This window comes from Pantoea sp. PNT03, from assembly GCF_014852515.1.
In the GTDB taxonomy this organism is placed as follows: Bacteria; Pseudomonadota; Gammaproteobacteria; order Enterobacterales; family Enterobacteriaceae; genus Pantoea; species Pantoea leporis.
The window spans coordinates 1-57,671 of record NZ_JACVBT010000005.1; the positions used below are offsets into that span (position 1 = coordinate 1).

The 57,671-nt window shown below is 56.8% G+C and carries 50 protein-coding genes and 1 pseudogene (1 of these 51 running past the window's edge); 20 read left to right on the forward strand and 31 right to left on the reverse strand.

Annotated features, from left to right (window positions below; genetic code table 11):
* Together IB226_RS17235 and IB226_RS17240 are read right to left on the reverse strand one after the other, a co-directional pair.
* Positions 1-532: pseudogene (locus tag IB226_RS17235) on the reverse strand (transposase); the annotation flags it as partial.
* Positions 533-679: 147 nt separating this feature from the next.
* Positions 680-1,885 (reverse strand): serine hydrolase, encoded by a 1,206-nt coding sequence (locus IB226_RS17240; protein ID WP_101760993.1) that lies wholly within the window; start codon positions 1,883-1,885, stop codon positions 680-682.
* 275 nt (positions 1,886-2,160) lie between these two features.
* Here IB226_RS17240 and IB226_RS17245 point away from each other — a divergent pair, with 275 nt between their 5' ends.
* Entirely contained in the window at positions 2,161-2,817 is a 657-nt protein-coding gene (locus IB226_RS17245) for an HAD family phosphatase (RefSeq protein WP_101760994.1), read from the forward strand.
* Between the two features lies 1 nt (position 2,818).
* Here IB226_RS17245 and IB226_RS17250 read toward each other — a convergent pair whose 3' ends face one another.
* Together IB226_RS17250 and IB226_RS17255 are read right to left on the reverse strand one after the other, a co-directional pair.
* Positions 2,819-3,952 carry a PQQ-dependent sugar dehydrogenase gene (locus IB226_RS17250; RefSeq protein WP_192236548.1) on the reverse strand — a complete coding sequence of 378 codons (1,134 nt, stop codon included), beginning with the start codon at positions 3,950-3,952 and terminating at the stop codon, positions 2,819-2,821.
* Positions 3,953-4,179: 227 nt separating this feature from the next.
* Positions 4,180-4,815, reverse strand: coding sequence for a carbonic anhydrase (locus tag IB226_RS17255; RefSeq protein WP_101760997.1), 636 nt, complete (start codon positions 4,813-4,815; stop codon positions 4,180-4,182).
* Between the two features lie 315 nt (positions 4,816-5,130).
* Here IB226_RS17255 and rimO point away from each other — a divergent pair, with 315 nt between their 5' ends.
* Positions 5,131-6,456: a 30S ribosomal protein S12 methylthiotransferase RimO gene (gene rimO / locus IB226_RS17260; RefSeq protein WP_192236549.1), complete on the forward strand. Its 1,326-nt coding sequence runs from the start codon at positions 5,131-5,133 to the stop codon at positions 6,454-6,456.
* Here the strand turns inward: rimO and IB226_RS17265 are convergent.
* Entirely contained in the window at positions 6,453-6,902 is a 450-nt protein-coding gene (locus IB226_RS17265; protein ID WP_101760999.1) for a DUF4385 domain-containing protein, read from the reverse strand. The two genes, rimO and IB226_RS17265, sit on opposite strands and share 4 nt — an antisense overlap.
* Before the next feature lie 114 nt (positions 6,903-7,016).
* Between IB226_RS17265 and IB226_RS17270 the strand changes: the two genes are divergently transcribed.
* Entirely contained in the window at positions 7,017-8,678 is a 1,662-nt protein-coding gene (locus IB226_RS17270) for a methyl-accepting chemotaxis protein (protein ID WP_192236550.1), read from the forward strand.
* Between the two features lie 56 nt (positions 8,679-8,734).
* On the opposite strand, the gene gsiD is transcribed toward IB226_RS17270, so the two are convergent.
* The 5 genes from gsiD to IB226_RS17295 form a co-directional block, all read right to left on the reverse strand.
* Complete coding sequence (gsiD, locus tag IB226_RS17275; RefSeq protein ID WP_192236551.1) at positions 8,735-9,640, reverse strand: glutathione ABC transporter permease GsiD; 906 nt, start codon at positions 9,638-9,640, stop codon at positions 8,735-8,737.
* A gap of 10 nt (positions 9,641-9,650) precedes the next feature.
* Positions 9,651-10,571, reverse strand: a complete 921-nt coding sequence (gene gsiC / locus IB226_RS17280) for a glutathione ABC transporter permease GsiC (protein ID WP_192236552.1) — start codon at positions 10,569-10,571, stop codon at positions 9,651-9,653.
* Between the two features lie 49 nt (positions 10,572-10,620).
* A complete protein-coding gene (gene gsiB / locus IB226_RS17285; protein WP_192236553.1) occupies positions 10,621-12,156 on the reverse strand; it encodes a glutathione ABC transporter substrate-binding protein GsiB in 1,536 nt (511 codons plus the stop codon).
* A 63-nt stretch (positions 12,157-12,219) separates the two neighbouring features.
* Positions 12,220-14,076: a glutathione ABC transporter ATP-binding protein GsiA gene (gsiA, locus tag IB226_RS17290; RefSeq protein WP_101761003.1), complete on the reverse strand. Its 1,857-nt coding sequence runs from the start codon at positions 14,074-14,076 to the stop codon at positions 12,220-12,222.
* Between the two features lie 9 nt (positions 14,077-14,085).
* Complete coding sequence (locus tag IB226_RS17295; protein WP_101761004.1) at positions 14,086-15,051, reverse strand: isoaspartyl peptidase/L-asparaginase family protein; 966 nt, start codon at positions 15,049-15,051, stop codon at positions 14,086-14,088.
* 359 nt (positions 15,052-15,410) lie between these two features.
* On the opposite strand from IB226_RS17295, the gene moeA reads away from it, so the two are divergent.
* Positions 15,411-16,646, forward strand: a complete 1,236-nt coding sequence (gene moeA / locus IB226_RS17300) for a molybdopterin molybdotransferase MoeA (protein WP_304622223.1) — start codon at positions 15,411-15,413, stop codon at positions 16,644-16,646.
* The gene (gene moeB, locus IB226_RS17305) at positions 16,646-17,398 is read left to right on the forward strand and encodes a molybdopterin-synthase adenylyltransferase MoeB (RefSeq protein ID WP_192236555.1); all 753 of its coding nucleotides are present in this window, start codon (positions 16,646-16,648) and stop codon (positions 17,396-17,398) included. The genes moeA and moeB overlap by 1 nt, the downstream gene beginning before the upstream one ends.
* Before the next feature lie 82 nt (positions 17,399-17,480).
* Here moeB and IB226_RS17310 read toward each other — a convergent pair whose 3' ends face one another.
* From IB226_RS17310 to mntR, 7 genes are all read right to left on the reverse strand, one after another.
* The gene (locus IB226_RS17310; RefSeq protein ID WP_064741202.1) at positions 17,481-19,073 is read right to left on the reverse strand and encodes an ABC-F family ATPase; all 1,593 of its coding nucleotides are present in this window, start codon (positions 19,071-19,073) and stop codon (positions 17,481-17,483) included.
* A gap of 192 nt (positions 19,074-19,265) precedes the next feature.
* The gene (locus IB226_RS17315) at positions 19,266-19,667 is read right to left on the reverse strand and encodes an H-NS family nucleoid-associated regulatory protein (RefSeq protein WP_101761007.1); all 402 of its coding nucleotides are present in this window, start codon (positions 19,665-19,667) and stop codon (positions 19,266-19,268) included.
* Positions 19,668-20,084: 417 nt separating this feature from the next.
* Positions 20,085-21,614 carry an efflux transporter outer membrane subunit gene (locus IB226_RS17320; protein ID WP_192236556.1) on the reverse strand — a complete coding sequence of 510 codons (1,530 nt, stop codon included), beginning with the start codon at positions 21,612-21,614 and terminating at the stop codon, positions 20,085-20,087.
* A gap of 1 nt (position 21,615) precedes the next feature.
* The gene (locus IB226_RS17325; RefSeq protein WP_110865813.1) at positions 21,616-23,184 is read right to left on the reverse strand and encodes a DHA2 family efflux MFS transporter permease subunit; all 1,569 of its coding nucleotides are present in this window, start codon (positions 23,182-23,184) and stop codon (positions 21,616-21,618) included.
* Positions 23,181-24,308 (reverse strand): HlyD family secretion protein, encoded by a 1,128-nt coding sequence (locus tag IB226_RS17330; protein ID WP_176970930.1) that lies wholly within the window; start codon positions 24,306-24,308, stop codon positions 23,181-23,183. Before IB226_RS17330 ends, IB226_RS17325 begins: the two co-directional genes overlap by 4 nt.
* A gap of 115 nt (positions 24,309-24,423) precedes the next feature.
* The gene (locus IB226_RS17335) at positions 24,424-25,533 is read right to left on the reverse strand and encodes an SLC13 family permease (protein WP_137385455.1); all 1,110 of its coding nucleotides are present in this window, start codon (positions 25,531-25,533) and stop codon (positions 24,424-24,426) included.
* A gap of 20 nt (positions 25,534-25,553) precedes the next feature.
* Positions 25,554-26,012 carry a manganese-binding transcriptional regulator MntR gene (gene mntR, locus IB226_RS17340; protein ID WP_101761012.1) on the reverse strand — a complete coding sequence of 153 codons (459 nt, stop codon included), beginning with the start codon at positions 26,010-26,012 and terminating at the stop codon, positions 25,554-25,556.
* Positions 26,013-26,213: 201 nt separating this feature from the next.
* On the opposite strand from mntR, the gene IB226_RS17345 reads away from it, so the two are divergent.
* Positions 26,214-26,408 carry a hypothetical protein gene (locus tag IB226_RS17345; RefSeq protein ID WP_192236557.1) on the forward strand — a complete coding sequence of 65 codons (195 nt, stop codon included), beginning with the start codon at positions 26,214-26,216 and terminating at the stop codon, positions 26,406-26,408.
* A 141-nt stretch (positions 26,409-26,549) separates the two neighbouring features.
* Here IB226_RS17345 and ompX read toward each other — a convergent pair whose 3' ends face one another.
* Complete coding sequence (gene ompX, locus IB226_RS17350; RefSeq protein ID WP_176970932.1) at positions 26,550-27,059, reverse strand: outer membrane protein OmpX; 510 nt, start codon at positions 27,057-27,059, stop codon at positions 26,550-26,552.
* A gap of 379 nt (positions 27,060-27,438) precedes the next feature.
* Here ompX and rhtA point away from each other — a divergent pair, with 379 nt between their 5' ends.
* The 6 genes from rhtA to ybiO all read left to right on the forward strand — a co-directional run bounded on the left by rhtA (position 27,439) and on the right by ybiO (position 34,143).
* Positions 27,439-28,347, forward strand: a complete 909-nt coding sequence (gene rhtA, locus IB226_RS17355) for a threonine/homoserine exporter RhtA (protein ID WP_192236558.1) — start codon at positions 27,439-27,441, stop codon at positions 28,345-28,347.
* Between the two features lie 297 nt (positions 28,348-28,644).
* Entirely contained in the window at positions 28,645-29,148 is a 504-nt protein-coding gene (gene dps, locus IB226_RS17360; RefSeq protein ID WP_036620516.1) for a DNA starvation/stationary phase protection protein Dps, read from the forward strand.
* Between the two features lie 322 nt (positions 29,149-29,470).
* Positions 29,471-30,217 (forward strand): glutamine ABC transporter substrate-binding protein GlnH, encoded by a 747-nt coding sequence (glnH, locus tag IB226_RS17365; RefSeq protein WP_036647919.1) that lies wholly within the window; start codon positions 29,471-29,473, stop codon positions 30,215-30,217.
* Between the two features lie 85 nt (positions 30,218-30,302).
* Entirely contained in the window at positions 30,303-30,962 is a 660-nt protein-coding gene (gene glnP / locus IB226_RS17370; RefSeq protein WP_007887744.1) for a glutamine ABC transporter permease GlnP, read from the forward strand.
* Positions 30,959-31,681 carry a glutamine ABC transporter ATP-binding protein GlnQ gene (glnQ, locus tag IB226_RS17375; RefSeq protein WP_110865810.1) on the forward strand — a complete coding sequence of 241 codons (723 nt, stop codon included), beginning with the start codon at positions 30,959-30,961 and terminating at the stop codon, positions 31,679-31,681. Before glnP ends, glnQ begins: the two co-directional genes overlap by 4 nt.
* 185 nt (positions 31,682-31,866) lie before the next feature.
* On the forward strand, positions 31,867-34,143 hold the full coding sequence (gene ybiO / locus IB226_RS17380; protein ID WP_192236559.1) for a mechanosensitive channel protein: 2,277 nt from the start codon (positions 31,867-31,869) through the stop codon (positions 34,141-34,143).
* Between the two features lie 2 nt (positions 34,144-34,145).
* On the opposite strand, the gene rlmF is transcribed toward ybiO, so the two are convergent.
* On the reverse strand, positions 34,146-35,072 hold the full coding sequence (gene rlmF / locus IB226_RS17385; RefSeq protein WP_192236560.1) for a 23S rRNA (adenine(1618)-N(6))-methyltransferase RlmF: 927 nt from the start codon (positions 35,070-35,072) through the stop codon (positions 34,146-34,148).
* A gap of 127 nt (positions 35,073-35,199) precedes the next feature.
* Here rlmF and IB226_RS17390 point away from each other — a divergent pair, with 127 nt between their 5' ends.
* Positions 35,200-35,829 carry a flavin reductase family protein gene (locus IB226_RS17390; RefSeq protein WP_192236561.1) on the forward strand — a complete coding sequence of 210 codons (630 nt, stop codon included), beginning with the start codon at positions 35,200-35,202 and terminating at the stop codon, positions 35,827-35,829.
* A 33-nt stretch (positions 35,830-35,862) separates the two neighbouring features.
* Here IB226_RS17390 and hutH (IB226_RS17395) read toward each other — a convergent pair whose 3' ends face one another.
* The 7 genes from hutH (IB226_RS17395) to hutI form a co-directional block, all read right to left on the reverse strand.
* On the reverse strand, positions 35,863-37,344 hold the full coding sequence (hutH, locus tag IB226_RS17395; protein ID WP_192236562.1) for a histidine ammonia-lyase: 1,482 nt from the start codon (positions 37,342-37,344) through the stop codon (positions 35,863-35,865).
* Positions 37,341-38,135 (reverse strand): ABC transporter ATP-binding protein, encoded by a 795-nt coding sequence (locus tag IB226_RS17400; RefSeq protein WP_192236563.1) that lies wholly within the window; start codon positions 38,133-38,135, stop codon positions 37,341-37,343. Before IB226_RS17400 ends, hutH (IB226_RS17395) begins: the two co-directional genes overlap by 4 nt.
* 1 nt (position 38,136) lies before the next feature.
* The gene (locus IB226_RS17405; protein WP_192236564.1) at positions 38,137-38,865 is read right to left on the reverse strand and encodes an ABC transporter permease; all 729 of its coding nucleotides are present in this window, start codon (positions 38,863-38,865) and stop codon (positions 38,137-38,139) included.
* Positions 38,866-38,876: 11 nt separating this feature from the next.
* Complete coding sequence (locus IB226_RS17410; protein WP_101761023.1) at positions 38,877-39,596, reverse strand: ABC transporter permease; 720 nt, start codon at positions 39,594-39,596, stop codon at positions 38,877-38,879.
* A gap of 12 nt (positions 39,597-39,608) precedes the next feature.
* Positions 39,609-40,460: a transporter substrate-binding domain-containing protein gene (locus IB226_RS17415; protein ID WP_192236565.1), complete on the reverse strand. Its 852-nt coding sequence runs from the start codon at positions 40,458-40,460 to the stop codon at positions 39,609-39,611.
* Positions 40,461-40,852: 392 nt separating this feature from the next.
* Positions 40,853-41,644: an N-formylglutamate deformylase gene (gene hutG / locus IB226_RS17420; protein ID WP_192236566.1), complete on the reverse strand. Its 792-nt coding sequence runs from the start codon at positions 41,642-41,644 to the stop codon at positions 40,853-40,855.
* A complete protein-coding gene (hutI, locus tag IB226_RS17425; protein ID WP_192236567.1) occupies positions 41,641-42,858 on the reverse strand; it encodes an imidazolonepropionase in 1,218 nt (405 codons plus the stop codon). Before hutI ends, hutG begins: the two co-directional genes overlap by 4 nt.
* An 85-nt stretch (positions 42,859-42,943) precedes the next feature.
* Between hutI and IB226_RS17430 the strand changes: the two genes are divergently transcribed.
* Both IB226_RS17430 and IB226_RS17435 read left to right on the forward strand, forming a co-directional pair.
* Complete coding sequence (locus IB226_RS17430; protein WP_192236568.1) at positions 42,944-44,299, forward strand: formimidoylglutamate deiminase; 1,356 nt, start codon at positions 42,944-42,946, stop codon at positions 44,297-44,299.
* The gene (locus IB226_RS17435; RefSeq protein WP_192236569.1) at positions 44,296-44,835 is read left to right on the forward strand and encodes a HutD family protein; all 540 of its coding nucleotides are present in this window, start codon (positions 44,296-44,298) and stop codon (positions 44,833-44,835) included. The genes IB226_RS17430 and IB226_RS17435 overlap by 4 nt, the downstream gene beginning before the upstream one ends.
* Here IB226_RS17435 and hutC read toward each other — a convergent pair.
* Positions 44,819-45,574, reverse strand: a complete 756-nt coding sequence (hutC, locus tag IB226_RS17440; protein WP_192236570.1) for a histidine utilization repressor — start codon at positions 45,572-45,574, stop codon at positions 44,819-44,821. The genes IB226_RS17435 and hutC overlap by 17 nt on opposite strands.
* A gap of 319 nt (positions 45,575-45,893) precedes the next feature.
* Between hutC and hutH (IB226_RS17445) the strand changes: the two genes are divergently transcribed.
* The 3 genes from hutH (IB226_RS17445) (at position 45,894) to IB226_RS17455 (ending at position 50,576) form a co-directional block, all read left to right on the forward strand.
* On the forward strand, positions 45,894-47,447 hold the full coding sequence (gene hutH, locus IB226_RS17445; protein WP_192236571.1) for a histidine ammonia-lyase: 1,554 nt from the start codon (positions 45,894-45,896) through the stop codon (positions 47,445-47,447).
* Positions 47,448-47,457: 10 nt separating this feature from the next.
* Positions 47,458-49,143: a urocanate hydratase gene (gene hutU, locus IB226_RS17450; RefSeq protein WP_192236775.1), complete on the forward strand. Its 1,686-nt coding sequence runs from the start codon at positions 47,458-47,460 to the stop codon at positions 49,141-49,143.
* A 275-nt stretch (positions 49,144-49,418) separates the two neighbouring features.
* Positions 49,419-50,576: a M20 aminoacylase family protein gene (locus IB226_RS17455; RefSeq protein ID WP_192236572.1), complete on the forward strand. Its 1,158-nt coding sequence runs from the start codon at positions 49,419-49,421 to the stop codon at positions 50,574-50,576.
* Between the two features lie 163 nt (positions 50,577-50,739).
* On the opposite strand, the gene ybiB is transcribed toward IB226_RS17455, so the two are convergent.
* Genes ybiB through IB226_RS17470 form a run of 3 tightly spaced genes read right to left on the reverse strand, consistent with a single transcriptional unit; the run spans position 50,740 to position 54,857 of the window.
* Complete coding sequence (ybiB, locus tag IB226_RS17460) at positions 50,740-51,708, reverse strand: DNA-binding protein YbiB (protein ID WP_192236573.1); 969 nt, start codon at positions 51,706-51,708, stop codon at positions 50,740-50,742.
* A gap of 53 nt (positions 51,709-51,761) precedes the next feature.
* Positions 51,762-53,906 (reverse strand): ATP-dependent DNA helicase DinG, encoded by a 2,145-nt coding sequence (dinG, locus tag IB226_RS17465; RefSeq protein WP_101763133.1) that lies wholly within the window; start codon positions 53,904-53,906, stop codon positions 51,762-51,764.
* Positions 53,907-53,960: 54 nt separating this feature from the next.
* On the reverse strand, positions 53,961-54,857 hold the full coding sequence (locus IB226_RS17470) for a LysR family transcriptional regulator (protein ID WP_192236574.1): 897 nt from the start codon (positions 54,855-54,857) through the stop codon (positions 53,961-53,963).
* 124 nt (positions 54,858-54,981) lie between these two features.
* Here IB226_RS17470 and speB point away from each other — a divergent pair, with 124 nt between their 5' ends.
* Positions 54,982-55,938 carry an agmatinase gene (gene speB / locus IB226_RS17475; protein ID WP_101763135.1) on the forward strand — a complete coding sequence of 319 codons (957 nt, stop codon included), beginning with the start codon at positions 54,982-54,984 and terminating at the stop codon, positions 55,936-55,938.
* Positions 55,938-57,023, forward strand: a complete 1,086-nt coding sequence (locus IB226_RS17480; RefSeq protein WP_192236576.1) for an iron-containing alcohol dehydrogenase family protein — start codon at positions 55,938-55,940, stop codon at positions 57,021-57,023. Before speB ends, IB226_RS17480 begins: the two co-directional genes overlap by 1 nt.
* 248 nt (positions 57,024-57,271) lie before the next feature.
* Here the strand turns inward: IB226_RS17480 and IB226_RS17485 are convergent, their stop codons facing one another.
* Positions 57,272-57,671, reverse strand: partial view of an MmgE/PrpD family protein gene (locus IB226_RS17485; RefSeq protein WP_192236577.1) — the 3' portion only. 962 nt of this gene lie beyond the right edge of the window; 400 of the gene's 1,362 nt are visible here — the last part of the coding sequence; its start codon lies beyond the right edge, outside the window; it ends in the stop codon at positions 57,272-57,274.

A 57,671-nucleotide genomic window follows, 5' to 3' on the forward strand; every position in this document is an offset into this window, starting at 1 on the left:
GCTACCCTGTTTTTACTGCATACCTCTCCGATTTCTCGCAGGTCACTGTGGACACGCCGGTACTCATAGACGCCGCCACTCAGGGTATAAGAGTCGCGGATAAGCGTCAGCAGCCGCTGATTATCCTCCTCTCCGGCTGATACCGGGCAGTGGAGCCAGACGTAAAAACCGGAACGGGCAACCTTCAGAACCCGACACATTAGTGTGATCGACCAGACCTGACGGTGATCGTTAATGAAGCGGTACTTTAGTCGGGCTCCCTTGCAAAGTACCGCGCCGCCTTTTTCAGGATATCCCGCTCCTCCTCAGTTCGCTTGAGCTGCGCTTTCAACCGGAGGATCTCCGTCCGGGCATCCAGCAGATCCTGCGCCTGGTGCCCGCTAGCATCAGGTTTTATAGAGCGGATCCATTTATAAAGGCTGTGTTGCGAGACGCCCAAGCGTTCAGAAACGTCGGCGACGGAATAGCCCCGCTCGGTGATCTGGCGGACGGCTTCTTCTTTAAACTCAGGGGTAAATCGTGGTGTGCCCATAGACTCCTCCTATGCTCAAAATATAGGGCAGATTTGTCTATGGGCTCGGGGTCACTCCATCAATGTCAGATTATGGTCCAACATTTGGGGTGCAGTTCATAAATGGCGACCCTACAAAGCGGTGCGCTTGATGCGCACCGTTTTTTATTAACTAAACCACTTCCCGAACCAGCCGTGGAATTTCATCATGATGAAATCCCAAATGCGGCCAACAAAGCCACCTTCCGGCACCGCTTCCATCGTCACCAGCGGACGTTGCTCAATGGTTTTGCCGTCCAGCTGGAAATCGATAGTGCCCACCACCTGATTCTTCTCCAGCGGCGCTTCCAGCTGCGGTGAATTCAGGGTAAAGCTGGCCTTGAGGTTTTTCATCTGCCCTTTTGGCACGGTGATCGCGGCGTCTTTTGCGACGCCAAGATTGACCTGGCTGCGATCGCCAAACCAAACGCGCTGCTGCGCAAACGGTTTATCGGCCTTAATCGGCGTCACGGTTTCATAGAAGCGGAAGCCCCACGTCAGCAACTTCTCACTTTCGCGGAAACGCGTGGCATCGGTCGCCGCACCGAGCACCACTGAAATCAGCCGCATATCGCCTTCGGTTGCCGACGCCACCAGATTGTTACCCGCGCCGGAGGTGTGACCGGTTTTAATGCCATCCACCTTGAGATTGGTGCTCCACAGCAGACGGTTGCGGTTCATCTGCTTAATCTTATTGAAGGTGAACTCTTTTTCACTGTTGATCGCATACTCTTCCGGCACATCGCTAATCAGGCGCTGGCCGATAATCGCCATATCACGCGCGGTGCTGTACTGCCCTTCGGCGTCCAGGCCGTGTACCGTCATAAAGTGGGTGTTTTGCAGGCCAAAGGCTTTGACGTAGTTGTTCATCAACCCGATAAACGAATCCTGGCTGCCCGCGACATAATCAGCCAGCGCGATACAGGCATCGTTGCCAGATTGAATCACCACACCTTTATTCAGCTCAGAGACCGGAATGCGATCGCCGGGCTTAAGGAACATCAGCGATGAGCCGCGCAGCTTGGGATTGCCGGTTGCCCACGCATCCTGGCCGATGGTAACCATGTCATCGTTGTGAATCTTGCCCGATTTCAGTGCCTGGCCGACCACATAGCTGGTCATCATTTTGGTCAAACTGGCGGGATCGAGGCGTTGATCGGCATTGGATTCCGCCAACACTTTGCCGCTGTTGTAATCCATTAAAATCCAGGCTTTGGCGTCAATTTGCGGTGCCGCAGGTGCCTGTTCAGCCAGGGTGGCTGCGGGGATAAAGAGTAAAAGAAGTGAAGACGCAGCCAACGGCCGCCAGACAGAAGCGAAGGTGTTTTTTCTCATGAGCGTGACCAGATTGTCCTTGTTAAATCTCGGTTTTCTTGCAGGCAAGACATGTCTTGCCCCACGCTAACGGTTCAGGCCAGCGAAAAAAACCGCTCAATCGTAAAGTTTTATAGAGTTTATTAGAGTAACCCTGGCACCAACCGCGCAGCGCCGCCACTTTTGCCCATCTGACTTCCGAAAAAATTTGCGTGTAATTCCGATTTTTCGCAGAACGGTTAAGCCAGTCACAAATTTCCGCTAACCTGAACTCAGTCAGCCTGAGGAGAGCCGCGATGGACTTAGCCATTTTCGATTTGGACGAAACCCTGATTTGTGAAGACAGCACCAGCCTCTGGCTGCGCTGGTTGGTTTCACAGGGCTTTGCCCCCGAAGAGATCATCCAGCAGGAGAAAATCCTGATGGAGCAATATCACACCGGTACGTTATCCATTGAAGAGTATATGAACACCACGCTGGCGCCACTCGCCGGCATGGCTACGATGACCGTTGAAGGCTGGGTACGCCGCTTTATCCATCGCGACATCATGCCGCGCGTGTTCCCTGCCGCCCGCGAGCGTATTGCGTGGCACCAGCAGCGCGGCGACACGGTAATGATCATCACCGCCAGCGGCGATCATCTTGCGGTGCCCATCGCCGAACGCCTTGGTGTACACGGCGCGCTGGCGATTGGCGTGGAAGTGGTGGATGAACGCTACAGCGGACAAACCTACGGCACCATGACCTATCGCGAAGGTAAAGTGACACGCCTCAGTGACTGGAAAGCCTTACAGCAAGATCAACGCTTTGAACGCACCTGGGCTTACAGCGATTCGATGAATGATTTACCGCTGCTGGCACATGCCGATCATGCGTGGGTGGTCAATCCCAATCCGCTGCTGCTGCAGGAAGCACAACAGCGCGGATGGGAAGTGTGTAACTGGGCTCGCTAATTTAACCGCGTGGGGCGCTGGCTGTGTCTGGCAGCCCCACTTTCAGCAGCTTGCCGTTGGATTCATCGGTTAGCACGTACAGATAACCATCCGGGCCTTGACGCACATCTCGAATACGCTCACCACGATTTTCCAGCAATCTCTGCTCCTCCACCACTTTCTCGCCGTTGACCTGCAAGCGAATCAAACTCTTCTCTTTCAGCGCACCAATAAACAGGGAATTTTTCCACTGCGGGAAACGCGCGCTGTTGTAGAACGCCATGCCGCTGATGGCCGGCGAGACTTTCCAGAAATGCAGCGGTTGCTCAGTGCCTTCCACTTCACTGCCCTTTGCTTCCGGCACTTTCTGCCCGCTGTAATCAATGCCGTGCGTCGCCAGCGGCCAGCCGTAATTTTTGCCCTTCTCGGGGATGTTGACCTCATCACCCCCGCGCGGGCCGTGTTCGCTTTCCCATATTTGCTGCGTCCACGGATTGAGCGCCAGCCCTTGCGGATTGCGCATGCCGTAGGACCAGATTTCCGCGCGCGCGCCTTGACGATCAACAAACGGATTGTCCGGCGGGATTTCACCGTCTTTGGTCAGACGCACGATTTTACCGGAGAGCTTATCCAGCTGTTGCGCGCTGCTGCTGGCGAAGTTGTCACCGAAGGCGATATAGAGAAAGCCCTGGCGATCAAATGCCAGTCGCGTGCCGATATTGGCGCCGCCCGACAGCTTCGGCGTTTGCTCCAGCACCACTTTAAAGTCACTCAGCTGACGGTTGTCATCGCTCAGGCGACCATAACCCACCACGCCACCCGCCCGACCGCTGGCATCGGCGGTGGTGTAGCTGAGCCACACGCGGCGGCTTTCGGCGAAGTCCGGTGCCAGCACCACATCCAGCAAGCCACCCTGACGATTCGCCCACACCTTCGGCACCCCGCCGATCGGTGGCGACGAGCCTTTACCCGGCTGCCAACTGCGCAGCTGGCCGGATCGTTCAGTGATTAACAGCGTTTGATTATCGGGTAGAAAAGCCACGGACCACGGATGGTCGAGCTTGTCCTGAAGCACCTGAACCTGCACATCGGCAGCGAATAACGGTAAGGACGTGCTTAAAGCGCCAAACAGTAGCGCGGCGGGCAGTAAACGCATGGCATTCTCCTTTATCGCGGTCTGCCGTAAAGCGTAGTCAGCGCGCGACAAAGGATGTGCAGGATTTACAAAACATTAAGCCCGGCACGCCGCCGGGCGAGAATTTACTGTGCGGGCAAGGTCAGCACATTGCATACCATCTCGTCGATGCCCGGACGCAGATCGATAAGTGTGATTGGCGCACTGTTGCGAGGATAACCACCTGCAATGCAGGTGGTTAGGCGGAATTACTCGAAGCAGGTTTCCGGGTTTTCCGACAGCGAAATAAAGGATTCACCGCCTTTGGTCAGGGCAATGATTCCGCCACTCTCAATATCATAAACCCATCCATGCAGGCGAATTTTGCCTTTACGCAGCGCTACCGCTACGGAAGGGTGTGTTTTGATATTGTTCAGCTGCGCAATCACGTTCTCTTTCACCATTTCGTTGAGACGCTTCTCAACGGAATCGTAGTTACGCTCTTCCACCACCGCTTTCGCCGCGTTGGCGTAGTGCAACCAGTGATCGACCGCGGGCATGGTTTCGAGATCGGCATTGGAAGCAATGGCGTTCATGGCACCGCAGTTAGAGTGACCACAAATAATAATTTCGGTCACGCCCAAAGCGACAACCGCGTACTCAATGGTTGCGGACACGCCGCCCGGCTCTGGACCAAACGGTGGCACGATATTACCGGCGTTTCGGATCACGAACAGCTGACCCGGCTCCGACTGCGTCACCAGCTCTGGCACCAGACGGCTGTCTGAGCAGGAGATAAACAGGGCTTTGGGATTTTGGTTGGATGCCAAACTTTTGAAAAGATCCTTCCTTTCAGGGAACACATTCTGTTGAAAATTCAGAAAACCTTTGACGATCTCTTGCATATGTCTGCTCTCACATTATCCACTTCTGCCCTGGCAGTGAGGATTCACTATCAGTGCGATTTGAAATTTTCAGTGAAGATAACAACTTACCTTCACCGACCCAACATTTAAGCAAAAGGCGCCAGCTTACACAACTCGGATCGCCACAGAGGGCCATTGCGCCAGCGAGTGAGCCGCACCGCCAACAGAGTTAAGCACAATCATCATGCATTAGTTACCCCATAAGGAGATTCTTACACAGCCTATACATTTTCCCCGGCAACCTCTGTACAATCGCCCCCCTATCCACACTAATTATGATGAATTTTTATCCTTATGAGCCATGTCAAAAATCCACCGCGCGTGGGGTTCGTCTCCCTCGGCTGTCCGAAAAACCTCGTCGACTCTGAACGCATCCTGACGGAGCTGCGTACTGAAGGCTATGACGTGGTGCCACGCTACGATGATGCGGAGATCGTCATCGTTAACACCTGTGGATTTATTGACAGCGCCGTACAGGAATCTCTGGAAGCGATTGGTGAAGCGCTGAATGAAAACGGCAAAGTGATCGTCACCGGTTGCCTCGGTGCCAAAGTGGATCAGATCCGCGAAGTGCATCCGAAAGTGCTGGAGATCACTGGCCCGCACAGCTACGAGCAGGTGCTGTCGCATGTGCACACTTATGTGCCGAAACCAGAACACAATCCGTTCCTGAGTTTAGTGCCAGAGCAAGGTGTCAAACTGACGCCGCGCCATTACGCCTACCTGAAAATTTCCGAAGGCTGCAACCATCGCTGCACCTTCTGCATCATTCCATCAATGCGTGGCGATCTTGATAGCCGCCCAATCGGTTCGGTGCTCGACGAAGCTAAACGTCTGGTTGAAGCGGGCGTGAAAGAGCTGCTGGTAATCTCACAAGACACCTCCGCTTACGGCGTGGATGTTAAACATCGCACCGGTTTCTGGAACGGATCGCCGGTGAAAACCAGCATGGTGAGCCTGTGCGAGCAGTTAGCCAAACTCGGCGTGTGGGTGCGTCTGCACTACGTTTATCCTTATCCGCATGTGGATGATGTGATCCCGCTGATGGCCGAAGGCAAGATTCTGCCGTACCTCGATATTCCGCTGCAGCACGCCAGCCCGCGCATCCTCAAGCTGATGAAGCGTCCCGGCGCGGTAGAGCGTACGCTGGAGCGCATTAAGCGCTGGCGTGAAATCTGTCCGGAGCTGACGCTGCGTTCAACCTTTATCGTCGGTTTCCCCGGTGAAACCGAAGAAGATTTCCAGATGCTGCTCGACTTCCTGCAGGAAGCGCGCCTCGATCGCGTTGGCTGCTTCCAGTACAGCCCGGTAGATGGCGCAACTGCTAACCAACTGCCGGATCAGGTACCGGACGACGTGAAGCAGGATCGTTTTGATCGCTTCATGCAGCTGCAGCAGAACATCTCCAGCGAACGTCTGCAGGAGAAAATCGGCCGCGAAGTGCTGGTGCTGATTGATGAAGTGGACGAAGAAGGCGCGGTGGGACGCAGCATGGCTGACGCCCCGGAAATCGATGGCGCGGTTTATCTGAACGGCGATCGTCAGGTGAAAGTCGGCGACGTGGTCCGCGTTAAAGTGGAACACGCCGATGAATACGATCTGTGGGGCACGCGCGTTTAACCATACTTCTGCTGGTGCGCACGCTTGCGCGCCAGATAGTCTGTATCCGCGCGCAGTTTATCCCAGCACGCTTTGAAAACGGCCGCCGCAGCGGCCTTCTCTTTTTCTGTGGTACGCGGCAGTTCGTTGCCCGCCTCGTCATATTTACGCCCGCCCTGATGATTACTGTAGCGGCGTGCACGCGTATAACCCATCTGAATATATTTGCGCGCCATATCCATACCGACAAAATCGTCCTGCGCGCGATATGCCTCAAACAGCTGCATAATCTGCTGTGAAGATTCTTTTGCCAGCTCGACGGTGCGAAAACGCCAGTGCGGCAGAATCTCACTTTTATAGGGCTCGACCATCAGCACGCCCTGCTCGCCGCGCCCCACCTGATACAGCTCAGGCTGCTGGCGAAAATTGATGTGCTTGAAATCCTGCTCGTAGTTAAACGCTTTCATCTGTTTTTCCCGCCTCTCATCGTCCCGTGACGTAATTATTTCCTGCTGGCACTTAAGCGATTTGCTTTTATACCGATAACCTGGATATCAGCCTACTTCCTCAGAGACGCACCTATGTTTAAACGAATGAAAATTGTGACAGCCATCATGATGATATTGGTGGTTTTCACCGCGATGCAGGCGATTTCCGGCTCGCTGTTTTTATCATCACTGATTACCGGACAGCATAATTTCACCACCAGTAATCAGCTGTCACATCAGCAGCGTGAGCTGGCCGACGGTTGGCAAACGCTGGTGAAAACGCGCGTGATCATTAACCGCGTCGCCATTCGTATCCTGAAAAAACAGACGGATGAAGCGTCCGTCGCCGCCATCAACAAACTGCTGATCAGCGCGGGTGCGTCACTGGATGAAGCAAAGCAACATTATGACCTCTACCAGAGCATGCCGCGCATTGCCGGACAAAGCGCTGATTCAGCCAGTGTAGTCGACGCTAAATTTGCTGCCTTCGCAGAATTACTGAAACAGTCGGCAGCGTTCCTGAAAGCCAATGATTACGCCGCCTATGGCAACCTTGACGCCCAGCAGGCGCAGGACGATCTGGAAGTCGCGTACAAGCAATGGCGCGAGCACAACGTGCAGCTGCTGGCCGAGCGCAACGCGGAATATGATAATAACTATCAGCACATGCTGGTGTTGGTCGCCGTGATGGCGATAGTTGTGGTGCTGTTGCTGGTTGCGGTGTGGATTCTGGTGCGTCGCATCCTGCTGGCACCGATGAAGCAGGTGCAGCAGCAGATGGAGCGCTTCGCCGACGGCGATCTCTCCGCCCGTTTGCAGGTGGAAGGCCGCAGTGAAATGGCATCGATTGCCGCCAGCCTCAACCATATGCAGCAGTCGCTGCTCAGCACCATTAACAATGTGCGTGATAGCGCGGATGCGATTTTTGGCAGCGCCAGCGAGATTGCCACCGGCAATAACGATCTCTCTTCACGCACCGAGCAGCAAGCGGCATCGCTGGAAGAGACCGCCGCCAGCATGGAACAGCTTACCGCCACGGTGAAACAGAATGCCGATAACGCGCGTCAGGCCACGCAGCTGGCGAAAACCGCCTCGGAAACCGCCGATAAAGGCGGCAACGTGGTGGATGGTGTGGTGAAAACCATGCGCGATATCGCCGACAGCTCGAAGAAAATCGCCGATATCACCAGCGTGATTGATGGCATCGCCTTCCAGACCAACATCCTCGCGCTCAACGCGGCAGTTGAAGCGGCGCGCGCCGGTGAACAAGGACGCGGTTTTGCCGTGGTAGCGGGTGAAGTGCGCAATCTGGCACAGCGCAGCGCTCAGGCGGCGAAAGAGATCAAACTGCTGATTGAGAATTCCGTGCAGCGTGTCAACACCGGTTCGCAGCAGGTGAGCAGCGCCGGTGAAACCATGCAGGAAATCGTCAGCGCTGTTACCCGCGTCACCGATATCATGGGCGAGATTGCTTCAGCGTCCGATGAGCAGAGCCGCGGCATCGACCAGATTGGTCAGGCGGTGAACGAGATGGATCGCGTCACGCAGCAGAACGCCACGCTGGTGCAGGAATCGGCTAACGCCTCAGCGTCGCTGGAGCAGCAGGCCAGCAGCCTCTCTTCTGCGGTGGCCCGCTTCAAAACCGGCACGCGCCAGGCGACTGCAACGGTGGCGAAAGTGGTGAAACCGGTGATAACACCAACCCGCGCGCAGCCTGCCGCCGCGCACAGTAATGACAATTGGGAAACGTTTTAAGACCGGAGTGGTGCGGTTATTGAAGAGGTCGCCATAAATGGCGACCGGACCCACCATCAGGTCTTCAATTTGGGATCCAGCGCATCACGCAAACCATCACCCAGCAGGTTAAACGCCAGCACGGTGAGGAAAATCGCCAGGCTCGGGAAGATGGCGACATGCGGCGCAATTACCATATCGGCGCGCGCTTCATTGAGCATCGCGCCCCACTCCGGCGTGGGCGGCTGCGCGCCGAGGCCGAGAAAGGACAAACTCGCCGCCGTGATAATCGAGGTACCGATACGCATGGTGAAATAGACCACAATCGACGACACCGTGCCGGGCAGGATGTGACGCATAATTATGGTCCAGTCCGACGCGCCAATACTGCGTGCCGACTCAATATAGGTTTGATGTTTCAGCACCAGCGTATTGCCGCGCACCAAACGGGCAAACGCCGGAATGCTGAAGATCGCCACCGCGACAATCACGTTGCTCATGCCGCTGCCCATAATCGCCACCACCGCAATCGCCAGCAGAATGCCGGGGAAAGCGAACAGCACATCGCAGATACGCATGGTGATGCGATCCCACCAGCCTTCGTAATAGCCCGCCAGCAGACCTAAAACGGTGCCGATCAGCGCGCCGATCGCCACCGAGAAGAAACCGGCGATCAGCGAGATACGCGTGCCCACCAGCACACGGCTGAAGATATCGCGCCCCAACGAGTCAACGCCAAACCAGTGCATCAGCGACGGCCCTTCGTTTAGCCGGTCGTAATCGAAATAGTTTTCCGCATCAAATGGCGCAATCAGCGGCGCGATAAACGCCACCACGATCAGCAGCAGCACAAACACTCCGGCCAGCAGCGCCACATGCTGACGGCGAAAGCGTCGCCAGAATTCGCGCCACGGCGTACGTACCCGGTTTTCCGTGATAGTCGGCAGGGTTTTCAATGCCGCGGCTCGTCGCCAGTTCTTCAATTGCAACTCCTTACTTGTAGCGAATTGCCGGGTTGATTGCCGCGTACAGCACATCGACAATCAGGTTAATCAGGATGAACTCCAGCGAGAACAGCAGCACTTCGGCCTGAATCACCGGGTAATCGCGCATCTCGACCGAATCCACCAGCAAGCGGCCTAAGCCTGGCCAGTTGAACACCACTTCCACCACAATCGAGCCGCCGAGCAGGAAACCAAACTGCAGGCCCATCATGGTGACCACCGGGATCATCGCGTTGCGCAGGCCGTGTTTCACCACCACCAGCGATTCGCGCACCCCTTTGGCGCGCGCGGTGCGCATGTAATCTTCCTGCATCACCTCCACGAACGACGCGCGGGTGAAGCGTGCCATCACCGCCGCCACCGCTGCACCCAAGGTGATCGATGGCAAAATGTAGTGTTTCCAGCTATCCGCGCCAACGGTCGGCAACCAGCCGAGCTCGACAGAAAACACCTGCATCAGCAGCATGCCGAGCGCAAACGCCGGGAACGAGATGCCTGACACCGCCAGCGTCATGCCGATGCGATCCGGCCAGCGATTGCGCCACACCGCCGAGGTGATGCCAATCGCCATACCGAATATCACCGCCCACACCATGCTGCTGAGTGTCAGCCACAGCGTCGGGAAAAAGCGCGCGGCAATTTCGTCAATTACCGGACGTTTCGAGACCAGCGAATGGCCGAAATCGCCCTGCACCGCATTGATCATAAAGTGCCAGAACTGCTTGAGCTGCGGCTGATCGAGGCCGAGATCCTGACGCACCAGCGCCACCACCGAGGCATCCGCTTCCGGGCCGGCAATCAGGCGCGCCGGATCGCCTGGCAGCAAATGGACGAACAGGAACACCAGCACCGCCACAATCAGCAGCGTGGGAATCAGTCCCAGTAATCGTTTGAGAAAATAGTTGAGCATGCGAAGTCCTGCGCAGCATCGGCCAGCCCGCTAAGGCTGGCCGCGTCTGTTACTTCAGATCGGCCTCATCAAGATTGAATGAGGTATCGGGCATGACATAAAAACCGCTGAGGTTTTTATTGTTGGCTGACAGCAGTTGTTCCACCACCAGCGGGATCCACGGATGATCGTTCCAGATGCGATCCTGCGCGTCTTTGTACAGCTTAGCTTTCTGATCGCGATCGGTGGTTTTCAGCGCATCGGCGAGATCTTTATCCACCTGCGGATTGCTGTAGAACGCGGTGTTGAAGATTGCTGGCGGCCATGAAGTGGTGGCGAACAGCGGCGTCAGCGCCCAGTCGGCTTCACCGGTCGAGGCGGACCAGCCGGTGTAGAACATGCGTACACCGCTCTCTTTCTGCCCTTTGCTCTCTACTTCAGCGGCACGCTGACCGGCATCCATCGCCGTCACTTTCACCTTCACGCCCACCTGTGCCAGCTGCTGCTGGGTGAACTGCAGCACTTTCTGCGCGGTGCTGTGGTTGTGCGAAGACCACAACGTGGTTTCGAAACCGTTCGGGAAGCCCGCTTCTTTCAGCAGTTCGCGCGCTTTGGCCGGATCATATTTGATTGCCGGATAGCTCTGCGCAAAGTCGATGCTCGGCGGCACGATGCCGGTGGCTGGCGTGGCGTAACCGGCAAAGGCGACTTTTGCCAGTGCCTGACGGTTGATGGCGTACTCCAGCGCTTCACGCACTTTCGGATTATCAAACGGCTTTTGCGTCACGTTGAGGCTGATGTAGCGCTGCATGATTGACGGCGTGGTGACCACATCGAGCTTGCTGTTGCCTTCCAGCAGTTTGGCCTGCTCGAACGGCACTGGGAAAGCAAAGCTCGCTTCGCCAGTTTGCAGCATCGCCGCGCGGGTGTTGTTATCCACCACCGGACGCCAGGTAATGCTATCCAGCTTCGGATAGCCTTTTTTCCAGTAGCCGTCCCACTTCTTCACTTTCACGAAGTCGGTCTGGTTCCAGGTATCAAAGGCAAACGGGCCGGTTCCTACCGGATGGAAGCCGATATCTTTGCCATATTTCTTCAGCGCGGTCGGGGAAATCATCACCGCCGCCGGATGCGCGAGATTATTAATGAAGGCCGAGAACGGCTGCTTCAGGGTGATTTTCACTGTGCTCGGATCGACCACTTCGGTGGTGGCGATATATTTGAACAGGTTATAGCGTTTGAGATGGTTATCCGGATTGCTGGCGCGATCAAGGTTCACCTTCACCGCTTCGGCATTGAAGTCAGTGCCATCCTGGAATTTCACGCCGGCGCGCAGCTTGATGGTGTAGGTCAGGCCGTCGCTGCTCGCCTGATAACTTTCCGCCAGCACGTTGGTCAGCTTCATGTCTTTATCGAAGCCGAACAAGCCCTGATAGAAGGACTTCGCCACCGCCTGCGACAGCGTATCGTTAGCGTCATACGGATCGAGCGTGGTAAAAGTCGAGGCCACCGCAATCACCGCATCTTTCGCCGCCCACGCGGGCAGCGCCAGCGCCGAACTCAACAAACCGGCAGTGATAACCCCTTTTCGCATAATATGGTGCATCGTTATCGTTCTCCTGTAATCCCTGTCATGCGCGACATCCAAAGATGTGCGGTTGTTTGCTGCTCAGGCGCCGCTAATTGCGTGCCGGGCGACAAAATGGCCCGGTGCCACTTCCAGTAAAGGCGCCACTTCTGGCTCATCGCCCAGCGGGCGAATCGGGCTGGGGATCTCATCCACCATCAGCGCCCGCTCACGATGCCGATGGGCCGGATCGGCCACCGGCACCGCGGCCATCAGTTTTTTGGTGTAGGGATGGCGCGGCTGCTCAAATACCGCCTGACGCGGCCCCATTTCCACAATTTGTCCGAGATACATCACCGCCACGCGATGGCTGATGCGTTCCACCACCGCCATATCGTGCGAGATAAATAAGAAAGCGATACCAAATTCACGCTGTAAATCGAGCATCAGGTTGATGATTTGCGCCTGAATCGACACATCCAGCGCCGACACCGATTCATCGGCGATCACCACTTTGGGATTGAGCGCCAGCGCGCGCGCAATGCAGATGCGCTGGCGCTGGCCGCCGGAAAATTCGTGCGGATAACGCTGCGCATGTTCCGGCAGCAGGCCGACACGCTCCAGCAGCCAGGCAACGCGCTTCTCTGCCTGACGACGATCCAGCGTTTTGTGCACCAGCAGCGGTTCCATGATCGAAAAACCCACGGTCAAACGCGGATCGAGCGAGGCGTAAGGATCCTGGAAGATAAACTGGATATCGCGACGCAGCGACGCCAGCGCATTGCCCTGCAGCGCATCGATGCGTTGGCCGTCAAAAGTAATGGTGCCGCCCTGGCTGGCTACCAGCCGCAGCAGCGAACGCCCGGTAGTGGATTTTCCGCAGCCGGATTCACCCACAAGCGCCAGCGTTTCACCGGCATGGAGATCGAAACTGACTTTCTCGACCGCGTGCACGCGGCGTTTAACGCGATTGAGCAAGCCGCCGCGAATATCAAAGCGCGTGACTAAATCGCGCACCTGCAAAATCGGCGGTCGATCGTGACGCACCGTGTCCTGCGGTGCGGCCTGTTCTTCACGTCCGTTGCTATGCAATAAGGGAAATTTAGCCGGCAGCGGCTGGCCGTGCATCGCCCCCAGTTTGGGCACCGCCGCCAGCAACGCGCGGGTATAGGGCTGCTGCGGATCGGCAAACAGCTGCTGCACCGACGCGCGCTCTACCACATCGCCGCGATACATCACCTGCACGCGATCGGCCATCTCCGCCACTACGCCCATATCATGGGTGATGAAAATCACCCCCATCTGCATCTCTTTTTGCAGCACACGGATCAACTGCAGAATTTGCGCCTGAATAGTGACGTCGAGTGCGGTGGTAGGTTCGTCGGCAATCAGCAGCGCCGGTTTGCAAGACAGCGCCATGGCAATCATCACGCGCTGGCGCATGCCGCCTGAGAGTTGATGCGGATAGCGTGATAACACATTTTGCGCTTCGGGAATGCGCACCAGATCGAGCATGCGCCGCGCTTCCGCCAGCGCCTGTTGGTGACTTTTACCCTGATGCAGACGGATGGATTCCGCAATCTGCTCGCCGACGGTGAACACCGGGTTGAGCGAGGTCATCGGCTCCTGAAAGATCATCGCCATATCGGCGCCGCGCACTTTGCGCATCTGACCGTTCGACGCGCGCATCACATCCAGCACCTCGCCATTGCGACGCCGCAGCTGGATATCTCCGCTCACTTCGCCGCCGGCCTGCTGAATCAAGCGCATCAGCGCCAGCGAGGTGACGGATTTGCCCGAGCCCGATTCGCCCACCAGCGCCAGAGTTTCACCGCGATGCAGGTCGAGCGACAGGTTGCGTACCGCTTCGGTAATGCGCCCTTCATGCTCAAAGCGCACGTTAAGATCGCGCACCGCCAGAACCTGCTCCGGCGCAAACTGCAGCTGTTGGTCCGTCATGCCTGCTCCTTAGCTGTCGCGGTAAATCGCTACCTCAACATCGCCATTCACATAGGCGAATCCGCGATACATGCCTTCGCTGTTAAACGGCAGCGCCACATTGCCTGCGGCGTCAATGGCAATCAGCCCGCCGCTGCCTTCCAGCTCCTGCACTTTGTCATGAATGACGTTGGCGGTGGCCTGTTGCAGCGAGCGTCCGGCGTAATGCATCTGCGCCGCCACGTCGTAAGCGGCGAGCGTGCGGATAAACACTTCGCCGGTACCGGTACAGGAGACCGCTACGGTGTCGTTGCTGGCGTAGCAGCCTGCGCCGACTAAAGGCGAATCGCCCACGCGACCGGCCTGTTTGTTGGTCATGCCGCCGGTTGAGGTGGCGGCCGCCAGATTACCCTGAAGATCGAGCGCGACCGCACCGACGGTGCCGAATTTGCGATCCGGGTCCAGCGGATCGTCGCTGTGACTGTTTGCTTCGCCATCGTGATCCAGCACCATCTGCTGGCTGTGCAGCGCGCGCTGCAGCTGCTCCCAGCGCTCCGGCGTGGAGAAGAAATCGGCGTCGACCGGCGCTAAACCTTGCTCAGCGGCGAAAGCTTCTGCGCCCGCACCGATAAACAGTACGTGCGGGCTATTCTCCAGCACCTTACGCGCCGCCAGAATCGGATTGCGGATGTGGCTGACGCCCGCGACCGCGCCGACGTCCAGCGTGCGGCCATCCATAATGCTGGCATCGAGTTCATGCGTGCCCTGATGAGTGAACACCGCGCCCTTGCCCGCGTTAAACAGCGGACACTCTTCCAGCAGGCGTACGGCTTCGGTAACGGCATCTAACGCGCTGCCGCCCGCCGCAAGAATTTGCTGGCCTGCGGTAACGATTGCGGTGAGTTGCTGACGATAGTGCTGCTCTTTTTCGGCGCTCATTGCCGCACGCGTAATCGCGCCCGCACCGCCGTGAATTGCGATAACTGCTTTAGCCATAACCGGTACCCTGTTAAGGAATCAGAACCAAAAACACTGATTTAGAATGGTTTTCATCTTTTTTTGGCAATTTTCGACTATAGAAAGGCACCCTCATCTTGTAAAGCAGAAACTGCCTGCGCGGTCATAACCTTTTATTGTGGATTATGCTTTTTTGGTTGTGATGTGCTTAGCGGATGCGCACCTGTAAAACAGGAAAACCATTTTTACCATTCGCACATTCCGTAGCGGCGCGATTTATCGCGCAATAAATTGCGCCGCTACGGAATGTGCAGTGATTGAGTAAAGTGCACTCTCGCTTAACAGCCACGCATTACCCATAATAGACCGCATCTGAAATTAACCAGACAGAGATGGACATGGAACCTTTTACCGCAGGATTAATCTCCCTCGAAGACGCGCAGCAAAAGATGCTGCAACAACTGACGCCGATTAGCGATTCGATCAACGTCTCGCTGTTTGAGGCCGCCGGACGCATCACCGCCAGGCCGATCAACTCGCCGCTCGATGTGCCCTCGTTTGATAACTCGGCGATGGATGGTTACGCGCTGCGTCTGGCCGACATCGCACCCGATCGCGTGTTCCCGGTGGCCGGTAAAGCCTTCGCCGGTGCGCCGTTTAACGGTGCGTGGCCCGCGGGCAGCGTGATCCGCATCATGACCGGCGCGCCAATTCCCGCCGGTTGTGATGCCGTGGTGATGCAGGAGCAAACGGAGCAACGCGACGGCGGCATTGTCATTACCGCGCCGGTGCAGGCTGCGCAAAATATTCGTCGCATCGGTGAAGACATTCAGGCGGGCAAACAGGTGCTGGACGCCGGAGTGCGCCTTGGTGCGGCCGAACTGCCGCTGCTGGCGTCGCTGGGGATTGCTGAAGTCAGCGTGCTGCGCAAACTGCGCGTGGCAATCTTCTCCACCGGCGATGAACTGCAGGCGGTCGGCCAGCCGCTGGCGGAAGGTCAGATTTACGATACCAACCGCTTTACCGTGGCGTTAATGCTTAACAAGCTGGGCTGCGAAGTGATCGATCTCGGCGTGATTGCCGACGATCAGGCGGCGCTGCGTACCGCCTTTACCGAAGCCGATCGCCAGGCCGATGTGGTGATCAGCACCGGCGGCGTGTCGGTTGGCGAAGCCGATTTCACCCGTGCGATACTGGAAGAGCTCGGCGCTATCACCTTCTGGAAACTGGCGATCAAACCGGGCAAACCCTTTGCTTTTGGTCGCCTGGCCAACAGCTGGTTCTGCGGTTTACCGGGCAATCCGGTTTCTGCGGCCGTAACCTTCTATCAATTAGTTCAGCCGCTGCTGGCCACCTTAACCGGCCAAACCACGCGCATCATGCCGCTACGCCAACGCGCGCGTGCTACGCAACGTTTGAAGAAATCGCCGGGTCGTCTCGACTTCCAGCGTGCGATTTTCAGCCGCGGTGACGATGGCGTGCTGGAAGTGCGCAGCACTGGTGCGCAAGGTTCGCATGTGTTCAGCTCGTTCGCGCTGGCTAACTGCTTTGTGGTGCTGGAGCGCGAGCGCGGCGATGTGGAACCGGGCGAATGGGTGGAGATCGAAGCCTTTAATAGCCTGCTGGAGGGCTAATGAGCGTTGAGTTGAGCGACAAAGAGATGCTGCGCTATAACCGTCAGATTGTCCTGCGCGGTTTTGATTTTGATGGACAGGAAAAGCTAAAGGCGGCACAGGTGTTGGTGATCGGCCTCGGCGGACTCGGCTGTGCGGCGGCGCCCTATCTGGCATCGGCGGGTGTGGGACATCTCACGTTGCTCGATTTCGATAGCGTTAGCCTCAGTAATCTCCAGCGCCAGATCCTGCACAGTGATGCGAAAATTGGCGTAGCGAAAGTCGCCTCGGCGCAGCAGCAATTGGCGGCAATTAATCCGCATTGCCAGCTGGAGCCGATTGATGCGCAGCTGGATGACGCGCAGCTCAGCACATTAATTGCGCGCCATGATGCGGTGGTGGATTGCACCGATAACGTCGATACCCGCGAGCAGATCAACCGCCTCTGTTTTCAGCACAAGGTGCCGCTGATTTCCGGCGCAGCGATTCGCATGGAAGGCCAGCTCAGCGTGTTTACCTGGCAGCCCGGCGAGCCGTGTTATCGCTGCATCAGCCGCTTGTTTGGCGATCAGGTATTAAGTTGCGTTGAAGCCGGCGTGATGGCGCCGTTGGTGGGTGTGGTCGGTGCAATGCAGGCGATGGAAACCTTAAAAGTGCTGACGGCGTTCGGTCAACCTGCTAGCGCACGCTTATTGATGTACGACGCGATGAGCGCGGAGTTCCGCAGCATGAAGGTGGCGCAGGATGCGCATTGTGAAGTGTGTGGTGAATAAGGTCGCCATGAATGACGACCTTACAGATGTAAGTCGCGGGTTTTCGTAGGGTGCGCATTCATGCGCACCTGGTTTTTCACAATTAAACAATACCCTGGCTGCGCAGGTAATCTTCATAGTTACCCGTGAAGTCGATAATACGATCGGCTTTCATCTCCATCACGCGGGTAGCCAGCGAGCTCACAAACTCACGGTCGTGCGAGACAAAAATCAGGGTGCCTTCGTACATCTCCAGCGCCATGTTGAGCGACTCGATCGATTCCATATCCAGGTGGTTAGTCGGTTCATCCATGATCAGGATGTTTGGCTTTTGCATCATCAGCTTGCCAAACAGCATGCGACCCTTCTCACCACCGGACAGCACCTTAGCGGGCTTGTTGATCTCGTCGTGACCAAACAGCAGACGACCAAGAATACTGCGCACCGCCTGCTCGTCATCGCCTTCCTGCTTCCACTGGCTCATCCAGTCGAATACCGTCAGATCGTCAGCGAAGTCTTCCGCGTGATCCTGGCCGTAATAACCAATGCGCGCATTCTCAGACCATTTCACTGTGCCGCTATCCGGCGTATGTTCACCGACCAGCGTTTTCAGCAGCGTAGTTTTACCGATACCATTGGCACCGAGAATCGCCAATTTCTCGCCGACTTCTAACATCAGGTTGAGTTTATTAAACAGCGGACCGTTATCAAAACCTTTGGTCAGCGCTTCAACTTCCAGCGCATTACGGAACAGCTTCTTATCCTGATCAAAACGGATAAACGGGTTTTGACGGCTGGAGGCTTTAACTTCTTCCAGCTTAATTTTATCAATCTGTTTAGCACGCGAAGTCGCCTGACGCGATTTAGAGGCGTTGGCGCTAAAACGGCTAACAAACGATTGCAGATCGGCAATTTGCGCTTTCTTCTTGGCGTTATCCGATAATAAACGTTCGCGTGACTGGGTAGCCGCGGTCATATATTCGTCATAATTACCCGGATAAACGCGCAGTTCGCCGTAATCCAGATCCGCCATGTGCGTGCACACCATATTCAGGAAGTGACGGTCATGCGAAATGATGATCATGGTGCTGTTACGTTCGTTGAGCACTTGCTCCAACCAACGAATGGTATCGATATCCAGGTTGTTGGTCGGTTCATCGAGCAACAAAATATCAGGATTGGCAAATAATGCCTGCGCTAAAAGGACACGCAATTTCCAGCCCGGCGCAATTTCGCTCATCGGACCGTAATGCTGCTCCACAGGAATGCCAACACCCAGTAATAATTCACCGGCACGTGATTCTGAACTGTAACCGTCCATCTCGCCGTATTCGACTTCAAGGTCGGCCACTTTATAGCCTTCCTCTTCGCTCATTTCTGGCAATGCATATATACGGTCACGCTCTTGCTTCACTGCCCACAATTCATTGTGGCCCATGATCACGGTGTCCAGCACACTATATTGCTCGAAGGCAAATTGGTCCTGACGTAACTTACCGATACGCTCATTTGGGTCGAGGGAAACATTTCCACCCGTTGGCGCCAAATCGCCGCCCAGTATTTTCATAAAGGTAGATTTACCGCTGCCGTTCGCACCGATTAAACCGTAACGATTACCGCCGCCAAATTTAACGGAGATATTTTCGAACAGCGGCTTACTGCCGAACTGCATGGTGATATTGCTGGAAACTAACACGGCATTGACCTTTGTTACGCAGTGGAGGAAAAAACAGCGGGCATTATGCCAGAAGCGGGCACCCGGACGCCACCTCTGCGCCAGAGGCAGACGTTACGTTGGGCTAAAGGTGTTGTTGCTCATAAAGAAATAAAAACAACAAAAAAGCCGGGGGCATTTGCCCCCGGCTCCCACTTACAAGGATTGTGCGGATTATTTGATCAGGAAAGTGTCGAGGCTTTTACCTGAATCCAGCGCTTTTTTAATCGCTGCTGGTGTACGGCCCTGACCGGTCCATGATTTTACTTCACCGTTTTCGTCGGTGTAGGAATATTTTGCCGGGCGTGGTGCACGCTTAGCGCGTTTTTTACCAACTTCCAGAGCGCCCAGTAATTCGTTCGGGTCAATACCATCAGCCAGCAGCATTTCGCGATATTTAGACAGCTTCTCTTCTTTTTCGCGGTTCTGCGCTTCTTCAGCGTTTACTTCGTCACGACGTTCAGTCACGACAACCGTTAATTTTTCCAGAATTTCTTCCAGATCGCTCAATGGCAGTTCACGAGCCTGCGCACGTAATGTGCGAATGTTGTTCAGAACTTTAAATGCGTCACTCATCACAATGTCCTTGCTTAAGGGGGTTAAATAAACTGTAGTGGCAAGATTACCTAATTCAAATAAAAAAATAAATTAATTTTATTGCCCGGATTAATCTGAAGTTGCTTACATATTTCTTACGTTAGGGTTTAAAACGCGGATAACCGCTTTAATTAACCCTGAATTAACAACCGTAATGTGTTCCATATGTAGCAACTGGAATCGATTTCAAAGCAATATTCCCAGGTAATAAACAATCATTTAGCGGCTATTACGCGCTGCAGCATTAGTGAGCATAATGGTAAGCAAGGATTAATGGTGTAACGTAAAACCCGTTTTCATCACGGATTATTATATTGCCCGGGATGAGAGAAGAATCTCATTTTTTCATATCGTGCCGATAAAAAAAGCCGGTGTTTAACCGGCTGCTAAGGGAAATTAATGCACTTCCGTTGCGGGACCAAACACAGAATAGTCTGGCAAATTGACGTTTTGATAAGGTTCCCAGCCACCGCCCAGCGCTTTATATAACGCCACTAAATCAAGTGCACTTTGCATCCGCGCCTGCGTCGATTGCGCTTTAGCTTGCGCCAGTTGTCGCTGCGCATCTAATACATCGAGGAAGGTGGAAATACCCTGACGATAACTGTCGCTGGCCAAATCAAATGCACGTTGCAGTGCGCCGGTGGTTTCATCCAGCGCTATAACCTGCTGCTGATCGGCGCGATAACTGACCAACGCGTTCTCCACATCCTGCAGCGCAGTTAATACCGTTTGCCGATAATCGAGCGCCGCGCTGGCTTGCTGCGCGCGCGCCAATTTTACGCTGGACACTAAACGGCCGCCCTGAAAAATTGGAATCGACAGCGACGGACCAACGCTGAAGAAGTGGCTGCTCCAGTCATCCAGATAGCTGGCATCGGTATTTCGCACGCCCAGTTGCCCGGTGAGCGACAAGCTGGGGAACAGCTCGGCAACGGATACGCCAATATTCGCGGTCTGCGCATGCAGTGTGGCTTCAGCCTGGCGAATATCCGGACGTCGCCGCGCCAGCGTCGACGGAATGCCCACCGGCACCAATTTCGGCAAATCAGGCAGCGGTTTTTTGCTCATCAGCTCGTTATCCAGCGCGCCCGGTGTTTTACCCAGTAGCACCGCCAAACCGTTCATTGCCTGCAACTGCTGCGCCTGATATTGCGGCAGCTGCGCATTCAGCGAGGCTAATTGCGCGCGGGCATTTTCCACATCCGTGGTCGGCGCTAAGCCGTTTTGCTGCTGGCTCTTTGTCAGTTCCCAGGTTTGCTGCGCGACCTCAATTTGCTGCTGCAAGGTCGCCAGCACCGCCTGCGAACCGCGCAATTGCAGATAGGCGCGCGCCACTTCGGCTTCCAGCGAGACCAGCGCATCGTTGCGTTGCTCAATGGCCGCCTGCTGCTGCGCATCCGCGGCTTCCATCTGGCGGCGTACTTTGCCCCATAGATCCAGCTCCCAGCTGGCGTCAAAGCTGCCCTGATACAGGGTGACAGAATGGTCTAAACCGTTGAGCTGGCTGGCGACATCGCTATCAACCTGGTCATAAACGCCGTTGGATTTCAGCAAGCCTTTTAAACCGAGCTGCTGACGGGTCACTTTTGCCGAGCCGTTAAGCGAAGGGAATAACCCACCGCGCGCCTGCGCCAGCTGCTCACGCGCCCCGGCAATACGCAGCACCGATTGTTGCAGCGTTAAGTTGCCGGCAATAGCGCGCTCAATCAGGCTATCAAGCTGCGGATCGTTAAAGCTTTTCCACCACAGCGGATTGGTTGCTGCCGCCAGCGGCTTAGACGCTTGCTGTGAAGGCAAATCATGGTAACCGCCAGGTGTGTGCGCCTGCGGCGGCTGATAATCAGGTCCTACGGCGCATCCGGCCAGCAACAGTGACAGCGCCAGCAACGTCAGTGACGGCGTAGAGCGCGAAAACTTACTCATTTTAATGTGCTCCTGCACTGCCTTCGCTCTTGATCGGCGAAAGCAACCAACAAAATGGAATCAATAGCAACGCCACGATACTCAGGCCCGTAAATACGTCGATGTACGCCAGAATACGGGCCTGCGCGATCATCTCCTGGTAGAGCTGCCCGCTCGCCAGCACCAGCGGATCGCCCACTGCGGTGGTGAAATTACGGATCGAATCAGCCCAATGCTGCAGCGTGAGATTGTAAGGCTCATTGAGCGGCGACATGTTGTGCACCATGGTGGCCGATCGCGTCTGCATGCGTTCGGTAATGCCCGCCGTCGACAGCGAAATTCCGATCGAACCCGCGACGTTACGGAACATGGTGAACAGCGCCGACGCATCGGCGTTTAATCGCTGCGGCACGGTAATGAACGCAATGGTGGTCAGCGGCACAAACAGGAAGCCAAGGCCAATCGACTGCGCGCTGCGCATTAACACCAGCGTGGTGAAATCAACGTTGGGCGTAAGCCGGGTGGAATAGAAGAAGGCGCTGGCAAGGCAGGTGAAGCCGAATGCGATAATGTAGCGCGTTTGCACAATCGGCATCAGCTTCAGCACGATGGGTATCGTCAGCACAATCAATATCGCGCCGGGCGACAGCACCAGCCCCGACCAGGTTGCGGTGTAACCGAGATCCTGCTGCGCCAGTTGGGGAAGTACCACCGAACTGCCGTACAAAATCATCGCCATGCCCGCCATCAGCAAGCCCGCCACCCAGAAGTTACGATCCTTCATTACGCTGAGATCGACCACCGGTTTGCGTGCATACAGCAGCCAATAAATGGCGCCGATAATGCCGATCACCGCCAGCATGGCGAACAGGCGAATGAAGTGCGAGGCAAACCAATCTTCATCTTCGCCACGATCGAGGAACACCTGCAAACAGCCAAGTCCCAGCGTGATCAGGCTGATGCCAATGTAGTCGATCTTCAGGCGGCCTTTATCCCACTTGCGCTCCCACGGCGGATCTTCCAGCAGCTGGTAAATTGCCATTACCGTCAAAATACCGACTGGAATATTAATGAAGAACACCCAGCGCCAGCTGTAGTTGTCGGTGATCCAGCCGCCCAGAGTCGGACCAATCACCGGCGCGACGATAATCGCAATCGACGATAGACCAAAGGCTTTGCCGCGATCTTCCGCTTTGAAGTAATCGAGCAGCACCGATTGCTGTACCGGCTGCAATCCGCCGCCAAAAAAGCCCTGCAGGATGCGGAACAGAATGATCTGCCACAGCTCCGTCGCGATGCCGCACAGGAAGGAGCAGATGGTGAACATCACGATGCAAATCAGGAAGAACTGCTTGCGGCCAAACAGGCGGCTGAAGAACGCCGAAATGGGCAACACGATGCCGTTCGCCACCAGATAAGAGGTTAAAACCCAGGTCGATTCGTCGTAGCTGGAGGAGAGCGAACCGGCAATGTGTGGCAGCGCGACGTTCACGATGGTGGTGTCGAGGATCTCCATAAACACCGCCAGCGTCACCGTAATGGCGACCAGCCACGGATTGCTGGCCGGACGCCAGCTTTCGCTCGCACTCATTCCACTGTGACCTTCGGCTCAACCGACAAGCCCAGCGGCAGCGGATGATTGGGATCTAATCCTTTATCGATAACGATTTTCACCGGCACGCGCTGCACGATTTTCACGTAGTTGCCGGTGGCGTTTTCCGCCGGGAAGGTGGAGAAGCGGGAACCGGATCCCATCTGCACGCTATCCACATGTCCTTCCAGCTTCATATCCGGCCAGGCATCGACACTGATTTCCACTTTATTACCCGGCTTCATGCGCGCCAGCTGTGACTCTTTGAAATTGGCATTAATCCAGATTTCAGGCGAAACCAGCGAGAACAGCGCGCTGCCAGCCTGCACCAGCGTGCCGAGTTGCACGTTACGCTTGGTGACAAAGCCATCGTAAGGTGCGCGAACCTGGGTATAAGAGAGATTCAATTCGGCGGTGTTGAGCTGTGCCTGCGCCTGCTCAACCTGCTGCTCACGCGCTTCCACATTGGTTTCCTGCTGGCGGATTTGCAGCTTCACCTGAGAAGCCACTTCAACCTGCGCCTTAGCGCTTTGCAGTTGCGCTTCAGCCGAACGCAATTGCGCGGCGGCAGTATCAATATTGCGCTGTGAAGTGGCACGCGGATCAACACCGCGCTGGCGACGATAATCGGCCTGGGCGTTAAGCAAATTGGCCTGCGCTTTGGCCTGATCGGCGAGAGCTTGATCGCGCTGTGCCGGATACTGCACGCGGGACAAGGCTAACTGCGCCTGCGCCTGATGCAGCTGCGCCTGGGCCAGACCAAGCTGGGCTTTGGCCTGATCGCGCTGCGCTTCACTGTCGCGCGCATCGATCTCCACCAGCAAATCGCCCTGCTTCACGCGCTGGTTATCGCGCACCAGCAGCTTGACCACATATCCGGCTGCTTTCGGCGCGATGGTCACCGCATTGCCTTCGGTAAAGGCATCATCTGTGCTTTCGATATTGCGCGTGGTGAGCCAAAACCATAATCCCACCACGATCATAATCACCACCACAATGGCGAGAAAAATCAGAGGTTTCTTTCCGGGACGTTTACGTTCTGGTTCGTTGTTATCTTGATGGGTATTGGCGGTTTTTTGCGGATCCTGCTGATCGCGTTCAGACGGTTGATTCTGGTTTTCCATAATTTTTCATCGTAGGCAGTTGTCCCGATTCCCGGGCAAAAACGGTCAACATAACCTTAGATGGGAAATTGACAAATGCCAATGCAACTTTACACAAGCCGACATTGGCACGGTGCTAACGCATGAGGTGTAACAGCAGCCATCCGCCTAACATCGACCAGGCCAGCATCGGGATGGAAAACAAGTGGAAACGCCACCAAACGCGCGCGTCCTGCGCCATCCGCAAGGCAATCAGGTTGGCGAGCGAACCCGGCAATAAGCCAAATCCGCCGATATTCACCGCCCACGCCAGCACCTCCGACGGTGGCACTTTCTGCAAAAGCAGTATGGTGGCGGGAACGTTACTAATGAATTGCGACAAGCCAATCGCCAGCAAATAGATTCCGCCCTCGCCTAGCTGACCGATAGCGGCAAAGTGCGGCTGCAGCCAGGACAAATGCATCAACAGGAAGACATCGATAAACATCGCTACGAACACCAGCAGCAAACTCCAGTCGATGCTGATCAACACGCTGCGCGCCATGATCAGGAAACAGGCCGCCACCAGCAGCAGCGCCCAGCCGGTCATTTTTAGCTCCAGCGCGACAATAAATACGATATACAGCAGCACGCTAATCGTGAACAACGGTTTGCGCCACGCCTGAGTTTCACTCTGCTCATGCTTTTGGATCGCGCGCGCCGGGAAACTCCACCAGGTTAACGCCATCAGCGAAAGCAGTAAAAATGCCGCCAGCGGCGCCATCTGCGCAATGAAACCGGGCACGCTGAGCGTGCCGTGACTCCACAGCAGAATGTTTTGCGGGTTACCAACCGGCGTCAGTAAGGAACCCGCGTTCACTGCCAACGCTTCAAAAATGATCAGGCGCGAAATAGGCAGCCGCGAGAATTTACGCAGCGTCAGCGTGAGCGGCACCAGAATAAACAGCGCAACATCGTTGGTGAGAAAAGTGGAGAGCAACGCGGCGGCGCACACCATGAATAACGCCAATGCGCGTTCATGCTGGAAACGCTGAATCAGACGTGCGCCGAGCACATCAAAATAGCCGCTGTTTTCCAGCCCTTTGGTCAGCATCAGTAAGCCGGTGAGCGTCATGATGGTATGCCAGTCCACAGCGGAAGGCAGTTGCGACCAGCGGAAATTCGCCAGCGGCAACATGATCACACCCAACAGCAACAACAAATGCAAAATACGATCGCGCATAAAAGAACGAAGCAGATTGGGCATGATGGCGGAAGGCCTTGTAGTTAGCGATTCTCGTAGAATTTCTGGAACACGGCCAGAGTTTCATCACTGACGTGATGCTCCAGGCCTTCTGAATCACGGCGCGCGGTTTCCGGGCTAACGCCCAGCGCCAATAGGAAAGTTTCAACAATATGATGGCGGACGCGGCTCGCTTCAGCCAGCTTCTCGCCTTCGGCGGTGAGGAATACACCGCGATACGGCACTTGCTCAACCAAACCGGTGGTGCCAAGACGCTTTAACATTTTCGCCACTGTCGGCTGGGAAACCCCCAAACGTGCAGCCATATCCACCTGACGCGCTTCGCCAAATTCACGAATCAAATCAGAGATTAATTCAACGTAGTCATCGATCAGCTCACGACGATGCGCCTCGCGCACCTGACGAAATCCTTCGACATGCTCCTCTATCTCTTTTAGCGGGCCCTGGGGCATGTTGGTGGCGATTTTTGCACGACGACTCATCTAACTTCCTCTTTATTATCTGCCGCACTTTACCTGCGGTGCGGGCTGGCTGCGCCCATTGTAAACCAGGCACAAATAAGCACAAATTTTTCCTAAATAGTGTTGGCTAAAGAGTATAGCCAGTGCTATCTTTGTTGATAATGTAAGCGAATAGCTTATAAAGGCTACAAAGAAATGTCGTCATTCACTCGGGAGGTGAACATGACTACCATGAAAAACTGCCTCGACTGTGGCAAATGTTTCCAGGCTAAACAGAGCAAACCGGCTTTTGAGCTGAAATCGCTGCTCTGCCTGTTGACCCGCTCGCCGTTTGCGCTGCGCTTGATGCTGATTGAAAAGCTCACCGGCAAACAGCTGGTTGAACGTCCGTGCCCAAAACTGATCTGGCGCGGCTAACGTTCCCGACGCATACAAATTCCAATAAAGCCCGCTCATGTAGCGGGCTTTGTGTTTCTGGCGGCAGGTAAATCGTTAATCGCGCCCATAAAAAAACGGTCCCGAAGGACCGTTTATTGTGCAACTGGTCTAAGCAAGAACTTAGAAGCTGTAACCTACGCCAGCAATCCAGGTGCCAACGTCAACGTTGCGGATACGGCTCTGCTCGTAACCCACGTCAACAGCGATGTTTTCGATTGGGTTGAACTGCATGCCCGCACCGTAAGAGAAACCGTAGTCGCTGGTATCAGCTTTCTGGCGCTCTGGAGCGGTAGACTGGAATTTACCGTAGCCAACACCTACAACACCGTAGATGCTCGCCCAGTCGTTCAGACGGTAAGCTGGACCACCAGTCACACCGTAGTACTGGCCTTTATTGTAAACGCCAGCATCAGTACGATCTTTCTCGGTATAGGTGAAAGAACCGATCCAACCCAGTGGGTTAGTACCGTCTTCGTAACGATATTTCAGGTTGAAGCCGTTTGCTTTGTTAGCAACGCCTTGATAATCGCTCTGAGCGTAACCACCGGTAACGGTGCTTTGTGCCATGGCAGAACCTGCAGAAACTGCAAGTACACAAGCCAATGCTGAAAGACATGCAATTTTTTTCATAACCACCTCAAATGTGAATATACTTCTCTCCTGACAACGCTATAAATATAACAAAAAACAGCAAGAAACTCTGCCCGCATTTTGTTGTCTAATAGATTGTTTGGTGTAACAGAAAGTTAATGAAGTTTCCTATGTCATTCATTTTACTTATAAAAAGCATCATATCCCTGCAACATAAATAACGATCACAAAAAATGCCTTTAAGTAAATTCCTAAACTAACCTGACGTTTCTTTACGGAAATGGCACTAAAAATGGCCAAATTCTGACCTGTCAGCGCGTCTTATTTCCCCGATTCGCGTCTCCTTATTTGCCTGAGATTCCATTACACTGAGCGCTTGTTGCTCTGCTGTTAATAAATAAAAGGAATGGATTACAGGATGTCTGCCCCTCTGACGACCAAAAATATGGCCCCGGTGTTGTTCCCTATTGCGGTGCTGCTGATTGCCATGCTCTCACTACAGGGCGGCGCTTCACTGGCAAAATCGATGTTTTCCACCGTTGGCGCCACTGGCATTACCGCGCTGCGTCTTGGTCTTGGCACCCTGATTCTCTGCATTATCTTTAAACCGTGGCGTTTGCGCTTCACGCGCGAGCAGCGCAAACCGCTGCTGATGTACGGCTTAGCGCTGGGCTGCATGAACTATCTCTTCTATTTAGCGATTCGCACCGTGCCGCTGGGCGTTGCCGTCGGATTGGAGTTTTTGGGTCCGCTAACTTTGGCGTTGATCGGCGCGCGTCGTCCGCTTGATTTTCTTTGGGTGTTGCTGGCGGTGGCGGGTTTGTGGTTCCTGTTGCCCATCGGTGAAAGGATGAGTCATATCGATCCGCTCGGTGCGTTGCTGGCGGTAGGCGCGGGTGCCTGCTGGGCGGTGTACATCCTTGCAGGACAGCGTGCCGGCGCGGAGCATGGTCCGGCGACGGTGGCGATGGGTTCGCTGATTGCCTCGGTGATTTTTGTGCCGCTCGGCCTGACCTTTGCCGCGCCGGGCATCTGGCACTGGGAAGTATTGCCGCTGGCACTGCTGATCGCCCTGCTCTCCAGCGCCATTCCCTATTCTTTAGAGATGATGGCGCTGACACGACTGCCGGCACGCATTTTTGGTACCTTAATGAGTCTGGAACCGGCGATGGCGGCGTTATCAGGCATGTTATTCCTGGGCGAGCTATTGACGCTGAAGCAGTGGATTGCGCTGCTGGCGATCATCATCGCCTCGGCCGGTTCAACGCTCACCATGAAACAAAAAAGCGCAAAAATAAGCGAAGTGGACATTACGCATCCGCAATAAATATTCAACAATTCAGCCTGCTGCGCGGCAGGCTAAATATAGAAGCATTCTCATTATCATTTTTAACGCGGTATTAAGATTTTTCCGTTATTATTTTGCAACACGTTTAATAAATAATTAACATGCCTCACAAGCATCTGTTTTAACTGAAATAATCATCAAAATGCACAATCCCTGAGCAATATTAAGGTTTATCTATTCCTGTCATTGATTTAATCAACCCTGCAAGTTAAAAAACTGCTGCTATACTTATTTCCGTGCTTGATTAGGACAACCATCAATAAGAGGACATTAATGATGAGTACCGCAAAACTGGTTAAAACTAAATCGTCTGATCTGATTTACACCCGTAATGACGTCGCTGACAGCGATAAAAAAGCGACCATCGAGGTGCTCAACCGTCTGGTAGTGGAGTTTATTGACCTGTCGCTGATCACCAAGCAGGCGCACTGGAACATGCGTGGCGCCAACTTTATTGGCGTACATGAGATGCTGGATGGTTTCCGTACCGCCATTACCGATCATCAGGACACTATCGCTGAACGTGTAGTTCAGTTAGGCGGCGTGGCGCTGGGTACCACTCAGATCGTCAACGATAAAACACCACTGAAAAGCTATCCGTTGAACATTCATAGCGTGCAGGATCACCTGAAAGCGCTGGCCGATCGCTATGCGATTGTGGCGAATGACACGCGTAAAGCTATCACTGAAGTCAGCGATGAAGATACCGCTGACATCTTCACTGCGGCATCGCGCGATCTGGATAAATTCCTGTGGTTTATCGAATCGAATATTGAATAAATTTCAGTGTTATAACGAAGGCGGGTTATCCCGCCTTTTTTTACGTCTGTAACATTGTGGTGCTTTTTTTGACGTTGTTAACATTTCCTTAATCCCTTCTTTCGCTCTCCCCGCCCTTGGTGCACACTGTGCCTGCACCACAACAGCACCACGCACCAAAATGAAGCACCAATAAGGTGCAAAACTTTTCTTCTGCGCAAAATCGTGTCAGCAAGTGCTTAAAACTACTGATTTCGAGCAAAATGAAAAGTTGGCATAATTTTTTCATATGATAGGCCGTACATCGGGCCACCAGGCCTGAGGGGTAATAAGGAAAAAAATGATGAAGTCATTGATTAAAGTCTCCGTGGCCGCGCTGGCGCTGGCCTTCTCGCTTTCCTCCACCGCAGCAGACAAAAAACTGATCGTCGCAACCGACACCGCATTCGTTCCCTTTGAGTTCAAACAAGGCGATAAATACGTCGGTTTTGATATCGATCTGTGGGATGCCATCGCGAAAGAACTGAAACTCGATTACGCCTTCAAGCCAATGGATTTCAGCGGCATCATTCCTGCGCTGCAAACCAAAAACATTGACCTGGCGCTGGCGGGTATCACCATCACCGAAGAACGTAAAAAAGCCATCGAGTTCTCTGACGGCTACTACAAAAGCGGCCTGCTGGTGATGGTGCGCGAGAATGAAAAAGACGTTAAAAGCATTGACGATCTGAACGGCAAAGTGGTGGCGGTGAAGAGCGGCACCGGTTCGGTGGATTACGCCAAAGCGCACATCAAGTCTAAAGACCTGCGCCAGTTCCCTAACATCGACAACGCGTACATGGAGTTAGGCACTAACCGTGCTGACGCCGTGCTGCACGATACGCCGAACATCCTGTACTTCATCAACACCGCCGGTAAAGGCCGCTTCAAAGCGGTAGGCGAGTCAATTGAAGCGCAGCAGTATGGCATCGCGTTCCCGAAAGGCAGCGACGACCTGCGTGAAAAAGTGAACGGCGCCCTGAAAACTCTGCGCGACAACGGCACTTACAACACCATCTATAAAAAATGGTTCGGTACTGAACCAAAATAATTGCGGCCTGAGCCGATTTTTCCAGCAGGGAGCCTGACACTCCCTGCTTTTTACATTTCCACGCAACAGATTTTGGAGTCACACCATGGAGTTTGACTGGAGCGTCATTTGGCCTGCCCTGCCGATTTTAATCGAAGGCGCCAAAATGACCCTGCTGATCTCGGTCCTCGGCCTGGTCGGCGGTTTAATTATCGGTTTAGTTGCCGGTTTTGCCCGCGCCTACGGCGGCTGGATCACCAACAACATCGCCTTAGTCTTCATCGAACTGATTCGCGGTACGCCAATCGTGGTTCAGGTGATGTTTATCTACTTCGCCCTGCCGATGGCTTTCCCGGATCTGCGTATCGATCCGTTCAGCGCGGCGGTGGTCACCATCATGATCAACTCCGGCGCTTATATCGCGGAAATCACGCGCGGTGCGGTACTGTCGATTAATAAAGGCTTCCGTGAAGCGGGTCTGGCGTTGGGTCTGTCGCGCCGCGAGACCCTGCGTTATGTGATCATGCCGCTGGCCCTGCGCCGTATGCTGCCACCGCTGGGTAATCAGTGGATTGTCAGCATCAAAGATACGTCGCTGTTTATCGTGATTGGCGTGGCCGAACTGACGCGTCAGGGTCAGGAAATCATTGCCGGTAACTTCCGCGCACTGGAGATCTGGAGCGCCGTTGCCATTATCTATTTGGTTATTACGTTGGTGTTGAGCTTTGTGCTGCGCCGTATTGAGAAAAGGATGAAAATTCTGTGATTGAATTTAAAAACGTCTCGAAGAATTTCGGCCAGACTCAGGTTCTGCACAACATCAACCTGAAGATTAATCAAGGCGAAGTGGTGGTGATTATCGGACCTTCCGGTTCCGGTAAATCCACGCTGCTGCGCTGCATCAACAAGCTGGAAGAGATCACCACCGGTGAGCTGGTTGTCGATGGCATGAAGGTCAATGATCCAAAAGTGGATGAGCGACTGATTCGTCAGGAAGCGGGCATGGTGTTCCAGCAGTTCCATCTGTTCCCACAAATGAGCGCGCTGGATAACGTCGCCTTTGGTCCGATTCGCGTGCGTGGTACGAAGAAAGAGGAAGCGCATAAGCTGGCGCGTGAGCTGCTGGGTAAAGTGGGCCTTGCCGAGCGTGCACACCACTTCCCGTCTGAGCTTTCCGGTGGTCAGCAACAGCGCGTGGCGATTGCGCGTGCGCTGGCGGTGAAACCGAAGATGATGCTGTTTGATGAGCCAACCTCAGCGCTGGATCCCGAGCTGCGTCACGAAGTACTGAAAGTGATGCAGGATCTGGCGGAAGAAGGCATGACGATGGTCATCGTGACGCACGAAGTCGGTTTCGCCCAAAAAGTGGCTTCGCGTCTGATCTTTATCGACAAAGGCACCATCGCAGAAGATGGCAACCCGGACGATCTGATCACCAACCCGCCGAGCGACCGTCTGCGCGAGTTCCTGCAGCACGTATCCTAAGCTCTGCCATTAAACCGTCGCCCATTTTCGGCGGCGGTTTTTTACATGCACAATTTGTAGCGGCGCGATTTATCGCGCCACTACGGCAGGTACCACGATTCAATTTTCCTTTTCAAAATCTTCACCTTCCATCACTGACTATACTTCTCTCTTGTGCCGCTGCGCGAAGCTAAAGGAGAAAAGCGATGTCGTCTGCCAGCCCACCATGGCGTTCAGCCGTGTGGTTACTCTTCAGTTTGTTCACTCTATTTCTCATTCCCCCGGCGCAGGCCGTTAATCTGCCGCAGGCGGCCGTCGCAGCACAGCAGTCGCAAACCCCGGCAGCGGATGATAAAGCCGAAGGCGAACCCAGCTTAGACGAGAAAAAAGCCGCCTATGCCGCGCTGGCGAATATTCTGGATAACAATGCCTCGCGTCAGGAGCTGATCGATCAGTTACGTCAGGCTGCCAACAGCCAATCCACCAGCGACCAACCGGTGCTGGCGCCGCCGCAGGCCAATCAGGACGATCTCACGGTACTGGAGAGCGTCACCAGCGTAACGCGTGAATATGGCGGCGCGGTGGCCGCGCAGTTTGTGCAACTGCATGACAACATCACCAATGCGCCACACAAATCCTTTAACCAGCAAACCTTCTTCAACGCGCTGAAATACTTCGCTGCGCTCTCCGCCGCGGTGTTTGCATTTTACTGGCTGACACGCCGCCTGATGTGGCCGGTGTGGCGCCGCATGGGCCGCTGGGGACGCGATCAAAACCTTGAGCGCACCAAGTGGCTGCACTTGCCCGCCACTATCTTGATGGCCTTTGTGCTCGATATTGTGCTGCTAGCGCTGACGCTGTTTGTCGGTCAGATCATCAGCGACAACTATCACGACAACAACCGCACCATCGCCTATCAGCAAGGCCTTTTCCTTAACGCTTTCGCGCTGATTGAGTTCTTTAAAGCGGTGCTGCGGCTGATATTCTGCCCGCGTTTCCCTTCGCTGCGCTTCTTCCACTTAACCGATGCGCGCGCCAGCTACTGGAACACACGTTTGAGCTGGCTAAGCGGCATCATCGGTTACGGTTTACTGGTGGTGGTGCCGATTGTCTCCAATCAGGTGAATATTCAGGTGGCGGCGCTGGTCAACATGCTGATTATGGGGATCATGACCGGCTGGGCGCTGTGGCTGATTTTCCGCAACAAAAGCAACATCCATCATGAACTGTCGCGTCTTGCCGATCGCAGCTTGAGCTTCTTTGCGCTGTTCATCCGCGCCTTTGGCATGGTGTGGCACTGGCTGGCCAGCGCCTACTTTATCGCGCTGTTCCTGTTCTCGATCTTCAATCCCGGCGACAGCCTGAAGTTTATGATGTCCGCCACGGTGCGCAGCCTGGCGATCGTGGTTATCGCCGCGCTAATTTCCGGCATGCTGACGCGCTGGATTGGCAAAACCGTCACGCTGTCGCCCGACATGCGCCGCAACTATCCCGAGCTGCAAAAGCGCGTTAACGATTGGGTAAAAGCGCTGCTGAAACTGGCGCGCGTGGTCACGGTGTTTGCCACGCTGTTGCTGCTGCTCAATGCATGGAATCTGTTTGATCTCTGGCACTGGCTCACTATTGGCGCCGGCCAAAAAATGGTGGATGTGCTGATTCGTATCGTGATCATTGTGCTGCTGTCGGCAGTCGGCTGGACGTTGCTGGCAAGCCTGATCGAAAGTCGCCTCGCCTCGGATTCGCATGGCCGCCCCATGCCGAGCGCACGCACCCGCACGCTGCTGACGCTGTTTCGTAACGCGCTGGCGGTCGTAATAAGCACCATCACCATTATGATTTTACTGTCGGAAGTGGGCGTGAATATTGCGCCGCTGCTAGCCGGTGCCGGTGCGCTCGGTCTGGCGGTATCATTCGGTTCGCAAACGCTGGTGAAAGACATCATCACCGGCATTTTTATCCAGTTTGAGAACGGCATGAACACCGGTGATTTAGTCACCATTGGCCCGATCACCGGCACCGTAGAGCGCATGTCGATTCGCTCGGTGGGCGTGCGTCAGGATACTGGCGCGTATCACATTATTCCGTGGTCATCGATCACCACCTTCGCCAACTTTGTGCGCGGCATCGGCTCGTTCGTGGCAAACTACGATGTGGATCGCAGTGAAGATACCGAACGCGTTAACCAAACGCTGCAGGGCGCGGTGAAAGAGCTGCTGGAGAACCCGGAGATTCGCGGCATGGTGATTGGCGAGCCGAGTTTTGCCGGATTAGTGGGATTAACCAACCAATCCTTTACCGTGCGCGTGTCATTCACCACCCAGCCGCTGAAGCAGTGGACGGTACGTTTTGCGCTGGATGATAAGGTGAAGAAGCATTTTGATGCGGCCGGCATTAAAGCGCCGCATCAAACGGTAGCAGTGATGCAAACCGGCAGCGATATTACCTCCGCTGCCAGCTTACCGGCGTTGCCGCCGGCGCAATGAGGTTAGCGTTTCAGCTGTTTGGCGCGCGTCGCCGGCGGCTGGAACGTCCAGGCGATAAAGCGGCTCTGCTTCTGACCTTGCGCCATTTCGATGATGCGCACTTCATAAGCATCGAGATCGCGCAGTTGGTCGCGCAGCGTCGGTAAATTCTCTTTGCGCGAGACCAGCGAGGTGAACCAAATAATGGCGTCTGAGTGCGTCACGCTTTCAGCGATCATTTGACCAACGAACTTGCGCTCGCCGCCGTCACACCACAATTCGTTGTGATGGCCACCAAAATTGAGCGGCGCATTTTTGCCTAAGCCAAGGTTGCGCGTTTTGCGCTGACCCACGCTGGCCGCCTCTTCCGCAGATGAATGGAAAGGCGGATTGCACAGCACCGCATCATAGCGTTCATTTTTATGCACCACGCCGGCGAAAATCGCCGAGGCCTCTTTTTGCCGACGCAGACGCACGCCGCGCTGCAAGCCCGGATTACTCGCCACAATCTGCCCGGCCACGGTAATCGCTTCGGCGGTGATATCGGTGCCGGTGAAGCGCCAGCCATATTCGGCGTTGCCAATCAGCGGATAGATGCAGTTCGCGCCGCAGCCGATGTCCATTACATCCAGATCGCGTGGAACCACGCCGCCGTTGTCGCTCGCCAGCAGATCGGCCAGCGCATGCACGTAATCGGCACGGCCCGGCACCGGCGGCGTCAGATAACCTGCAGGTAACTGCCAGTTGAGGTTGTAGAACAGCTTCAGCAGCGCCTGATTCAGCAGCATCACCGCTTCAGGATCGGCGAAATCCACCGACAACTCGCCGTAGCCGTTGGGACGCACTTTCACCGCCAGCGGCGGATGGGCTGCGGTCAGAGCAGCAAAATCATAACGGCCCTGGTGGCGGTTACGCGGATGGAAAGGTGACGTGGCGGCTGGCTTGTTCATAGTTTCTCCGGAAAATAGCGCGGGCGTAAGATACTCTGGCTAGCGGCATCGCACAATGCGCTTAATCGAATTCACCGTATTAGATGAGATTAGTGCACCACACTCAGGTTCTCTTATAAGGATGGTTATGACTCGTCAGCGTTACTCTTATCAGCCCCGCGCGGGACACGGTTTGCCGCACGATCCGTTGAACGCCATCGTCGGCCCTCGCCCAATCGGCTGGGTCAGCTCGCAAAGCGCCCGCGGGGTTCGCAATTTAGCGCCCTACAGCTTCTTTAACTGCTTTAACTATCATCCGCCGATTATTGGTTTTGCCAGCAGCGGCTGGAAAGACAGCGTACAAAATATCTTAGAGACCAAAGAGTTTGTCTGGAATCTGGCCACGCGTCCGCTAGCCGAGGCGATGAATGAGAGCTCCGCATCGGTGCCGTCCGAACAGGATGAGTTTGCGCTGGCGGGATTAACGCCGCTTGCAGCGTCACACGTCAATGTCAGCATGGTGGCGGAAAGCCCGGTGAATTTTGAGTGTAAGTTGACGCAGTTGATTCAGTTGCAGGATGCCCAGGGCCAGCCGATTGATAGCTGGCTGGTGCTGGGCGAAGCGGTCGCCATTCATATTGATGAAGCCCTGCTGGAAGAGGGTATTTATCAAACGGCCAAAGCACAGCCAATCCTGCGTGCCGGAGGCCCGTCGGCCTATTACGGCATCAGCGAAGAACTGCGTTTCGATTTGGTGCGCCCGGACGCTCGCCGCTGATCCTTGGTCAGGTCGCCGTAAATGGCGACCATGTTACAAACCGCTCTTCAACACCTCTACCGCCCGCGCGATCTCCGGTGCCAGCCAGCGGTCTTCCTGCCAGTTGGCAACCACCGCGCGCAAGCGTCGCAATGCCTGCGCCGTTCCCTGCGCCAGCTGCTCTTCGCCGTGGAAATCCAGCGCCTGCGCCGCCAGCAGATACTCGATCGCCAGAATCTGCCACACGTTGCCCACCAGCTTCAGCAGCTTCAGCGCCGCGCCGGTGCCGAGGCTGAGATGATCCTCCTGCAAACCCGAGGTCACATAGTTATCCAGCACCGCCGGCTGCGCCAGCTGGCGATTCTCCGCACAGAGTGACGCCGCCACATACTGCGCAATCATCATGCCGGAGTTAACGCCCGGCTGCGCCACCAGAAACGCTGGCAAGCCGCTCACCAGCGGATTGACTAAACGATCAAGCCGCCGCTCGGCGATACTGCCGATTTCCGCCATGGCAATCGCCAGCAGATCCGCCGCCATCGCCACCGATTCGCCGTGCGGGTTAGCCTGCGACACTACGCGCCAGTTATCCGCCGTGCCGAGCACCAGCGGATTATCGGTGCAGGCATTGAGTTCGGTTTCAATCTGGCGCGCCGCGTGATCGAACTGATCGCGGCTGGCGCCATGTACCTGCGGCATGGATCGCAGGCTGAGCGCATCCTGAGTGCGAATGCCAACGCTGGTCGTCAGCAGCGGGCTATCACTCAGCAATGCGCGTAAGCGCTGACCGCTCAGCTGCATGCCCGGACTGGCTTTCAGCGCGATCACTTCGGCATCAAAGGCCACCCGCTGTCCACGCAGCGCCTCAAAACTCATCGCACCGGTGACATCGGCCCAATCCAGCAAACGCGCCGCATCATCCAGCGCCAGGCAGGACAAGCCGGTCATGCACGGCGTGCCGTTGACCAGGCTCAAACCCTCTTTGGCCCCCGGACGATAAGGCTGTAATCCCGCCAGCGTTAACGCCTGCGCCGCGGGCATGATCTGGTTTTGATACTCCACGTCGCCGACACCAATCAGCGCCAGACCGATATGCGCCATATGGCTGAGGTAGCCGACCGAACCCTGCGACGGCACCTGCGGCGTTATCTGCTGATTGAGCAGCGCCAGCAGATGCTGCACCAGCGCCACCGACACGCCCGATTTGCCGTGGCTGTAATTGGCAATCGCCGCGCACAGAATGGCGCGCGCCTGCTCACGCGTCAGCAGCGGCCCCACGCCACAGGCGTGACTCAGCAGCGTATTGCGCGACAGCTGGCTGAGCTGATCTTCCGGCAGCGTGATGTTGCACAGCGCGCCGAGGCCGGTATTGATGCCGTAAGCGATCTGGCCGCTGGCGACAATCTCATCGACAATCGCGCGCCCCTGCGCAATGCGCTGCCAGGCGCTGACGCTCAAACTGAGTTCCGCGTTGTGCCGCGCCACCTGCACCAGCTCTTGCCAGGTTAAGGGGCTGTCGCCCCATACGATGGTCATGCTGGCTGCTCCGCGCCGTGATGGCTGGAGATAAACTGCTTAAAGCGCTGCGATCCCTGCTCGCCAAACATCTCTTCCGGCGCGCCCTGACAATCAATGGTGCCCTGATGCATAAACACCACGCGGTTGGAGACGTTGCGCGCAAAGCCCATTTCGTGCGTCACCACCAGCATGGTGCGCCCCTCTTCCGCCAGGCTGCGCATCACTTTCAGCACTTCGCCCACCAGTTCTGGATCGAGCGCCGAAGTCGGTTCATCAAACAGCATCACTTCCGGATCCATCGCCAGCGCGCGGGCAATCGCCACGCGCTGCTGCTGGCCGCCCGAGAGCTGCGCCGGGTAGAAATCTTTGCGATTGAGTAAGCCAACGCGATCCAGCAATTGCTCTGCCTGGGCGATGCAGCTTTTCTTGTCGCGCTTCAGCACATAGTGCGGCCCTTCAATGACGTTTTGCAGCACCGTCATGTGCGACCAAAGATTAAAGCTCTGGAACACCATGCCAAGGCGTGAACGCAAACGCTCAATCTGTTTCGGATTGGCCGCCAGCTGATGGCCGCGCGCATGGCGTTTCATCTCAATGGTTTCGCCGCCGACGCTCACCACGCCAGCATCCGGCGTTTCCAGCAGGTTGATGCAGCGCAGCAAGGTACTTTTGCCCGAGCCGCTGGCGCCAAGAATCGAGATGACATCGCCTTGATGCGCCTGTAGCGAAATGCCTTTCAGAACTTCCATCGCGCCAAAGGATTTATGGATATCAGTGGCGGATAAGGTAACGGGTGATGTGGAATGCATATTACTCTCCGGCAAGCGGTTTAACGGCGGGCATCGGCTTTTTTGCGACACGATGCGCCGGGGTCAGACGGCGCTCTAACAGCGCGTACAGCTGGACGATAATAAAGTTGAGAATCAGGTAGATCGCCGCCGCACAGACAAACACTTCCATGGTGCGATAGGTACGCTGAATGATCTGCTGCGCCACGCCAGTCACGTCCCACACGGTGACGAGGCTGGCGAGTGCGGTGGATTTCACCAGCAAAATCGCTTCGGTGGAGTACGCCGGCAACGCATAGCGCAGCATGATCGGCGCGATAATGCGGCGCAGCAGCAGCCAGCGCGACATGCCGCAGGCGAGACCAGCTTCCACTTGTCCAGCCGGCACGGCGAGCAGCGCTCCACGCAAAATCTCAGCGGTGTAAGCTGCCGTACAGAGTGACAGCGCCAGTACCGCGCAGATAAATGGCTCGCGCAGGAACGGCCAGACGAAGCTGTGGCGGATCACGCCAAACTGGCCAAGACCGTAATAGATGAGAAACAGCTGAATCATCAGCGGCGAGCCGCGAAACACCAGAATGTAGCCGCGTGCGAAGCCGCTCAGCACCCGCCAGCGGCTCATGCGCAGTGACAAAATGCCAATCGCTAATATGCCGCCGCAGATAAAGGCGCTGATAAACAGGCCAAGCGTCACCGGCAGCGCGGCGCTCAGCTTGAGGAAGGTATCCGAGAGAAAAGCGAAGTCGATCATGCTGCTGCTCCTTAATGCTGCGCCGCAGTGCGACTTTGCCACGCGCGACCAAGGCGCGACTCTGCCCGACGAAACGCATGATTAGACACCAGCGTCAGCACCAGATAACAGGCAGCGCCAACCAGATAAAACGTGAAGTAATCGCGCGTGGATCCCGCCGCAACCTGGCTGGCGCGCATCAGCTCGACGATGCCGGTGACCGACACCAGCGCCGAGTCTTTCAAGCTCATCTGCCACACGTTCGACATGCCCGGCAGCGCGTAACGCACCACCTGCGGCAGCAGAATGCGTTGCGCGATGCGCCAGCGCGGCATGCCAATCGCCACCGCCGCTTCCACTTCGCCTTTGGCCAGCGCCAGACGCGCCGCACGATACACTTCACCCTGGTACGAACCCGAGATGAGCCCGATGGCCAGCGCCCCAATCAGGAACGGCGGCGCTTCGATAAAGCCATCTGCGCCGAACATCTGCCCAACCAGCGTAATCAGGCCGGATCCACCAAAATAGAACAGGTAGATCACCAGCAGTTCCGGGATGCCGCGAAACACCACCGAATAGCCTTCACCCAACCAGCGCAGCCAGCGCTGAGGCGATAATTTGGCGGCCGCCACACCGGAACCGACCACCGCACCAATCATCAGCGCCACCAGCGACAGCAGCAGCGTGGTACAGGCGGCGCTCAGGATCAGGCGGCCCCAACCATCAGCACCAAAACTCAGCAGGCTCATCATCTTTCACCTCACTTACGGAGTTACGTCAGTTTTAAACCACTTCTCACTGAGCTTTTTCACCGTGCCGTCAGCCAGCGCGGCATGGATCGCCTCATCCAGCCTGGCTTTCAGATCGTTATCCGCCATGCGCACGCCCATTGCTTCGCCCTCGCCCCAAATTGGACCGCCGAGCTGTGGGCCGCTGAAGACCAGATTGTTGTTCTCTTTGCGCGCCAGCATCGATTGCGCAAAGGTCACGTCATCGAACACCGCATCGATACGACCGGATTGCAGATCGAGCATCGCATCCGCCGAAGAGGTGTATTCGCGTACCTCGGTATCGCCTTTGAAGTACTTGTCGATAAAGGGCGTGTAAACCGTGCCGGAGGCGATACCAATGGTTTTGCCCTTCAGCGCCGCTTTCAGTGGGGCAATTGCCGCGTTGATCGCTTTCTCGTCGTCATGCAGCTTGATGATGTTGTGATCGGCCGGCAGCAGCGGATTGTCTTTAGTGGTAATAAAGGTGGCGGGCGTTGAAGCGTATGGCGTGGTGAAGTTAACCACTTTTTTGCGCTCTGGCGTGATGACAATCGCATCCATGATCACGTCATATTTTCCGGCGTTGAGGCCGGCGATCATGCCGTCCCAGTTCTGCACCACCAGCTTGCACTGAATGCCCATGCGCTTGCACAGGTCTTCCATCAGTTCCGGTTCAAAGCCGCCCAACTTGCCGCCCGGCAGCGTCAGGTTCCAGGGTTCGTAGCTGCCTTCGGTAGCGATGGTGATCGATTTCCACTCTTTCGCCTGGACGGCAATGCCGCTGATCATCAGGCTGGCAAACAGGGTCGTGAGGCAAAAACGGCGAATCGGGGCGCGGTGCGTCATGCGGCATCTCCTGGCTATTAATCGAATTTGGCAGTCTCTGCTTATGCAATATTTGCAGATGACCTTTCATGTATATACAAGTTAGCGTGCGGCAGATCATTGTCGGCATAAGCTTTTTGTGAGCCAGCCAGTATAAAAATTCATAATCGCTGCGCGGTCTTTACTTGTACATACAACCTAGCAAGCACTATGCCAAATCGGCAAAGCCGCAAATTCAGGGAGATGGTCACGCGATGGACGTAATATTGCACCGCGAGGAGGCAAGGTGTGCATTGTGGTGGTGCAGGCTCACGAATCGTAGCGGCGCGATTAATCGCGCGTATGAATGGCGACCACATTGCCAATCTGAATAACGTGCAATAAATTGCGCCGCTACGAATAGGTGCGGGGATTTAGTTCGATTTACCGGCGTCTAGAAACGCCTGCATCAGCGGTTTCAGTACCTTCTGCAGCTGCGCTGCGCGATCCTGCTGCCAGGCAAACGGCGAGGTTTCATCCATATAATTGAGCTGCGCCAGCTCCAGCTGCACCGCCTGCACGCCTTGCTCCGGCTGGCCGTAGGCGCGGGTAATATAGCCGCCTTTAAAGCGTCCGTTCGCGATCCAACTGTAATCGTTTTGCGCATGACACACCTGTTTGATCGCGTTGATCACCGCCGTTGAACAGCTGGCGCCATCATTAGTACCGATGTTGAGATCCGGTAAACGCCCCTCAAACAGCCGCGGGATCACCGAGGCGATCGAGTGCGCATCAAACAGCAGCGCGTAACCATGTTCAGCTTTCAGGCGTGCCAGCTCCTGCTGCAGCTGTTGATGATAAGGCTGCCAAATCGTGTCCAGATAACCCTGGCGTACCTCGGCGCTCGGCGTTTTACCCGGTGCAAAGGTGGGGCTGCCGTCGAACAGGGTTTCCGGATACAAGCCGGTGGTCGCCGTGGTGTAGAGCGGCTGATTATCCGCCGGCCGATTAAGGTCAATGACAAAACGTGAATAGTGACCAATTAACACGCTGGCGCCGAGATCGCGCACAAAATCGTACAGCAGCGGCAAGTGCCAATCGGTATCCGGCAGGCCGCGCGCTGCGTCGCTCAGGCCGGCGTCCACTTCCGGCGTTAACTGCGTGCCGGCGTGAGGAATGCTGACCAGCAGCGGAATCTTACCGGCGGTGAAATGAAAAGGTGTCATTGCGCTTCTCCACGATAAATAACCTGGCACGGCAATTCGCCGCCCAGCCAGTAAACCAGCTCAGCCGGACGCGCCAGCGGCCAGTGAACAAAATCCGCCACCTTGCCCGCTTCCAGCGAACCGTGCGAGTGCTGTAATCCCAGCGCTTTGGCGCCCCACAAGGTCACGCCCGCTAACGCCTCTTCCGGCGTCAAACCAAACAGCGTGCAGCCCATGTTCAACATCAGTCGCAGCGAAAGCGCCGGTGAGGTGCCCGGATTGGCATCGCTGGCCAGCGCCATCGGTACGCCGTGTTCACGGAACAGTGCAACCGGCGGACGCTGGGTTTCACGCAACAGATAAAACGCGCCCGGCAGCAACACCGCCACGGTGCCGTGCTGCGCCATCGCTTGCGCATCCGCTGCGGTGGCGTACTCCAGATGATCGGCGGAGAGCGCACCGTAACTGGCCGCCAGTGCCGCGCCGCCCAGCGCCGAAAGCTGCTCGGCGTGCAGTTTCACCGGCATGCCCAATGCTTTGGCGGCATCAAAGACCGTGCGAACTTGCTCAGGAGAAAAGGCCAAATGCTCGCAAAACGCATCCACCGCATCCGCCAACCCTTCTGCTTTCACCTGCGGTAACAGCCGCTGGCAGATGATATCGATCCAGCCTTGCGGATTGTCTTTAAACTCCGGCGGGAAACCGTGCGCGGCTAAGCAAGTGGCCTGCACATCGGCAGGCACCGTTTCCGCCAACTCACGAATGGCGCGCAGCATGGTCAGTTCGCTGGCTTCATCGAGACCGTAACCAGATTTAATCTCTACCGTGGTGACGCCTTCCGCCAGCAGGCGATCCAGCCGCCAGCGCGCACTTGCCACCAGCTCTTGCTGCGAGGCCGCGCGGGTGGCGCGCACCGTGGAGAGAATGCCGCCGCCCTGTGCAGCGATTTCTGCATAGCTCACACCATTAAGACGCTGCTCAAACTCCTGGCTGCGATCGCCGCCAAACACCAGATGCGTATGGCAATCCACCAGACCGGGCGTGATGATGCCGCCGGAAAATTGGTGCTGTTCGCGCGCGGCAAAAGCCGGGCATTCACTGCGTGGCCCCACCCAAATCAGTTTTCCCTGATTGACCGCCAGCACGCCGTCGGCAATCAGATTGTAGTGCCCGTCACGCATCGTAACGATGTCGGCCCCCAGCCACAGGCTGTCGATCTGCTCTGTTTCTGCCATCCCACTCCCCTTCGCGTTCGGCGATTTACACTGCGCTTCAAAGTATGTATATGTATATACAACTTTCCGCCATGCAGGATCAACCATGACAACCTATTTTGCCCCACGCGTACTGCTGGCCGACGGCTGGCATGAGCGCGTGCTGATTACCACCAACGCAACCGGACAGATCACCCAACTCGCGCCCAACAGCGAGCCCGGCGATGCCACGCGTCTTGCCGGACCGGTGATTCCGGCGATAGCGAATCTGCATTCACACGCCTTCCAGCGCGCGATGGCGGGATTGGCTGAAGTGGCGGGCGATCCGCAGGACAGCTTCTGGACATGGCGCGATTTGATGTATCGCATGGTGCAGCGCTTGTCGCCCGAGCAGGTTGGCGCTATCGCCACGCATCTCTACATCGACATGCTGAAAGGCGGTTACAGCCAGGTGGCGGAATTCCACTATTTGCACCACGATGCGCACGGCAAACCCTACGCCGATGATGCCATGCAGCTGGCACTGATGGCGGCAGCGGAGACCGCCGGCATCGGTCAAACCTTGCTGCCGGTGCTCTACAGCTACAGCGGTTTTGGTTCGCAGCCGGCCAGCGATGGCCAGCGCCGTTTCATTCAGCAAACCGACGCCTATCTGCAACAGCAGCAGCGCGTGGCGAGCTGGAGCGCGGATAAGCCGCTGCTTAATCATGGCATCTGCTTCCATTCGCTGCGCGCGGTAAATGAAGCGCAGATGCACGAAGTATTAGCCGCCTGCCCGCAGGATGTGCCGGTGCACATTCACGTCGCCGAGCAGGAGAAAGAGGTTAACGACAGCCTGGCGTGGAGCGGTGAGCGTCCGGTGGCGTGGCTGCTCAATCGCTTCGCGGTCGATCAGCGCTGGTGCTTGATTCACGCCACTCATCTTGATGACGACGAAATTCAGCGCATGGCGGCAAGCGGCGCGGTAGCGGGATTGTGTCCGACCACGGAAGCCAACCTCGGCGACGGCATTTTCCCGGCAGTCGAGTACATCGCGCGCGGCGGCCGCTGGGGCATTGGCTCCGACAGCCACGTGTCGCTTAGCGCATTGGAAGAGCTGCGCTGGCTGGAGTACGGCCAGCGACTGCGCGATCGTCGTCGCAACCGCATCACCTTGTCCAATCAACCTTCCGTAGGCGATCTGCTGTGGCAGCAAGCCGCACAGGGCGGCGCGCAGGCATGTGGTTTGCCGGCGGGTGAACTGGCGATAGGCAAACGTGCTGACTGGCTGGTGCTGGCTGAAGACGCGTTCCTCAGCAGCGTTAGCAGCACAGCGCTGTTGAACCGCTGGCTGTTTGGCGGCCAGCGCGAACAGATCCGCGACGTGTTTGTGGCGGGCAAGCAGGTAATCAGCGAAGGCCATCATGCGGCAGAAGAGCGTGCAGCAGCGAACTTTGCCGGGGCGATGAGGGCGTTACAATGAGCACCCGTTTTGCCTACGACCAGCTTCCGGTCAGCCGCTGGCGCAACGGCGGCGGTGAAACACGAGAAATCGTCAGTTATCCGCCGGGCGACGCGCAGTTTGCCTGGCGCGCCAGCATCGCTACCATCTCCGCCGACGGGCCGTTTTCACCTTTTCCCGGCATCGATCGCGTGATTACCCTGCTGCACGGCGATAGCGTGCTGTTGCGCGGCGATCACGGGGAACACGTTTTACAGCCGCATCGACCTTGGCCGTTTCCCGGTGAATGGGCGATTGACGCCCGCATTCGCGGCAGCTGTGAGGATTTTAATATCATGACGCGCCGCGACAGCTGGCGTTCTCAGGTTACCGTTGAGCAAAAAACGGCCAGCAGTGAAAACGGCGTGGCGTGGGTGTTGGCGGGAGAATGGCAAACATCGGCTGGGGAGATGCTGGAAGTGGATCAGGGGATCTGGTGGCTGGATGAAAAGCTTGAGCTGGCACCGCAAACGCCGGATGCCAGACTGTTATTTGTCACGCTTAGCCGTGTCCTCTAAAGCGCCCCAGCAACTTATAACGCGATCCCGGATACAACAGGCGCGCGTAGGTCACAATCTTGTTGTCGCTCCACGTCTGACGACGAATCAGCAGGCACGGCTCATGTTCATCCAGCGCCAGATGCTTACGCTGACGCAGATCCGGCAGCACCGCTTCCACAATATGCTCACCAGCGGTCAGCGGCGCAACGCGCATCAAATAGGTGTACGGCGTCAGCTGCTGATAATCCTGGCTGAGATAATCCGGAGCCACCAGTGGATTGACCAAGCGATCTTCCAGCTGTACCGGCAGATCGTTTTCGTAATGCACAATCAGCGAATGGAACAGCGTTTGCCCGGTGGATAACCCCAGCACCGCCGCCTGTTCCGGATCGGCCTTCATCTGCCCAATCGACAAAATCTTGCAGCTGTGACGATGGCCACGCTGCGCGATCTCATCTGCGATGTTGTGCACTTCCAGCATCGCGGTGTAGCCCTTCATCTCCGCGACAAAGGTGCCCACGCCCTGCATGCGCACCAGAAAACCCTCGCTGGTGAGTTCACGCAGCGCGCGGTTAATGGTCATACGACTGACGCCCAGCTCGTTCACCAGTTCACTTTCAGACGGCACGCGCTGGTTGGCTTTCCAGTGACCTTCGCGGATTTGGCTGACGATCGCCTGCTTCACCCGCTGGTAAATCGGCGCAGGCTCATCGCCCATCGCCGCAGCCAGCTGTGCTACTGCTGTTTGCTCCGCCATTTCCTGTTCCTTTAAAGAATAATGCCCAAAGTTTACTGTCTCAGCCCGTAAATGTATATACATCTAATTGTGCAAGGCGCCCAGCATTGGTGCAGCTTTCGCCCTGCTGCGGTGCAATCCCGCTGCGTTTACACCGCATAACGCGCATTGCGTCGTATTTCACAGAACGTGAACAATCTGGCATAGCGCTTGCTACTTGTATAGACAAGATTAGACACTTATGCTTCACTCATCGCAATCCACGGCAAATCGGACAGCCACATCGCAAAATATCGGCGTCCCATTCATGCCAGATCACTTGTATAGACAGGAGTAGACTATGTCAGGTTCGGTTCAGGAAATTCGCCTCGTTCCCGGTGAAGTGGACCTCGCTACCTTGCGCACCATCTATCAAAGCAAGGTAACGCTCACGTTGGCCGATGATGCGCGCGCAGCGATTGCGCGTGCCCATGAAACCGTCGATGCCATCGTCGCATCCGGCAACGTGGTGTACGGCATCAACACCGGTTTCGGCAAGCTGGCGCAAACCCAGATCCCTTCGGCGCGGCTGGCCGAGCTGCAGCGCAATCTGGTGCTGTCGCACAGCGTTGGCCTCGGCGATTTGCTGCCGGACAACGTGTCGCGTCTGGTGGTCGCGACCAAAATTATCAGCCTGGCGCGCGGTCACTCTGGCGTGCGTATCGAACTGATTGAAGCGCTGCTGGCGTTGTTCAACGCCGGTGTGATGCCGTGCATCCCGGAGAAAGGTTCGGTGGGCGCGTCAGGCGATCTGGCCCCGCTGGCACATCTTTCCCTGATGCTGCTGGGCGAAGGTCAGGTACACGTCGATGGCGAGTTAATCCCCGCGACCGCAGGTTTAGCGCGCGTTGGCCTGCAGCCGATTGTGCTGGGCCCCAAAGAAGGTCTGGCGCTGCTCAACGGCACGCAGGTTTCGAATGCGCTGGCGCTGCGCGGGTTGTTCGAAGCGGAAAACCTGTTCGCGGCGGGCCTGATGGCCGGCGCACTGTCGCTGGAAGCGATTAAAGGCTCGGTGAAACCTTACGATGCGCGGATCCACGAAGCGCGCGGCCAGCTGGGACAGATCAACGTTGCCGCTGCCGTCTCCTCTTTATTAGCTGGCAGTGAAATCCTCGGCTCACACACCCACTGCGGCCGCGTGCAGGATCCCTACTCGATTCGCTGCGTGCCACAGGTGATGGGCGCCTGCCTCGATAACCTGTCGCACGCCGCGCGCGTGTTGCAGATTGAAGCCAACGCCGCCTCCGATAATCCACTGGTGTTCAGCGACAGTGGCGATGTGATTTCCGGCGGTAACTTCCACGCCGAGCCGGTGGCCTTCGCCGCTGATATTCTGGCGCTGGCGATTGCCGAAATCGGCGCGATCTCCGAGCGTCGTCTGGCGCTGCTGCTGGATACCGGCCTTTCCGGTTTACCGCCGTTCCTCGTCAATGATGGCGGCGTTAACTCCGGCTTTATGATTGCGCAGGTCACTGCTGCAGCGCTGGCGTCTGAGAACAAATCGCTGGCGCATCCGGGCAGCGTTGACAGCCTGCCAACCTCCGCTAACCAGGAAGATCACGTCTCGATGGCGACCTACGCGGCCCGCCGCCTCGGCAGCATGTGCTTCAACACCGCCGCTGTGGTCGGCATTGAGGCGATGGCTGCGGCACAAGGCATTGATTTCCATCGTCCGCTGCAGAGTTCGCCGACGCTGGAGCAAGAGATGAGCCGCATTCGCGAGAAGGTGGCCTTCCTCGATCACGACCGTTTACTGGCGCCGGATATCGAATCCATGCGTCTGTGGGCCAGCGCTCCTGCATGGCCTGAATCTCTTACCGCGCTGCTTCCAAGCCAGCGTAAGACTGTTAATTAAGGAATCGATGATGAGCGAAACTTTGACTCAGGCTGTAGCCCGTGAAATCCGTGCGCCGCGCGGTAATGAATTGCACTGCGCCAACTGGTTGATTGAAGCGGCTTACCGCATGATCCAGAACAACCTCGATCCTGACGTGGCAGAATGCCCGGAAGATCTGGTGGTGTACGGCGGCATCGGTAAAGCCGCGCGTAACTGGGAGTGCTTTGAGCAGATCCTGCGTTCGCTGCGCGCCCTGCAGCCGGAAGAGACGCTGCTCATCCAGTCCGGTAAACCGGTGGGCGTGTTCCGTACGCATGCCGATGCGCCGCGCGTGCTGCTGGCTAACTCGAATCTGGTGCCGCATTGGGCCAACTGGGATCACTTCCACGAGCTGGATCAAAAAGGCCTGATGATGTACGGCCAGATGACCGCCGGTTCGTGGATCTACATCGGTGCGCAGGGCATCGTGCAAGGTACCTTCGAAACCTTCGCTGAAGCGGGTCGTCAGCATTACGACAGCGATCTCAGCGGCCGCTGGATCCTCACCGCCGGTTTGGGCGGCATGGGCGGCGCACAACCGCTGGCGGGTGTGTTAGCCGGTGCCAGCGTGCTGGCGATTGAGTGCCAGGAAACACGTATCGATTTCCGTATCCGCACCCGCTACGTCGACCACAAAGCCTATACGCTGGACGAAGCACTGGCGCTGATTGATCAGGCCAACAAAGAGAAGCGTGCCATTTCTGTTGGTCTGCTGGGCAACGCCGCTGAAATCGTGCCGGAGCTGGTGAAACGTGCCAAAGCGGGCGGCATGAAGCCGGACATCGTCACCGATCAGACCTCAGCACACGATCCGATTAACGGTTATCTGCCGGTTGGTTGGGATCTGGCGCGCTGGGAAGCCGAGCGTGTCAGCAACCCGAAAGCGGTGGAAAAAGCCGCGCGCGCTTCAATGGCGGTACATGTGCAGGCGATGCTGGATTTCCATCACATGGGCGTCCCGACCGTGGATTACGGCAATAACATCCGTCAGGTGGCGCTGGATGAGGGCGTGAAAAATGCCTTCGATTTCCCGGGTTTTGTGCCGGCCTATATTCGTCCGCTGTTCTGCGAAGGCAAAGGCCCGTTCCGCTGGGTGGCGCTGTCAGGTGATGCGGAAGATATCTACAAAACCGATGCCAAGCTGAAAGAGCTGTTCCCGGATCACCAGAATCTGCATCGCTGGCTCGACATGGCGCAGGAGCGTATCGCCTTCCAGGGCTTACCGGCGCGTATCTGCTGGCTGGGTCTCGGCGAGCGCCACAAAGCGGCGCTGGCGTTCAACGAAATGGTGCGTAACGGCGAGCTGAAAGCGCCGATCGTCATCGGTCGCGACCATCTGGATTGCGGTTCCGTGGCGTCACCGAACCGTGAAACCGAAGCGATGAAAGACGGCTCGGATGCGGTATCCGATTGGCCGCTGCTCAATGCCCTGCTGAACACCGCAGGCGGCGCGACCTGGGTGAGTCTGCATCATGGCGGCGGCGTCGGCATGGGCTTCTCGCAGCACTCCGGCGTGGTGATTGTGTGTGACGGCAGCAAAGAAGCCGATGCGCGTCTGGGCCGCGTGCTGTGGAACGATCCGGCCACCGGCGTAATGCGTCACGCGGATGCCGGTTACGAATTAGCGCAAAGCTGCGCGCAGGAGCACGGTCTCAACCTGCCGATGCAGAAATAACGTCCAACCCGCGCACGCCGCCAATCCCCTCTCCCGCCTGCGGGAGAGGGTTAGGGTGAGGGACAGCGCGCACCTTTCAACATTGTGCAGCTTTCCCCTGATCCCAGCCTTCTCCCGCAAGCGGGAGAAGGCGCTTAACAGCCCATTCGCTATATTCCATTCCGCTATACCCTATAGCCAAATTATTCCGTTCCGCGATAGACGCCGCCATACGCTTGCCACTACAGTAAATACATTATTTTGCAGCTCACGCTGCTAATGGAGAGTCTTACCTTATGAGCCTGCCTGCTGCACTGCTGGAAAACGCCCTCAACTGGCGTCGTCAGTTACACCAACATCCTGAGCTGGGTTACCAGGAGCAGCAGACCAGCGAGCTCGTCGCACAGGTCCTCACCGAGGCCGGATTACAGGTATTTCGTGGCTTAGCGGGCACCGGCGTAATCGGCACCTTAGAGAACGGTCCCGGACCGGTTATTGGTCTGCGCGCCGATATGGATGCGCTGCCGATCACCGAAAAAGGCGCGCCGCAGTGGAAGTCGCAAACAGCCGGCGTTATGCATGCCTGCGGTCACGATGGTCACACTTCGATTCTGCTGGCGGCGGCTTGTCAGTTGGCGGTTACGCGCAACTTCAGCGGTACTATTCATTTCATCTTCCAGCCCGCCGAAGAGAATCTCGGTGGCGCGCGCAAGATGGTGGAAGAAGGCCTGTTCCAGCGCTTCCCGATGGATGCGGTTTACGCCATGCACAACTGGCCGGGCATGCCGGTGGGCACGCTGGCGGTGAATCCGGATGCGATGATGGCGTCACTCGACTCGTTCGAAATTACGCTGCACGGTAAAAGCTGCCATGCGGCGATGCCGGAAAGCGGGGCCGATCCCATGGTGGTCGCCGCCGAGCTGATTCTGGCGCTGCAAACCATTCCGTCGCGTCGTCTGTCGCCACTGGCTTCGGCTGTGGTGAGCGTGACGCAGATTCACGGCGGCGAAGCGATTAACGTCATTCCTGAGCAGATTGTGTTGCGCGGCACGGTGCGATGTTTGCAGACCGACGTGCGCAATCGCGTGCGCGGTCTGATCGAGGATTTTGTCACTACGTTGCCGCGCCCATTTGGCGTCAGCGGCGAGATTCACTGGTATCCCGGTTATCCGGTCACCGCCAACCATGCGGAGCAAGCCGAACAGGTGCGTGCGGTCGCGGTTGATCTGCTCGGCGAGGCGCAGGTGCATTGGCAGGTGAACCCTTCAATGGCTTCGGAAGATTTTGCCTGCATGATGCAAGCCTGCCCCGGCGCCTATTTCTGGCTGGGTGCCGATGGCGCGACGCCGTCCGCACCGCTGCATAACGCCAATTACGATTTTAATGATGAGCTGCTGCCGATCGGTATTACCTTCTGGCAGCAGTTGGTAGAGCGCGTGCTGGCGAAAGCGTAAGGGCGGTCGCCAGGAATGGCGGATGCTTGCTCGTGCCGTCGCGGCGCAATTTATTATGCAATAGCGGGATGGCGACATTGCCGCCATTGAACAGCGCGATTAATCGCGCCGCTACAGCTTGTGTGCGCTGTAAATGAGGCGCTTAATTCAATGGCTTTATTCTTCACATCCCCGCCAACTGTAACTTCACTTCTGCATCCGCCAGGCTAGCCGATTCACCGGTCGCCATCAAACAACACGCCAGCTGCAAACGCAGCGCCTGCGGCACCGCGCGTTCCCCGGCTAATACCTGATTGATCCACGCGGCGGTGTCCTGTGCACTTTTGCTTTCCGGCAGTTCCACACTGACTTCCGGCTGGCGCTCAACCCACACTTCCGCTTCTGCACCCGCGCCACGAATGTAGTTAATCGCCGGGCAGCGCTGCGGATTGGCATACACCTCGCCTTCGGTCCCGTTGAGCAGAATCGCCGGTGCATCGATATCCTGGAAGAATTTCCCCACGCGCGGCACATATTCCGGATGCGAGACGCTGGCCAGGCGCAGCGCAGCACGTTCGGCAAACGGCGTCGCCAGTTTCGCCAGCGTATGCGCGCTGTTACGCACGCCCATGCGCCAGCGCAGCGACAGCTGTTGCGCCATTGGCGCACACAGATGGTCGATGGTGATAAACGCCAGTTCGCCGTTATCCAGCTTCGCCTGCGCCTGTGCGGCGGAGGTGACAGGCGCGATGTCCAGCGCTGCCAGCACCGCTTCGGTGGTGATGCGCGTAGGATCGTCGCTGACGCCGTGCAGCAGCACCGGGAAGCCCAGCTTCACCAGCAGCAGCGCCAGCAGCGGCGTCAGATTGCCCTGACGGCGCGCGCCATTGTAGCTGGGAATGACAATCGGCATGGGCCGGTTAGCGGGTGCCTGCAACTGCATCATCTGCTGCTGCATCGCGTGATAAAAACCGCGCATCTCCTCTTCGCCTTCGCCCTTGATGCGCAGCGCAATCAGCACGCCACCGAGCTCCAGCTCCGGCACGTCACCGGCCAGCATCGCGCTGTAGAGCGCCTGCGCGGTGGCGAAATCGATATCGCGCGCGTGATTTTTACCGCGCCCAATCTCTTTAATAATTTTATTCAGTTCCATCAGGCATTCCCGCTTCCAGGGCGCGCCGCCGTGCGGCTGCCAAAAATTGATCGTTAGATTTTCTTACTGCGACGTTTTTTCGTCTTGTCACTGCTGGCTTCCGGCATCGGCGGTTGCTCAATCGGGAACACCGGTAGCGCGGCCAGCAGTCGGCTGCCATAGGCTTTGTTGAGCAGGCGGCGATCGTAAATCACGATTTCGCCAAAGCAGCTGTGGCTGCGAATCAAACGTCCTACCTGCTGAATCAAGGTAAAGGAGGCGCTCGGCAAGCTCTGCACTTCGAACGGATAGCGTTTCAGGCTCTTCAGCCATTCGCCCTCGGTCAAAATTACCGGACTGTCCACCGGTGGAAAAGCGATTTTATGGATATGCACCTGCGACAGCAGATCGCCTTTCAAATCCAGCCCTTCGGCGAACGATTGCAGCCCGACCAGAATACTGATTTTACCGGCTTCGACGCGTTCCCGATGCAGCGCCACCAGGCGCGAACGCGGCTGATCGCCCTGCACCAGCATCGACAGGCGCAGATCAGGAATATGTGCGACAAACTGCTGCATCGCGCGGCCACTGGCGAACAGCACCAGCACCCCTTTGTGCTTCTCTTCGGCGATCTGCTGGCGGAAAAAGCGCGCCATCTCGGCAATGTGCTCCGCTTCCTGCGCCATCTGCGGCTCAAACTGCATCTGCGGAATCACCAGCTTGCCCTGGTCGATATGGTTAAACGGTGAATCCAGTGCCACAAAGCGGTCGCCGGCTTTCTCACTCAGGCCGGACATCTCCTGCAAACGGTTGAAGCTGTTGAGCGAGCGCAAAGTGGCCGAGGTCACCACCACATGCGGGATTTTGCGCCACAGGATTTTTTCCAGCTGATCGCTCACGCGAATGCCCGCGCAGTGGAACAGCAGATGCGCCTGGCCTTCACGGATCTCACGCGTAATCCACTTCGACACCGGCGCATTGGAAGCTTTCTCCATCGCCGCCAGCCGCCACAGTTTGCTGATCGACTCGAACCAGCCGAAGTGGCGATTGAGCTGAATGATAGCTTTATGCAGCCGCATGATATCGGCTTTCCCGGTTTGCTCGCCCAACTCGTTGAGCAGGCCTTCGCTTAAGCCGCGCAGCGCGTCACTCAGCTTGAACAGCCGCGCGCACAGGCTCAGCAGCTCTTCCGGCAATTCACCCAATACAAAGCGGAACTCGCCCGGCTGATTATGGCCCGGCAGCAGCGGATTGAGCGCATCGCACAGGATCTGCAGCAGCTCGCGCATTTCATCGCAGTGGCCTTTCAGGCGTTCCGGATTGGTGAGCGGCGGCGGCGATTTTGGGCGGAACTGCGCCATGATAGTTTCCACCAGCCGCACAAACAGATCGAGCTGCAAACTGCTCCAGCCGGGCGTGATCTCTGCGCTCATCTCCAGCGCATCGCGCGCCACTTCCGGCAGATGATGGCCTTCGTCCAGCACCAGCATCAGGTTTTTCGCCGGTGGCAGCACCGATTCATTCTCCATCGCCGCCATCACCAACGCATGGTTGGCGACCACCACATCCGCCTGCTCAATTTCGCGACGCGCGACAAAGAACGGGCATTCGCGATACCAGCGACAGTGATGCCCGAGGCAGTTGGCTTTGTCGGTGGAGAGGCGTTGCCACAAGCTGTCCTCGATGTTGACATCGGTGTGATCGCGCAAGCCATCCCAGCGGTAGCTACTGAGCTGCTTCTCTAGCTTGGCGCAGAATTTCTGCTCCTCTTTCGAGCCGGTGACCGCCTCTTCATCCAGATAGAGCAGCAAATCGCCCTGCTGATCTTCGGTCGCCGCCAGCGCCGCAAGGTTGCGCGGACAAACATAGCGTCCACGGCCAAAGGCGGCAGTAAAAGTGAGATCGGGGATGATTTTCTTCAGCAGCGGCAGATCCTTGCTGAAGATCTGGTCCTGCAACGCCACGTTGGCGGTGCTGATCACCAGCCGCTTCTCCTCGGCGCGGCTCACCGCAATGCCGGGAATCAAATAAGAAAGGGTTTTGCCGACGCCGGTGGGCGCTTCAATCGCCAGATGACGACCTTCGTCACCGGCCAGACTTTTCGCCACTTCGGCAATCATCTGGCGCTGCGGCGCGCGCGGGATAAAGTCAGGAACCTGCTGCTGCAGCGCCTTATACCATTGCGCAATCTGGCTTTTTATCGCTGCTGTCAGGGCCATTTTCGTTACTGTTTGCTGAATTGGCCTGTATTTTTACACAGTATTGGCGCAGCGTCAGCTTTCGCTGCTATTTTTTCGCGCTGGATTCAGAATTTCACGCATCGCGCGGATTAAGGTTTCACGCGCGCGCCCACGGCGGAACGCAAAAGAGAAAGGCGCGCGGAAGTGGAAATGGTGCGGCAGCAGGCGGCGCAGCGTGCCCTGCAGTTCCCCGCTGCGCGCGTAGTGTTCGGGCAAATAGCCAATGAAGCGGCCAGAGAGAATCAGCGTCAGCTGCGCTTCGATGCTCTCCACTGAAGCGTTGCTCTGGCGGAAGCCGCGCTTGTTCAGCTCCTGCTGATTCCAGTAACGCCGCGTCACCATGCCGGTCTGCTGCACGGTGCGCACATCCGGATGGCCCTCAGCCAGCGGATGTTGCGGGCTGCAATAGAGCCAATGCTGTTCTTCGTAAAGCGGAATAGTCACCAGATTGCTGGCGCGCAGCGGAAAGTGCCCAATCGCCAAATCGAGCCGATCCTCCAGCAACTGCTGCTGCAACTCATTGGGATCGCGCACGCTCAGATTAAAGAACACCGCCGGAAAGCGCTGGTTAAAGCGGGCGATAGCGGCAGGCAGATCCAGCGTGCTATCGGTGACGGTGGCGTCCACCACGCCAAGCGAGAAAGTGCCGCCCTGCGCGCTTTTCAGCGTCTCAACCTGCTCCTGCCAACCCGCCAGCGTCGCCAGCATCTCCTGACAGTAGCGATAAAACTGCTCGCCTTTGCTGGTCAGGGTAAAGCCGCCGCGCCCGCGCTGACAGAGGATAAAACCGAGCTGGCTCTCGAGCTCGCTCATGTAGGCGCTGATGGCCGGCGTGGTCATGTTCAGCGCCTGCTGCGCGCGCGAATAGCCCTGATTTTCCACCACGCTGGCGAACACCTGCAGCAGTTTAAGATTGGGAAGCGTCTGCACCGATTTTCCTTCAGAGATTGCTGACTAAAGTTAAGTAATCTCTGAAGTGATTATCGGCTGTCAAGGATTTTTCCGGCGCGCGGGCTGGGTAATGATGGGTTTTACCTGACTGAAGGAGTGCGTGATGACCGATTTCCCCCAGCCGCAAGGCGGCAACGAAATGCCCCGTTTCGCCGGACGCGGCACCATGATGCGTTTACCCGCCGCTGAATCACCAGCCGATTTGGATGTGGCGTTCGTCGGCATTCCGCTGGATATCGGCACCTCGCAGCGCAGCGGTACGCGCTATGGCCCACGCGCCATCCGCGCCGATTCAGTCATGATCCGACCCTACAACATGGCCACCGGCGCCGCGCCCTTTGATTCGCTGCGCGTCGGCGATCTCGGTGATGTGCCGATCAACACTTACAGCCTGCTGAAATCAGTCGATATCATTGAAAACTATTATACCGAGCTGAATAACTGGCCGATTATCCCGTTAACGCTGGGCGGCGATCACACGCTGACGCTGCCGATTTTGCGCGCGCTGGCGAAGAAGCATGGGCCGATGGGGCTGATTCACATTGATGCCCACACCGACACCAACGACGAGATGTTTGGCGAGAAGATCGCGCATGGCACCACGTTCCGCCGCGCGGTGGAAGAGGGCCTGCTCGACTGCCAGCGCGTGGTGCAAATCGGGCAACGTGCGCAAGGTTACGCCGCCGATGATTTTCAGTGGGGCGTCGATCAGGGCTTCCATCTGGTGCCCGCCGAACAGTGCTGGTATCGCTCCATGACGCCGCTGATGGCCGAGGTGCGCGCGCGTATCGGCGACGGCCCGGTGTATCTCTCTTACGACATCGACAGCTTCGATCCCGCGTGGGCACCCGGCACCGGCACGCCGGAAGTGGGCGGTTTGACCTCGATGCAAGGGCTGGAGATCGTGCGCGGCTGCCGTGGACTCAATCTGGTGGGCGGCGATCTGGTGGAAGTCTCGCCGCCGTACGACATCAGCGGTATGACCTCGCAGCTGGCGGCCAATATCCTTTATGAGATGCTGTGCGTGTTGCCCGGCGTCCGTTACACAGAGAACAAGTGATGACACAACAGAATCTGGTTTTCCCGGCGCGCGTGCTGCGCGGTGCGGGCGTGATCAACCAATTAGGCGCGATCTGCGCCGGACTGGGACAGCGTGCGCTGCTGATTGGCGGCCATCAGGCGTTGCAGGCAGTAGAAGCGCAGGTTCGCGCGCAGCTGCTGGCGGCCAACGTCACGCTGTTAGCTCAAGAGTGGTTTGGCGGTGAAACCTCGATCAATCAGATCAATCGTCTGGCGACGATGGCCAGCGAGCTGCACGCCGAGGTGCTGATTGGCGTGGGCGGTGGTAAATCGCTGGATACGGTGAAAGCGGTAGGCGCCCAGATTGGCGTGCCGGTGATCACGCTGCCAACCATCGCCGCCACCTGTTCCGCGGTGACGCCGCTGAGTATTCGCTATGACGATAACGGCAATTTCTTCGACATCTTCCCGCTGCCGCAGGCACCGGCGGCGGTGATCATTGACAGCGAGCTGCTGGCTAAAGCGCCCGCCCGCTGGCTGGCCGCCGGGCTGGGCGATACGCTGGCGAAGTGGTACGAGTTCCGCGCGGTCAGTGCACGTCATCCGGCACGCGAGGGCAATGCGCTCTCGTCACTGGCGCACAGCCAGATCTGTTATGACGTGATTGGTGAACATGGACCGGCAGCCCATGCCGCAGTGCTGCGTGGTGAGAGCAGCGCGTCGCTCGATCAGGTGCTGGATGCGATTTTCACCTGGGCGGGATTAACCTCGCTGATGAGCAACGGCGCACACGCGGCGGCTTCGCACGCGATTTATGAAGGCTTTACCTTCTGCGATAAAACCCGCGAGTTTGGGCACGGCTTGCTGGTCGGCTTCGGCAATCTCTGTTTGCTGGCGCTGGAGAACCGCACCGATGAGGAAGTGCTGGATGAGATGCGCCTGGCGCGCGATTGCGGCGTGCCGCTGACGCTGAGCGAGATTGCCGAGCTGGATGAGAGTGAGCTGGCGCTGATTGTGCGCGAATCGGTGCATGCGCCGGATATGGAGAACATGGCCGAAGCAGTGACCGAAGCGCGCTTGCTGGCAGCGATAGCGCGGATTGAGGGGTTAGCGGGCAGGGTTTAGTTTGTGCTCGCTGTGGTTTGAATGTGCTCGCTGTGGTTTGAATGTGCTCGCTGTCCCCCATCCCGGCCTTCCCCCGCAAGCGGGGGAAGGAGACGCTGCCACATGCAGCTCCCAACTCACATATAGCAGCATCTTCCTCCCCCATTTATGGGGGAGGACCGAGGAGGGGGACAGCGTGCACCTACCGAGGAGGGGGACAGCGTGCACCTACCAACGGGACAGCGAGCACACACCAAAAAGAAAAAAAATCACCCAATCCCCAACAACCCCACCACTTCCCGCACATCCGCCACTTCATCCAGCTCCAGACACACCGCCTCGAGCCGTTCGACCTGCTCCAGCGGCAATACGCGCGCGGCCAAACTGCGGTATTTCGCCAGCAAGGCATCCAGCGTGAGCGGATTGGTTGGCGCGCCTGACGGCACCGGCACATGCTGCTGCCACTGCGCGCCCTGCCCGGTTTCCAGCCGCACCCACGGCTCGTCGTCGCGGCTCTGCTGCTCATCGATCACCAGCTCAATACGTGCCAGCAACGCTTCCACATCGGGATGCAGGCGTTTGGCGTCGTCATAACTGGCCAGCTCCGCCGAGCCGTACAGTGCGCGCGCCGCCAGCGCATACGGCAGGCTCATCTGCGCCGCCGCCAGG

What these genes read in the sequence shown, in the direction of transcription:
- IB226_RS17240 (WP_101760993.1), bottom strand. Translation starts at nt 1,885, where the DNA reads ATGAGAAAAAACACCTTCGCTTCTGTCTGGCGGCCGTTGGCTGCGTCT.
- IB226_RS17245 (WP_101760994.1), top strand. Translation starts at nt 2,161, where the DNA reads ATGGACTTAGCCATTTTCGATTTGGACGAAACCCTGATTTGTGAAGAC.
- IB226_RS17250 (WP_192236548.1), bottom strand. Translation starts at nt 3,952, where the DNA reads ATGCGTTTACTGCCCGCCGCGCTACTGTTTGGCGCTTTAAGCACGTCC.
- IB226_RS17255 (WP_101760997.1), bottom strand. Translation starts at nt 4,815, where the DNA reads ATGCAAGAGATCGTCAAAGGTTTTCTGAATTTTCAACAGAATGTGTTC.
- rimO (WP_192236549.1), top strand. Translation starts at nt 5,131, where the DNA reads ATGAGCCATGTCAAAAATCCACCGCGCGTGGGGTTCGTCTCCCTCGGC.
- IB226_RS17265 (WP_101760999.1), bottom strand. Translation starts at nt 6,902, where the DNA reads ATGAAAGCGTTTAACTACGAGCAGGATTTCAAGCACATCAATTTTCGC.
- IB226_RS17270 (WP_192236550.1), top strand. Translation starts at nt 7,017, where the DNA reads ATGTTTAAACGAATGAAAATTGTGACAGCCATCATGATGATATTGGTG.
- gsiC (WP_192236552.1), bottom strand. Translation starts at nt 10,571, where the DNA reads ATGCTCAACTATTTTCTCAAACGATTACTGGGACTGATTCCCACGCTG.
- gsiB (WP_192236553.1), bottom strand. Translation starts at nt 12,156, where the DNA reads ATGCACCATATTATGCGAAAAGGGGTTATCACTGCCGGTTTGTTGAGT.
- gsiA (WP_101761003.1), bottom strand. Translation starts at nt 14,076, where the DNA reads ATGACGGACCAACAGCTGCAGTTTGCGCCGGAGCAGGTTCTGGCGGTG.
- IB226_RS17295 (WP_101761004.1), bottom strand. Translation starts at nt 15,051, where the DNA reads ATGGCTAAAGCAGTTATCGCAATTCACGGCGGTGCGGGCGCGATTACG.
- moeA (WP_304622223.1), top strand. Translation starts at nt 15,411, where the DNA reads ATGGAACCTTTTACCGCAGGATTAATCTCCCTCGAAGACGCGCAGCAA.
- moeB (WP_192236555.1), top strand. Translation starts at nt 16,646, where the DNA reads ATGAGCGTTGAGTTGAGCGACAAAGAGATGCTGCGCTATAACCGTCAG.
- IB226_RS17315 (WP_101761007.1), bottom strand. Translation starts at nt 19,667, where the DNA reads ATGAGTGACGCATTTAAAGTTCTGAACAACATTCGCACATTACGTGCG.
- IB226_RS17320 (WP_192236556.1), bottom strand. Translation starts at nt 21,614, where the DNA reads ATGAGTAAGTTTTCGCGCTCTACGCCGTCACTGACGTTGCTGGCGCTG.
- IB226_RS17325 (WP_110865813.1), bottom strand. Translation starts at nt 23,184, where the DNA reads ATGAGTGCGAGCGAAAGCTGGCGTCCGGCCAGCAATCCGTGGCTGGTC.
- IB226_RS17330 (WP_176970930.1), bottom strand. Translation starts at nt 24,308, where the DNA reads ATGGAAAACCAGAATCAACCGTCTGAACGCGATCAGCAGGATCCGCAA.
- IB226_RS17335 (WP_137385455.1), bottom strand. Translation starts at nt 25,533, where the DNA reads ATGCCCAATCTGCTTCGTTCTTTTATGCGCGATCGTATTTTGCATTTG.
- mntR (WP_101761012.1), bottom strand. Translation starts at nt 26,012, where the DNA reads ATGAGTCGTCGTGCAAAAATCGCCACCAACATGCCCCAGGGCCCGCTA.
- IB226_RS17345 (WP_192236557.1), top strand. Translation starts at nt 26,214, where the DNA reads ATGACTACCATGAAAAACTGCCTCGACTGTGGCAAATGTTTCCAGGCT.
- ompX (WP_176970932.1), bottom strand. Translation starts at nt 27,059, where the DNA reads ATGAAAAAAATTGCATGTCTTTCAGCATTGGCTTGTGTACTTGCAGTT.
- rhtA (WP_192236558.1), top strand. Translation starts at nt 27,439, where the DNA reads ATGTCTGCCCCTCTGACGACCAAAAATATGGCCCCGGTGTTGTTCCCT.
- dps (WP_036620516.1), top strand. Translation starts at nt 28,645, where the DNA reads ATGAGTACCGCAAAACTGGTTAAAACTAAATCGTCTGATCTGATTTAC.
- glnH (WP_036647919.1), top strand. Translation starts at nt 29,471, where the DNA reads ATGAAGTCATTGATTAAAGTCTCCGTGGCCGCGCTGGCGCTGGCCTTC.
- glnP (WP_007887744.1), top strand. Translation starts at nt 30,303, where the DNA reads ATGGAGTTTGACTGGAGCGTCATTTGGCCTGCCCTGCCGATTTTAATC.
- ybiO (WP_192236559.1), top strand. Translation starts at nt 31,867, where the DNA reads ATGTCGTCTGCCAGCCCACCATGGCGTTCAGCCGTGTGGTTACTCTTC.
- rlmF (WP_192236560.1), bottom strand. Translation starts at nt 35,072, where the DNA reads ATGAACAAGCCAGCCGCCACGTCACCTTTCCATCCGCGTAACCGCCAC.
- IB226_RS17390 (WP_192236561.1), top strand. Translation starts at nt 35,200, where the DNA reads ATGACTCGTCAGCGTTACTCTTATCAGCCCCGCGCGGGACACGGTTTG.
- hutH (WP_192236562.1), bottom strand. Translation starts at nt 37,344, where the DNA reads ATGACCATCGTATGGGGCGACAGCCCCTTAACCTGGCAAGAGCTGGTG.
- IB226_RS17400 (WP_192236563.1), bottom strand. Translation starts at nt 38,135, where the DNA reads ATGCATTCCACATCACCCGTTACCTTATCCGCCACTGATATCCATAAA.
- IB226_RS17405 (WP_192236564.1), bottom strand. Translation starts at nt 38,865, where the DNA reads ATGATCGACTTCGCTTTTCTCTCGGATACCTTCCTCAAGCTGAGCGCC.
- IB226_RS17410 (WP_101761023.1), bottom strand. Translation starts at nt 39,596, where the DNA reads ATGATGAGCCTGCTGAGTTTTGGTGCTGATGGTTGGGGCCGCCTGATC.
- IB226_RS17415 (WP_192236565.1), bottom strand. Translation starts at nt 40,460, where the DNA reads ATGACGCACCGCGCCCCGATTCGCCGTTTTTGCCTCACGACCCTGTTT.
- hutG (WP_192236566.1), bottom strand. Translation starts at nt 41,644, where the DNA reads ATGACACCTTTTCATTTCACCGCCGGTAAGATTCCGCTGCTGGTCAGC.
- hutI (WP_192236567.1), bottom strand. Translation starts at nt 42,858, where the DNA reads ATGGCAGAAACAGAGCAGATCGACAGCCTGTGGCTGGGGGCCGACATC.
- IB226_RS17430 (WP_192236568.1), top strand. Translation starts at nt 42,944, where the DNA reads ATGACAACCTATTTTGCCCCACGCGTACTGCTGGCCGACGGCTGGCAT.
- IB226_RS17435 (WP_192236569.1), top strand. Translation starts at nt 44,296, where the DNA reads ATGAGCACCCGTTTTGCCTACGACCAGCTTCCGGTCAGCCGCTGGCGC.
- hutC (WP_192236570.1), bottom strand. Translation starts at nt 45,574, where the DNA reads ATGGCGGAGCAAACAGCAGTAGCACAGCTGGCTGCGGCGATGGGCGAT.
- hutH (WP_192236571.1), top strand. Translation starts at nt 45,894, where the DNA reads ATGTCAGGTTCGGTTCAGGAAATTCGCCTCGTTCCCGGTGAAGTGGAC.
- hutU (WP_192236775.1), top strand. Translation starts at nt 47,458, where the DNA reads ATGAGCGAAACTTTGACTCAGGCTGTAGCCCGTGAAATCCGTGCGCCG.
- IB226_RS17455 (WP_192236572.1), top strand. Translation starts at nt 49,419, where the DNA reads ATGAGCCTGCCTGCTGCACTGCTGGAAAACGCCCTCAACTGGCGTCGT.
- ybiB (WP_192236573.1), bottom strand. Translation starts at nt 51,708, where the DNA reads ATGGAACTGAATAAAATTATTAAAGAGATTGGGCGCGGTAAAAATCAC.
- dinG (WP_101763133.1), bottom strand. Translation starts at nt 53,906, where the DNA reads ATGGCCCTGACAGCAGCGATAAAAAGCCAGATTGCGCAATGGTATAAG.
- speB (WP_101763135.1), top strand. Translation starts at nt 54,982, where the DNA reads ATGACCGATTTCCCCCAGCCGCAAGGCGGCAACGAAATGCCCCGTTTC.
- IB226_RS17480 (WP_192236576.1), top strand. Translation starts at nt 55,938, where the DNA reads ATGACACAACAGAATCTGGTTTTCCCGGCGCGCGTGCTGCGCGGTGCG.